Origin of the sequence: Rhodococcus sp. JS3073, from assembly GCF_026810085.1 — a bacterium.
Classification (GTDB): Bacteria; Actinomycetota; Actinomycetes; order Mycobacteriales; family Mycobacteriaceae; genus Rhodococcus_F; species Rhodococcus_F wratislaviensis.
In genome coordinates this window covers 4,325,455-4,383,125 of sequence record NZ_CP113951.1, presented here as the reverse complement: position 1 = coordinate 4,383,125, position 57,671 = coordinate 4,325,455, and the positions used below count along the sequence as shown (strand labels likewise).

General features: G+C 68.6%; 34 protein-coding genes and 2 pseudogenes (2 of these 36 only partly in view). 17 read left to right on the top strand and 19 right to left on the bottom strand.

The annotated features are described in order from the left end of the window. Both OYT95_RS19870 and OYT95_RS19865 read left to right on the top strand, forming a co-directional pair. Window positions 1-19,439, top strand: partial view of a non-ribosomal peptide synthetase gene (locus OYT95_RS19870; protein ID WP_268788754.1) — the 3' portion only. Its footprint begins 6,226 nt before the window's first position; only the last 19,439 of its 25,665 coding nucleotides appear in the window; the start codon falls outside the window, past its left edge; it ends in the stop codon at window positions 19,437-19,439. Continuing rightward, window positions 19,436-20,449 (top strand): alpha/beta hydrolase, encoded by a 1,014-nt coding sequence (locus tag OYT95_RS19865; protein ID WP_268788753.1) that lies wholly within the window; start codon window positions 19,436-19,438, stop codon window positions 20,447-20,449. The genes OYT95_RS19870 and OYT95_RS19865 overlap by 4 nt, the downstream gene beginning before the upstream one ends. A gap of 19 nt (window positions 20,450-20,468) precedes the next feature. Here the strand turns inward: OYT95_RS19865 and speB are convergent, their stop codons facing one another. Next, window positions 20,469-21,506, bottom strand: coding sequence for an agmatinase (gene speB / locus OYT95_RS19860; protein ID WP_037230299.1), 1,038 nt, complete (start codon window positions 21,504-21,506; stop codon window positions 20,469-20,471). A gap of 108 nt (window positions 21,507-21,614) precedes the next feature. Between speB and OYT95_RS19855 the strand changes: the two genes are divergently transcribed. From OYT95_RS19855 to OYT95_RS19840, 4 genes are all read left to right on the top strand, one after another. Further along, window positions 21,615-22,235 carry a helix-turn-helix domain-containing protein gene (locus OYT95_RS19855; RefSeq protein WP_037230300.1) on the top strand — a complete coding sequence of 207 codons (621 nt, stop codon included), beginning with the start codon at window positions 21,615-21,617 and terminating at the stop codon, window positions 22,233-22,235. A gap of 93 nt (window positions 22,236-22,328) precedes the next feature. Then, on the top strand, window positions 22,329-23,786 hold the full coding sequence (locus OYT95_RS19850; protein WP_037230301.1) for an amino acid permease: 1,458 nt from the start codon (window positions 22,329-22,331) through the stop codon (window positions 23,784-23,786). After that, entirely contained in the window at window positions 23,783-24,583 is an 801-nt protein-coding gene (locus tag OYT95_RS19845; RefSeq protein WP_037230303.1) for a carbon-nitrogen hydrolase family protein, read from the top strand. The genes OYT95_RS19850 and OYT95_RS19845 overlap by 4 nt, the downstream gene beginning before the upstream one ends. Next, entirely contained in the window at window positions 24,580-26,268 is a 1,689-nt protein-coding gene (locus tag OYT95_RS19840; protein WP_268788752.1) for a flavin monoamine oxidase family protein, read from the top strand. Before OYT95_RS19845 ends, OYT95_RS19840 begins: the two co-directional genes overlap by 4 nt. Window positions 26,269-26,327: 59 nt before the next feature. Here the strand turns inward: OYT95_RS19840 and ggh are convergent, their stop codons facing one another. From ggh to OYT95_RS19825, 3 genes and pseudogenes are all read right to left on the bottom strand, one after another. Beyond that, the gene (ggh, locus tag OYT95_RS19835) at window positions 26,328-27,665 is read right to left on the bottom strand and encodes a glucosylglycerate hydrolase (protein ID WP_037230412.1); all 1,338 of its coding nucleotides are present in this window, start codon (window positions 27,663-27,665) and stop codon (window positions 26,328-26,330) included. A 47-nt stretch (window positions 27,666-27,712) separates the two neighbouring features. Beyond that, window positions 27,713-28,481 (bottom strand): annotated as a pseudogene (locus tag OYT95_RS19830) (class I SAM-dependent methyltransferase). A 52-nt stretch (window positions 28,482-28,533) separates the two neighbouring features. Continuing rightward, the gene (locus OYT95_RS19825) at window positions 28,534-29,961 is read right to left on the bottom strand and encodes an amino acid permease (protein WP_037230307.1); all 1,428 of its coding nucleotides are present in this window, start codon (window positions 29,959-29,961) and stop codon (window positions 28,534-28,536) included. A 175-nt stretch (window positions 29,962-30,136) separates the two neighbouring features. On the opposite strand from OYT95_RS19825, the gene OYT95_RS19820 reads away from it, so the two are divergent. The 5 genes from OYT95_RS19820 to OYT95_RS19800 all read left to right on the top strand — a co-directional run bounded on the left by OYT95_RS19820 (window position 30,137) and on the right by OYT95_RS19800 (window position 36,001). Then, a complete protein-coding gene (locus tag OYT95_RS19820) occupies window positions 30,137-30,343 on the top strand; it encodes a heavy-metal-associated domain-containing protein (RefSeq protein ID WP_005254342.1) in 207 nt (68 codons plus the stop codon). An 83-nt stretch (window positions 30,344-30,426) separates the two neighbouring features. Next, window positions 30,427-31,317 carry a hypothetical protein gene (locus OYT95_RS19815; RefSeq protein WP_268788750.1) on the top strand — a complete coding sequence of 297 codons (891 nt, stop codon included), beginning with the start codon at window positions 30,427-30,429 and terminating at the stop codon, window positions 31,315-31,317. Continuing rightward, entirely contained in the window at window positions 31,317-33,587 is a 2,271-nt protein-coding gene (locus OYT95_RS19810) for a heavy metal translocating P-type ATPase (protein WP_268788749.1), read from the top strand. Before OYT95_RS19815 ends, OYT95_RS19810 begins: the two co-directional genes overlap by 1 nt. Further along, window positions 33,584-33,904, top strand: coding sequence for a metal-sensitive transcriptional regulator (locus OYT95_RS19805; protein WP_009476541.1), 321 nt, complete (start codon window positions 33,584-33,586; stop codon window positions 33,902-33,904). Before OYT95_RS19810 ends, OYT95_RS19805 begins: the two co-directional genes overlap by 4 nt. A gap of 36 nt (window positions 33,905-33,940) precedes the next feature. Next, the gene (locus tag OYT95_RS19800; RefSeq protein ID WP_268788748.1) at window positions 33,941-36,001 is read left to right on the top strand and encodes a heavy metal translocating P-type ATPase; all 2,061 of its coding nucleotides are present in this window, start codon (window positions 33,941-33,943) and stop codon (window positions 35,999-36,001) included. A 32-nt stretch (window positions 36,002-36,033) separates the two neighbouring features. Here the strand turns inward: OYT95_RS19800 and OYT95_RS19795 are convergent, their stop codons facing one another. Further along, window positions 36,034-37,518 carry a peptide MFS transporter gene (locus tag OYT95_RS19795; RefSeq protein WP_128640582.1) on the bottom strand — a complete coding sequence of 495 codons (1,485 nt, stop codon included), beginning with the start codon at window positions 37,516-37,518 and terminating at the stop codon, window positions 36,034-36,036. A gap of 76 nt (window positions 37,519-37,594) precedes the next feature. Further along, window positions 37,595-38,944, bottom strand: coding sequence for an NAD(P)/FAD-dependent oxidoreductase (locus tag OYT95_RS19790; RefSeq protein ID WP_268788747.1), 1,350 nt, complete (start codon window positions 38,942-38,944; stop codon window positions 37,595-37,597). Between the two features lie 109 nt (window positions 38,945-39,053). Here OYT95_RS19790 and OYT95_RS19785 point away from each other — a divergent pair, with 109 nt between their 5' ends. Beyond that, complete coding sequence (locus tag OYT95_RS19785) at window positions 39,054-39,635, top strand: helix-turn-helix domain-containing protein (RefSeq protein WP_268788746.1); 582 nt, start codon at window positions 39,054-39,056, stop codon at window positions 39,633-39,635. Here OYT95_RS19785 and OYT95_RS19780 read toward each other — a convergent pair. The 6 genes and pseudogenes from OYT95_RS19780 to OYT95_RS19755 form a co-directional block, all read right to left on the bottom strand. Next, on the bottom strand, window positions 39,629-41,224 hold the full coding sequence (locus OYT95_RS19780) for an FAD-dependent monooxygenase (RefSeq protein ID WP_268788745.1): 1,596 nt from the start codon (window positions 41,222-41,224) through the stop codon (window positions 39,629-39,631). The genes OYT95_RS19785 and OYT95_RS19780 overlap by 7 nt on opposite strands. Before the next feature lie 36 nt (window positions 41,225-41,260). Then, entirely contained in the window at window positions 41,261-42,223 is a 963-nt protein-coding gene (locus OYT95_RS19775) for an MBL fold metallo-hydrolase (RefSeq protein WP_268788744.1), read from the bottom strand. Between the two features lie 210 nt (window positions 42,224-42,433). Next, window positions 42,434-42,919 (bottom strand): SRPBCC family protein, encoded by a 486-nt coding sequence (locus OYT95_RS19770; RefSeq protein ID WP_037230323.1) that lies wholly within the window; start codon window positions 42,917-42,919, stop codon window positions 42,434-42,436. 3 nt (window positions 42,920-42,922) lie between these two features. After that, window positions 42,923-43,264: an ArsR/SmtB family transcription factor gene (locus OYT95_RS19765; RefSeq protein ID WP_112300014.1), complete on the bottom strand. Its 342-nt coding sequence runs from the start codon at window positions 43,262-43,264 to the stop codon at window positions 42,923-42,925. A 49-nt stretch (window positions 43,265-43,313) separates the two neighbouring features. Next, a pseudogene (locus OYT95_RS19760) lies at window positions 43,314-43,603 on the bottom strand (hypothetical protein). 59 nt (window positions 43,604-43,662) lie between these two features. Next, on the bottom strand, window positions 43,663-43,929 hold the full coding sequence (locus tag OYT95_RS19755) for a helix-turn-helix domain-containing protein (RefSeq protein ID WP_005254325.1): 267 nt from the start codon (window positions 43,927-43,929) through the stop codon (window positions 43,663-43,665). Between the two features lie 96 nt (window positions 43,930-44,025). Between OYT95_RS19755 and map the strand changes: the two genes are divergently transcribed. Continuing rightward, window positions 44,026-44,814: a type I methionyl aminopeptidase gene (gene map / locus OYT95_RS19750; RefSeq protein ID WP_037230328.1), complete on the top strand. Its 789-nt coding sequence runs from the start codon at window positions 44,026-44,028 to the stop codon at window positions 44,812-44,814. A 130-nt stretch (window positions 44,815-44,944) separates the two neighbouring features. Here the strand turns inward: map and OYT95_RS19745 are convergent, their stop codons facing one another. Beyond that, a complete protein-coding gene (locus tag OYT95_RS19745) occupies window positions 44,945-46,000 on the bottom strand; it encodes a YeiH family protein (protein ID WP_268788743.1) in 1,056 nt (351 codons plus the stop codon). 101 nt (window positions 46,001-46,101) lie between these two features. Here OYT95_RS19745 and OYT95_RS19740 point away from each other — a divergent pair, with 101 nt between their 5' ends. Continuing rightward, window positions 46,102-47,007 carry a LysR family transcriptional regulator gene (locus OYT95_RS19740; RefSeq protein ID WP_037230330.1) on the top strand — a complete coding sequence of 302 codons (906 nt, stop codon included), beginning with the start codon at window positions 46,102-46,104 and terminating at the stop codon, window positions 47,005-47,007. 7 nt (window positions 47,008-47,014) lie between these two features. Here the strand turns inward: OYT95_RS19740 and OYT95_RS19735 are convergent, their stop codons facing one another. The 3 genes from OYT95_RS19735 to OYT95_RS19725 form a co-directional block, all read right to left on the bottom strand. Further along, window positions 47,015-47,746, bottom strand: coding sequence for a sulfite exporter TauE/SafE family protein (locus tag OYT95_RS19735; RefSeq protein ID WP_037230332.1), 732 nt, complete (start codon window positions 47,744-47,746; stop codon window positions 47,015-47,017). Between the two features lie 49 nt (window positions 47,747-47,795). Further along, window positions 47,796-48,824: a phosphotransacetylase gene (locus tag OYT95_RS19730; RefSeq protein ID WP_037230334.1), complete on the bottom strand. Its 1,029-nt coding sequence runs from the start codon at window positions 48,822-48,824 to the stop codon at window positions 47,796-47,798. Window positions 48,825-48,913: 89 nt separating this feature from the next. Then, window positions 48,914-50,284, bottom strand: a complete 1,371-nt coding sequence (locus tag OYT95_RS19725; protein ID WP_174233809.1) for an aspartate aminotransferase family protein — start codon at window positions 50,282-50,284, stop codon at window positions 48,914-48,916. Window positions 50,285-50,504: 220 nt separating this feature from the next. Here OYT95_RS19725 and ald point away from each other — a divergent pair, with 220 nt between their 5' ends. Then, entirely contained in the window at window positions 50,505-51,626 is a 1,122-nt protein-coding gene (ald, locus tag OYT95_RS19720) for an alanine dehydrogenase (RefSeq protein WP_268788742.1), read from the top strand. A gap of 103 nt (window positions 51,627-51,729) precedes the next feature. Beyond that, window positions 51,730-53,193, top strand: coding sequence for a MocR-like pyridoxine biosynthesis transcription factor PdxR (gene pdxR, locus OYT95_RS19715; protein ID WP_268788741.1), 1,464 nt, complete (start codon window positions 51,730-51,732; stop codon window positions 53,191-53,193). 72 nt (window positions 53,194-53,265) lie between these two features. Here pdxR and OYT95_RS19710 read toward each other — a convergent pair whose 3' ends face one another. The 3 genes from OYT95_RS19710 to OYT95_RS19700 are packed head-to-tail and all read right to left on the bottom strand — an operon-like array spanning window position 53,266 to window position 56,617. Beyond that, window positions 53,266-54,870: an amidohydrolase gene (locus OYT95_RS19710; protein WP_268788740.1), complete on the bottom strand. Its 1,605-nt coding sequence runs from the start codon at window positions 54,868-54,870 to the stop codon at window positions 53,266-53,268. Beyond that, window positions 54,870-56,366, bottom strand: coding sequence for a sodium:solute symporter family protein (locus OYT95_RS19705; RefSeq protein WP_037230342.1), 1,497 nt, complete (start codon window positions 56,364-56,366; stop codon window positions 54,870-54,872). Before OYT95_RS19705 ends, OYT95_RS19710 begins: the two co-directional genes overlap by 1 nt. Next, window positions 56,363-56,617: a DUF3311 domain-containing protein gene (locus tag OYT95_RS19700; protein WP_268788739.1), complete on the bottom strand. Its 255-nt coding sequence runs from the start codon at window positions 56,615-56,617 to the stop codon at window positions 56,363-56,365. The genes OYT95_RS19705 and OYT95_RS19700 overlap by 4 nt, the downstream gene beginning before the upstream one ends. Before the next feature lie 179 nt (window positions 56,618-56,796). On the opposite strand from OYT95_RS19700, the gene OYT95_RS19695 reads away from it, so the two are divergent. After that, window positions 56,797-57,671: the 5' portion of a PucR family transcriptional regulator gene (locus tag OYT95_RS19695; RefSeq protein WP_128640567.1), read on the top strand. The gene runs 352 nt beyond the window's last position; the window shows 875 of its 1,227 coding nt (coding positions 1-875); its start codon is at window positions 56,797-56,799; its stop codon lies off the right edge, out of view.

Genomic DNA, 57,671 nt, shown 5'->3' with positions numbered 1-57,671 from the left:
TCCGCGCGGGCGGGGCCTACCTCCCCGTCGACCCTGACCATCCGCAGGCCCGCATCGCCCACGTACTCGGCAACGCCCGCCCCGCACTGGTGCTCGTGACCGCCGCCGACACACGGGTCGTCCCCGACGGCCTGCGCACGGTGCGCGTGGACCGGCTCGACCTGTCCACCGTCGCGACGTCACCGCTGTCCGACGCGGAGCGTCTCACCCCGCTGCGCGCCGACCACCCCGCCTACGTGATCTACACGTCGGGTTCGACGGGACGCCCCAAGGGCGTGGCGGTGTCGCACGCCGCCATCGTCAACCGTCTGCTGTGGATGCAGGACAGCTACCCCCTCGACGCGCGGGACGTGGTGCTCCACAAGACCCCGGCCACGTTCGACGTGTCCGTGTGGGAACTGTTCTGGCCGTTGACGACCGGCGCGCGGACGGTGATCGCCGAACACGGCGGGCACCGGGACCCGCACTACCTGTCCCGGCTGATCCACGACGAGGGTGTCACGACGCTGCACTTCGTCCCCTCCATGCTCGACGTGTTCCTCGAGCACGCCGACACCGCGCGCTGCACCAGCGTGCGGCAGGTCTTCGCCAGCGGTGAGGCACTCCCGCGGACCACCGTCACGCGCTTCCACCGGCAACTCGGTGCCGCCCTGCACAACCTGTACGGTCCCACCGAGGCCGCGGTGGACGTGACGTTCCACCGCACCGAGGCGTCGGCGACCGGTCCGGTGCCGATCGGCGCGCCCGTGTGGAACACCCGCGTGTACGTCCTCGACTCCCGGCTCCGCCCGGTGCCCGTCGGTGTTCCCGGCGAGCTGTATCTGGCCGGCACCCAGCTCGCCCGAGGATACGTGGGACGCCCCGACCTGACGTCCGACCGGTTCGTCGCCGACCCGTTCTCGGCCGACGGCGCCCGCCTGTACCGGACCGGCGACCTGGTGCGCTGGACGGACGGCGGGGAGCTGGAATATCTGGGCCGCACCGACTTCCAGGTGAAGCTGCGCGGGCAGCGACTCGAACTCGGCGAGATCGAGGCCGTGCTCCTGAACCATCCCGACGTGGCCCAGGTGGCCGTGCTGGTGCGCGGGGACGGGCCGGCCGAACGCCTCGTCGGCTACGTCGCTCTCCGGTCCGGAAGCACCGCGGACCCCGACCGGCTCTCCGCTCACGCGGCCGCGGAGTTGCCCTCCTACATGGTGCCGTCGGCGTTCGTCCTCCTCGACGCGCTGCTGCTGGGGCCCAACGGCAAGCTCGATCGCCGGGCACTGCCCGAGCCCGCGTTCGCGACCGCCGCGTTCGAGGCGCCGGCGACCGCCGCGGAGATCGCCGTCGCCCGGATCTTCGCCGACGTCCTCGGCGTCGCGGAGGTCGGCGCGACCGACAACTACTTCGACCTCGGCGGCAACTCGCTGACCGCGACGCGGGCCGTCGCCCGGATCAACGCCGAACTGGGCTCCGCGCTCGGGGTTCGGGAGTTGTTCGACGCCCCCACCGTCCGCGCTCTCGCGGCGGCGTCGACCACGGACCCCGCCGGGCACAGCCACCCCGCCCTCGTCGCCGCCCGCCGCCCGTCGCGGCTGCCGTTGTCGCCGGCGCAGTTCCGGATGTGGTTCCTCAACCGGTTCGACACCACGTCCGGCGCCTATAACATCGCCGCCGCGCTGCGGCTGACCGGACAACTCGAGGTCGGCGCGCTCGCCGCGGCCGTCGGCGACGTGATCGCGCGTCACGAGGTTCTGCGGACCGTCTACCCCGACTCCGCCGACGGACCGCACCAGGTGGTGCTCGACGCGACCACCGTCGACCTCGCACCCGTCCCCACCACGGAGCAGCACCTTCCGGCCGCCGTCGAAGACCTCGTGACCCGTGGCTTCGACGTGACGACGAACGTCCCGCTGCGCATAGCCCTGCTCGGGGTCGCACCGGACGAGCACGTGCTGGTTCTGGTCACCCACCACATCAGCGCCGACGGCTGGTCGATGGGGCCATTGGCGCGGGACGTCATGTCCGCGTATGTCGCCCGCGCGGCGGGAGCCGCACCCGAGCAGCCACCACTGCCCGTCCAGTACGCCGACTACGCCCTGTGGAAACTCGACGTCCTCGGCGACGAGGCCGACGCCGGATCGCTCGCCGCCCGGCAGATCGACTACTGGACGCACACTCTCGCCGGGCTGCCGGAGCGGATCGAACTCCCCACCGACCGTCCCCGACCGCAGGTCGCATCGCATCGCGGCGCAACCGTCGACTTCGCCCTCGACCCCGAGACCTACGGCGCGGTCACCGCACTCGCCCGCTCCGTTCGCGCGACCCCGTTCATGGTGCTGCACACCGCCCTGTCCGTGCTGCTGTCCCGGCTGTCCGGCAGCGCCGACGTCGCCGTCGGCACCCCGGTGAGCGGTCGCGGGGAGGCGGCGCTCGACGACGTGGTCGGCATGTTCGTCAACACCCTGGTCCTGCGCACACAGGTCGACCCGGCGCGAACGTTCCGCTCGCTCGTCGAACAGACCCGCGACACCGACCTCGCCGCCTACGCGCACGCCGACATCCCGTTCGAGCGTCTGGTGGAGATCGCGAACCCGGACCGCTCGACCGCCCATCACCCGCTGTTCCAGGTGGTGCTGTCGATCGACGACGTCGCGCCGCCGCGCATCGACCTCCCCGGACTGGCCGTCGCGGCACTCCCGCTCGACGAGGCCGTCGCCAAGTTCGACCTGCACCTGTCGGTGACGGAGAAGCCGGGCGGGTCGGGCGCCCAGGGCAGGTGGACGTTCGCCACCGATCTGTTCGACCGCACGACCGTCGAGGCGTTCGGGCGCAGGTTCGTCCGGATCCTCGCCGCCGCGGTGTCGGACCCCGCACTCGCCGTCGGTGACGTCGCACTGCTCGACGACACCGAACGCGCCGCCCTCACCACGCGCACCGGCCTGCGGCACTCCGGACGGCGCACGCTCCCGGAGATCCTCGACCACGCGGCTGCGGCAGGCGGCACGGCGCTGGTCACGGACGACGGCGAACTGTCCTACGCGGACCTGGACGCCCGCTCGAACCGGCTCGCCCGGGTTCTTCTCGCGCGGGGAGCCGGACCCGAAACGGTGGTCGCGGTGGCGCTGTCCCGCTCCGCACTGTCCGTGACCGCGGTCTGGGCAGTGGCCAAAACCGGCGCCGCGTTCGTGCCCGTCGATCCGGACTACCCCGCGGACCGCATCGAACACCTGCTGACCGATTCGCGCGCGGTCCTCGGCCTGACCGACTCCCGGTTCGCGGCGACCCTGCCCGGAACCACCGACTGGCTGTTCCTCGACGACCCGGAACTGGGTGCAGGCGCGTCCGCCGATCCGGTCACCGACGCCGACCGGACCTTGCCGCTCCGCGCCGAACACCCCGCCTACCTGATCTACACGTCGGGTTCGACGGGAATCCCCAAGGGCGTCACCGTCACCCACGCCGGTCTCGACGCATTCGCCGCCGAGCAGGTGGAACGGTACGCGCTCGACAATCGGAGCCGGACACTGCATTTCGCGTCACCCAGTTTCGACGCATCCATTCTCGAATTGCTGATGGCGTTCGCGGCAGGCGCGACGCTCGTGACCGTGCCCACCGGCGTGTACGGCGGGGAGGACCTCGGCTCACGGATCCGCGACCGGCGGGTGACCCACGCCTTCGTCACCCCGGCCGCGCTCGCGACCCTCGACCCGAAGTCGCTGCCGGAACTCGGCACCGTGGTGGTGGGCGGCGACGCCTGCGATTCGGCACTGGTCGCGAGGTGGGCGCCCGGGCGACGGATGTTCAACGCGTACGGGCCCACCGAGTCGACGATCATGGCGACGCTGTCGGGACCGATGACGGCGGGCGAGCCGGTGCGGATCGGTGCTCCGATCCGGGGAACCACTGCCCTGGTCCTGGATTCGCGGCTGCATCCGGTGCCCGACGGCGTCGTGGGTGAACTGTATCTGGCGGGGCCCGCGCTGGCGCGCGGCTACCACGACCGTCCCGCGCTCACCGCCGAACGTTTCGTCGCGAACCCGTACGCCCCCGGGCGCCTCTACCGCACCGGCGATCTGGTGCGGTACACCCCGAAAGGTGAACTGGAGTACCTCGGCCGCGCCGACTTCCAGGTAAAGATTCGCGGATTCCGCATCGAACTCGGCGAAATCGACGCCGTCCTCTCGTCGCACCCGAGCGTCGAGTTCGCCGTCACGGCCGCGCTGCCCGTCCGGGGCGACGCGACCACTCTGGTGGCCTACGTGCTTCCCGCCGGTGAATGCGCCGTCGACCCGGCCGAGGTGACCGCCCACACCGCCCGCCTCCTGCCCGGACACATGGTGCCGTCCACCGTGATGGTGCTCGACCGGGTTCCGCTGACTCCGGCAGGCAAGGTGGATCGCAAGGCCCTGCCCGAACCGGTCTTCGCGGTCCGCGAGTACGTGGCCCCGCGCACCGACACCGAACGGCTGGTCGCGGCCGCCTACACCGACGTGCTCGGCGCCCAGACCGTGGGAGCCGAGGACGATTTCTTCGACCTCGGCGGCAACTCGCTGAGTGCCACTCGAGTGATCGGCCGGGTCAACGAGTCGGCAGGCACGTCGCTGGCCGTGCGGGTGATCTTCGAGGCACCCGGCGTCGCGGACCTCGCCGCGGTGGTCGACGCCGCCGAGCGCGGGGACCGTCCGGTGCTGGCAGGCATCGTACGACCGGAACGTATTCCGCTGTCCGCGGCGCAGTCCCGGATGTGGATCCTCAACCGCTACGACCCCGAGTCGGTGGCGTACAACATCCCGCTCGTGCTGCGGCTGTCCGGCGACCTCGACACGGCCGCCCTCGGCGCGGCACTGCGCGACGTCCTGGAGCGCCACGAGGCGCTGCGGACGGTGTATCCCGAGTCGGCAGACGGCCCGTACCAGCGGATCGTTCCCCTCTACGACCTCGCGGTGGACCTCGAACCGCGCCGGGTGGACGACGAAGACCAGCTGTTCGCACTGCTGACCGCCGAGCTGTCCACCGGCTTCGACGTCACAGCGGCGGTTCCGTTGCGCAGCCACGTCTTCCGACTGTCGCCGGACGAACACGTCCTCGTCGTGGTGGTGCACCACATCAGCGCGGACGGCGCGTCGATGGGGCCGCTCGCCCGCGACCTGATGCTGGCGTACACCGCCCGCGCCGGTCACCGGGAGCCGGATTGGACACCGCTCGCCGTCCAGTACGCCGACTACAGTGTCTGGCAGCGGCAGCTTCTCGGCGTCGAGTCCGAAACCCACAGTGTCGCAGCGCGTCAGGCCGCATACTGGCGTCAACAGTTGCGCGGGGCCCCGGAGTTGCTCGAACTTCCCACCGACCGGCGGCGGCCGGCCGTGGCGTCGCTGCGCGGGGAGGTCGCGACGTTCCGCCTGGACAGCGCACTCGTCGAGCAGGCCACCGCATTCGGACGCAGCCACGGCGCCACCCTGTTCATGGTGGTGCACGCGGCCCTCGCCACCCTCCTCGCACGCCTTGCCGCGACCACGGACGTGGTGGTGGGCACTCCCGTCGCCGGCCGCGGCGAGCAGGCGCTCGACGACCTGGTGGGCATGTTCGTGGGGACCCTCGCGCTGCGGACCCACATCGATCCGGCGTCGTCGTTCGCGGAGGTGCTGGGGCATGTCCGGGAGACCGATCTCGCGGCGTACGGCAACGCGGATCTGCCGTTCGAGCGGTTGATCGATCTTCTGCAACCGGCTCGCTCCCAGGCGTATTCGCCGATCTTCCAGGTGGCGTTGTCGCTCGAGGACCAGACCGTGGACCAGCTCGCACTGCCCGGGTTGTCGGTGTCGGCGATGGATCTCGGTGTGGTGCCCGCGAAGTTCGATCTGCAGTTGACCCTCCGCGCCGACAGCGACGGAATGGCGGCGACGTGGATTTTCGCCACCGATCTCTTCGACCGCGACACGATCGACTCGGTCTCCCTCCGTTTCGAACGGATCCTGCGGAACGCGATCACCGAACCGGGTCGCGCGGTCGGCGATCTCGATCTGCTGGACGCCACCGAACGCGCCGGACTGATCGCGCGGCCCGAGCCGTCTGCCGTGGTCGCGCGCACGTTGCCCGACATCTTCACGAGCGGAGCCGGACAGGGCGGGATCGCACTCGTCTCGGAGGAGGGTGAACTCTCCTACGCGGACCTCGACGCGCAGTCGAACCAGTTGGCGCGCGTACTCATCGCGCACGGCGTCGGACCGGAAAAAATGGTCGCGCTGGCACTTCCGCGGACGGCGCGGGCCGTCCTCGCCGTATGGGCCGTGACCAAAACGGGCGCCGCGTTCGTGCCCGTCGATCCGAGCTACCCGCGCGAACGCATCGAGCACATGCTCTTCGACTCCGGTGCGACGCTGGGGTTGACCGACACCGCCACCGCTGCGGTGCTGCCGGCCGCCACCGAATGGCTGGTGCTGGACGACGCCGCACTCGTCACGTCGGCCGCACCGGTCACCGACCGCGACCGCGTCACGCCGCTGCGCCTGGCACACCCGGCGTACCTGATCTACACGTCCGGCTCCACCGGAACACCCAAGGGTGTCACGGTCACCCACACGGGGCTGAGCGCTTTCACCGCGGAGGCACGCCCGGAACTGGCCACCACCCCGCGGTCCCGCGTGCTCCGGTTGTCGTCCGCGAGTTTCGACGCCTCCGTCTTCGAGATGATCCAGGCGTTCAGCGCCGGTGCCACCCTCGTGATCGCACCGCCGTCCGTGCTGGGCGGCGAAGACCTCACCGCCCTGCTCCGCGACCAGCGCGTCACCCACGTGATCACCGCCCCGGCCGCACTGAGCACCGTCGATGCCAATGCACTCGACGACCTGCGCACCGTCGTCGTCGGAGGTGAGGTGTGCCCGCCGCAACTGGTCGAACAGTTCTCCCCGGGGCGCCGCTTCTTCAACAGCTACGGACCCACCGAAACCACCATCGTCGTCACCATCGGGGAACCGCTCACCCCGGGCGCCGACATCACCATCGGCAGCTCGCTCGACGGCGCGCAGGAACTCGTCCTCGACTCCCGGCTGCGGCCCGTGCCGCGCGGTGTCACGGGTGAGCTGTATCTGTCCGGCACCGGGCTCGCCCGCGGTTACCGCGCCCGGCTCGGCCTGACGTCGGAACGGTTCGTCGCCAATCCTCATGGACCCCAGGGGTCCCGGATGTACCGGACCGGGGACCTGGTGCGGCTGCGGTCCGACGGGCAGCTCACCTATGTGGGCCGCGCCGACTCCCAGGTGAAGCTGCGGGGTCTGCGCCTCGAACTCGGCGAGGTCGAGGCCGCCCTGTCCCGGCACGGCGACGTGGTGGCCGCGGCAGCCTCCGTCCACCACCACCCTCGGCTCGGCGATCAACTCGTCGGCTACGTCGTGCCCGCGCCGGGGACCAGCCCCGACGTCTCCGACATCCTGGCGGCGGCGGCCGAACTTCTGCCCCGCGCGCTCGTGCCGGCAACCGTCACACTGCTCGACGCCATTCCGGTCACCCCCGCCGGGAAGATCGACCGCACGGCGCTACCCGCCCCGACGTTCACGGCGCGGACGGTGTTCCGAGCGCCTGCGACCGCGTCCGAACTGGTTGTCGCGCAGGTCTTCACGGATATCCTCGACGTCGAACGGGTGGGGGCCGACGACAGCTTCTTCGAGATCGGCGGCAATTCCCTGTCCGCCACGCAGGTGATCGCCCGCCTGCGCGCGGCCACGGGCACGTCCCTGTCCGTGCGGTCTCTGTTCGACGCACCCACCGTCGCCGCGCTGGCCGCCGCCGTGGACACCGCCGGGCAGTCCGACCGTCCGGTGCTCGCGGCACGCCCGAGACCGGATCGGATTCCGCTGTCCCCGGCGCAGGCGCGGGTGTGGTTCCTCAACCGTTTCGACCCGGCGTCCGCCGTCGACAACCTGCCGCTCGGTCTGCGTCTGGCCGGGTCGCTCGATGTCTCCGCTCTGCGGTCAGCGCTCGGCGACGTCCTCGAACGGCACGAGGCGCTGCGCACGATCTATCCCGACTCACCCACCGGCCCGCATCAGGTCCTGCTCTGCACCGAAACGGCGCTCCCGGACCTGACCGTGCTCGAGGTGAGCGAGAGCGAGGCGCTGCAGCGAGCCGTGGAATTCGCGAGCACGGGATTCGACCTCACCGTGGAAACCCCCCTGCGCGCCGGACTGTTCGCCGTGTCCGAGAACGAACATTTTCTCGTCGTCGTGGTCCATCACATCGCCGCCGACGGATTCTCGCTCGCGCCGCTGGCCCGCGACGTGATGGTCGCGTACACCGCACGCGCGCAACAGGACGAGCCCGCGTGGTCGCCGCTCCCGGTCCAGTACGCCGACTACAGCCTGTGGCACCGCGAACTGCTCAGCAACGAGGACGACCCCACGTCGCTCGTGTCCCGCCAAACCGACTACTGGGTGCGCACTCTCGCCGATCTGCCGGACGAACTCACGCTGCCCACCGACCGGCCGCGCCCGCGGCGACAGTCGCACCGCGGCACGGAACTGGTGTTCGCCGTCGACGCCCACACCCACGGGTTGCTGCGTGAACTCGCGGCCGCCCGCGACGCCAGCCTGTTCATGACCGTGCACGCCGCCTACGCACTGTTCCTGAGCCGGTTGTCGAACACTGCGGACATCGCAGTCGGGACTCCGGTCGCCGGTCGCGGCGAGCCGGCCCTCGACGAGCTCGTGGGCATGTTCGTCAACACCCTGGTCCTGCGGACCCACGTCGACGCGAACGCCACGTTCGGGGAGCTGGTGGAGCGCACCCGCGAAGCCGACCTGGGTGCGTTCTCGCACGCCGACGTGCCGTTCGAGCGGCTGGTGGAAGTACTCGATCCGGTCCGCTCCCAGGGGCGTCACCCGCTGTTCCAGGTGGCGCTGTCCTTCCACAATCTCGCCCCCGCCACGTTCGACCTGCCGGGACTCGAGGTCTCGACCGTCCCGGCCGAGCTGCAGACAGCCGAATTCGATCTGCATCTGACCCTCACCGAACAGGCTGAGGGCGGTATCCACGCGTCGTTCACCTACTCCACCGACCTGTTCGACGCCTCCACCGTTGCCACGTTCGCCGAACAGTTCACACGCATCCTGCGGGCCGTGGCCGCCGACCCGTCCACGGCGGTCGGGGATGTGGCGTTGCTCGATTCGGGCCAGTACGACGAGCTGGTCGATATTCGCAACCGGACCGCACATCCGCTGCCCGAGGCCCGGCTGCTCGACGCCTTCGCGGATCAGGTTCGGCGGACCCCGGACGCGACGGCGGTCGTCTTCGAGGGCGAATCGCTGACCTACCGGGAGTTCGCGAACCGGGTGAACCGGCTGGCCCGGGTCCTGACCGCCGAGGGCGTGGGACCGGAGTCGTTGGTGGCGTTGGCCATGCGCCGCTCCCTCGACCTCGTCGTCGGCATGTATGCCGTCCTGACCGCCGGCGGCGGCTACGTCCCCGTGGACCCGGACCATCCCGCCGACCGCATCGGCTACATCCTCGACGCCGCCGACCCGATCTGCGTCCTGACCACATCCCGGGACGCCTTCACGAGCGACAGGTCCGTCATCCTTCTCGACACCCTCGACGTCGATGACGTTTCCTCGGCACCGCTGACGAATCCGACGGTGTACCCGGATGGGGTCGCCTACGTGATCTTCACGTCCGGTTCCACCGGCAAACCCAAGGGCGTCGCCGTCACCCACCGCGCCATCGTGAACCAGATCGCCTGGATGCGTGCCGAATACGCACTCGACGCATCGGATGTGTACCTGCAGAAGACCGCGACGACATTCGACGTGTCGCTGTGGGGCTACTTCCTGCCCCTGGCCGCCGGCGCCACCCTCGTGGTCGCGGCACCCGACGGGCACCGCGACCCGCAGTACCTCGCCGGGTTGATCGATGAATACGGCGTCACCGCAACCGACTTCGTCCCGTCCATGCTGTCCGTGTTCGCGGGGTCCGTGGATCCACAGCAGATCGCGTCCCTGCAGCACGTGTTCGTGATCGGGGAGGCCCTGCCCGCCGCCACCGTCCACGACTTCGCCCGGATCTCCCCGGCCCGGATCCACAACCTCTACGGACCCACCGAAGCCGCCGTCTCCATCACCTGCGCCGACGTCACCGACACCCCCCAGGGCGGCGCCGTCACCATCGGCACACCCGAATGGAACAGCCGCGTCTACGTCCTCGACTCCCGCCTGCACCCCGTCCCCACCGGAGTCCCCGGCGAGCTCTACCTCGCCGGCGTCCAACTGGCCCGCGGCTACCACGGCCGCGTCGACCTCACCGCCGACCGCTTCGTCGCCGACCCGTATTCGAATACGGGCGAGCGCATGTACCGCACCGGCGACCTCGTCCGCTGGACCACCACCGGCCAACTCGACTACATCGGCCGCACCGACTTCCAGGTCAAATTCCGCGGCCAACGCATCGAACTCGGCGAAATCGAAACCGCCCTCCTCACCCACACCCAGGTGTCGCAGGCCGCGGTACTCGTCGTCCCCACCACCACCGGCGACCACCTCGTCGGCTACCTCGTCCCCGCATCGGGCGCGAACCTCGACACCGCGGACATCAGGGCACACCTCGCACAGGCACTGCCCACCTACATGCTCCCCGAAACCCTCCTCGTCCTCGACAGCTTCCCCCTCGGCACCTCCGGCAAACTCGACCGCAAAGCCCTCCCCGCACCCACATTCGAAACCCGCACCTTCCGGGCACCATCGACCGACACCGAAACCACCGTCGCCCAGATCTTCGCCGACGTCCTCCGCCTCGACCGCATCGGCCTCGACGACGACTTCTTCGCACTCGGCGGCAACTCCCTCATCGCCACCCAGGTCGCCGCCCGACTCGGCCGCGCCCTCGACACCCGAATCCCCGTCCGCGAACTCTTCGAAGCCACCACCGTCGAAGCACTCGCAGCACGTGTCGCCGTCCTCGCCGGTACGGGTGGCGGGACGGCACTCGTGGCCGCACCGCGACCCGAGCGAATCCCGCTGTCGCCGGCGCAGAACCGGATGTGGTTCCTGAACCGCTTCGATCCCGAGTCGGCCGCATACAACCTTCCGCTCGCGATCCGGCTGACCGGATCCCTGAACGTCGCGGCCCTCCACACCGCCGTCCACGACGTGCTGGAGCGTCACGAGTCGCTGCGTACCGTGTTCCCGGACATCGAGGACGGCCCCGTGCAGGTGATCCTGCCCGCAGACCGAGTCGACCTCGATCTCACCCCGGTCGACGTGACCACCGACGAACTTCCCGACGAGGTTCGCCGCACCCTGCACGGTGGCTTCGACGTGACCGCGGGAATCCCCATCCGGGGAAGGCTTCTGCGCACCGCCGTCGACGAGTACGTCCTCGTCATCGTGGTGCACCACATCAGCGGCGACGCCGTGTCCATGGGCCCGCTCGCCCGCGACGTCATGGTCGCCTACACCGCCCGGAGTGCGGGCCGTACCCCGGATTGGTCTCCGCTGCCGATGCAGTACGCCGATTTCGCGATCTGGCAGCATGCGGCACTCGGCTCCGAGACCGACTCCGAATCCCTGTCCGCACAGCAGATCCGGTACTGGACCGAGACGCTGTCCGGGCTTCCGGACCTGTTGGAGCTGCCCACCGATCGGCCGCGCCCGGCCGTGCCGTCGCAGCGCGGCGACACCGTGCGCTTCGATATTCCTGCGGCGACCGCCGTGGCACTCGAGCAGGCTGCCCGCGATCACGGCGCATCCGTGTTCATGGTGCTGCACTCGGCGCTCGCCGTCGTGCTGTCGCGGTTGTCGTCGACGTCCGACATCGCCGTCGGCACACCGGTCGGTGGACGCGGTGAGCAGCACCTGGACGACCTGGTCGGGATGTTCGTCAACACCCTGGTTCTGCGTACCCACGTCGCGGCGCACGAGAGCTTCACCGAACTGTTGACGCGGGTCCGGGACACCGACCTCGGCGCGTACGGTCACGCGGACATTCCGTTCGAGCGGCTCGTCGACGTCCTCGCCCCCGCCCGCACGCAGGCCCACACACCCCTGTTCCAGGTGGCGCTGTCATTCGAGCATCGGGGCGTCACGCGCTTCGAATTGCCGGGCGTGACCGTGGAACCCGTTCCGTTCGAGACGGACACCGCTCAGTTCGACCTCGCGTTGGTCCTCTCCGAAGGCGATTCGCCTGCCGGGTTGTCGGGTGCGCTGCGCTTCGCCACCGACCTCTTCGACCGCGAGACCGCGGAGGATTTCGCCCGGCGATTCGTCCGCGTCCTGGACGCCGCGGTGGCCGACTCGGGTGCGATCGTCGGCGACATCGACCTCCTGGACCCGGCCGAGTGGGCGGCGGCCCGCGTGCGGGGTGTGCCGTCGGCGCCGCCGGCCACCCTCGCGGGCCTGATCGACGCCGCCGTCCGGACCGATCCGAATGCGTCCGCGCTGTACTGGAGCGGCCGGGAGTACACGTACCGCGAGGCTGACGAGTGGTCCACGCGGCTGGCGCGGGTGCTGCTCGAGCACGGTGTGGGGCCGGAAACGTTCGTGGCCCTGGCTCTGCCGCGTTCGCTCGACTCCGTGCTGGCGGTGTGGGCGGTCGCCAAGACCGGTGCCGCGTACGTGCCGGTGGATCCGACGTACCCGGCGGATCGCATCGCGCACATCCTCACCGACTCGGGCGCCGCTCTCGGTGTCACGCTGTCCGGTGAGCGGGCGGCGTTGCCGGACACCGTCGCCTGGCTGACCCTCGACACCGCCGACGTCACCGCCCGGCATGCGTCCGCGAGCGCCGACCCGATCACCGACGCGGACCGGATCCGTCCCGTCCGCGTCGAGAATCCGGCGTACATGATCTACACGTCCGGCTCGACGGGTCTGCCCAAGGGTGTCGTGGTCACCCACGGCGGCATCGCGAACCTCGCGGCCGAGCGTCGCGAGCACTACCGCATCGACGCGTCGTCCCGGTTCCTGCACAAGGCGTCGCCGAGCTTCGACATGGCCGTCGGCGAGATGGTGTCGGCGCTGAGCGCCGCCGCCACCTTGGTGATCACACCGACCGAGGTCGTGGGCGGCGACGAACTGTCCGGCCTCCTGGACCGTCAGCAGGTCACCCATGCGCTGATCACCCCGGCGGTGCTGGCCACGATGGATCCCGGCGGACACCCGCAGTTGCGGGTGCTCGGGGTCGGCGGCGAGGCCTGCACCCCCGAACTGGTGGCCCGCTGGCAACCCGGACGGACCATGCTCAACGGCTACGGCCCCACCGAGGCCACCGACATCTCCACCGTCGGCGACCTCCTCGCCGGTGCACCCGTCACCATCGGACACCCGGTCCGCGGCTTCGACATCATGGTCCTCGACACCCGCCTGCGCCCCGTCCCCGCCGGAGTCCCCGGCGAACTGTACGTCGCGGGACCGGCACTCGCCCGCGGCTACCACTCCCGGCACGGCCTCACCGCCGAACGATTCGTCGCCAACCCCTACGGCGCACCCGGCGACCGCATGTACCGCACCGGCGACGTCGTCCGCTGGACCGGAACGCACGGACTCGAGTACTTCGGTCGCGGCGACAGCCAGGTGAAGATCCGGGGCAACCGGATCGAGCTGGGGGAGATCGAGTCGGCGGCGACCCGGCACGACACGGTGGGTCAGGCCGCCGTCGTCGTCCACGACACCCCGTCGGGTCAGCGCCTCGCGGCCTACCTCGTGCCTGCTCCCGGTCACGCACTCGACACGGACACGATCTGCCGCCACCTCGAGGACACTCTGCCGGCGCCGATGATCCCGGATGCCTACGTGGTGATCGAGTCGCTGCCGGTGACGGTGAACGGGAAGCTCGACCGAGGAGCACTGCCCGAACCTGTATTCGTCGCAGCATCCGCACGGTTCCGGGCACCGGTCACCGACACCGAGAAGGTCCTGGCGGCCGTGTTCGCGGAACTTCTCGGCGCCCCGACGGTCGGTGTGGACGATTCGTTCTTCGGCCTGGGTGGCGACAGCATCGCGTCGATCCAGCTGGCGTCGAGGGCGAAGGCGCACGGCCTGATCATCTCGCCGCGGGACGTGTTCGAGCACAAGACCGTTGCCGGTCTCGCACAGGTCGCGGCCAGGGCCACCGACACCGAACCCGTCGTGCTGGAGGAACTCCCGGGCGGCGGAGTCGGCACGCTGCCGCTCACCCCCGTGATGCGTCTGGTCACCGAACGCGGCGGCACTCTCGACCGCTACTCGCAGTCGGTCGCACTGGAGTTGCCGGCGGGCATCGACCGGTCAGGTCTGCTCGCGACCCTGTCTGCCGTGATCGATCACCACGACATCCTGCGTGCCCGCCTCGTCGGCGACGACACCCTCGAGGTGGCACCGGCAGGCGCCGTCGACGTCGCCTCCCTCGTGCACCGGATCGACTGGGATCCGCGGACCGATCCGACCGAACCGGCACGGCGGGAACTCGATTCGGCACTCGACCGCCTCGACCCGCGGGCCGGTGTCATGCTGCAATGCGTCTGGCTCGATCCGGTGGGCGCACCCGGGCGCACCGGCCGTCTGATCGTCGCCGCCCATCATCTCGTGGTCGACGGCGTGTCCTGGCGCATCCTGATTCCGGATCTGATCGCCGCGTGGGCGCAGATCTCGTCTGGTGGGGCCGCGACTCTCCCGCCGGTCGGCACGTCGATGCGCCGGTGGGCGCACGCCCTCACCGAGGACGCGCACACCCCGGAACGGGTTGCGGAACTGCCGCTGTGGCAGAGGGTTCTCGACGGTCCGGACCCGACGCTCGGGTCCCGGCCGTTCGACCCCGCCGTCGACGTCCTGGCCACGGTCGACCACGTGCGCGTCGAACTCGACGCGTCGGTGACGCGATCGCTCGTGACGTCCGTTCCGGCTGCCTTCCGGGGCGGCGTTGGCGACGGGCTGATCGCCGCGTTCACCCTGGCCGTGAGCGCCTGGCGGCGTCGCCGGGGGATCGGCGAGCCGTCGCTGCTCCTCCAACTGGAGGGCCACGGACGCGAGGAGCAGGCGGCGCCCGGCGCCGACCTCTCCCGCACGGTCGGATGGTTCACCAGCGTGTATCCGGTTCGTCTCGACCTCGGCGGAATCGACGTCGACGCCGCCCTCGCGGGGACGGCCGACACCTCCCGCGCCGTCAAGGCCGTCAAGGAAGAACTGCTCGCGGTGCCCGCCCGCGGGCTGGGCTACGGACTGCTGCGCCATCTCAATTCCGGGACCGCCGCGGCGCTGCAGGAACTCCCGACCCCCCAGGTCAGCTTCAACTACCTGGGCCGGGTATCCGAGGCGGACATTCCGGAGGAGTTCGCGCACCTGGGCTGGACGCCCGCCACCGACATCGACGACCTCCGGGGCGTCGGCAACGACGACATGCCCGCTGCCGCCGTTCTCGACGTCAATGCGATCGTCACCGGCGTCGACGGCGAATCCCGGCTGGCGGCCACGTTCTCGTATCCCCGGGAACTGCTGTCGGCTGCGGACGTCCGGGAACTGGCGGACCTGTGGACGAGCGCGCTCACCGCAGTCGCGGCGCACGTGGACAGCGGGACAGCGGGCGGGCTCACCCCGTCGGACGTGCCCCTCGTCCTGGTGGGGCAGCGGGACCTCGAACTGTGGGAAGAGCAGTACACGGCACTGTCCGACGTCTGGTCGCTGTCGCCGTTGCAGCACGGACTCGCGTTCCACGCGCAGCTCGCTCAGGACACGGTGGACGTCTACACGACGCAGACGGTGCTCGAACTCGGCGGCGTCGTGGACGCCGATCGGATGCGTGCGGCGATCTCCGCGTTGCTCGACCGGCACGCGAACCTGCGCACCGCGTTCGTCGGCGCGACCACGGGTGAGCTCGTGCAGGTGGTGCTCGACAGCGTGGAGATTCCCTGGAGCACCGTCGATCTCGGGGCCATGGACGAGTCCGCCCGAGTGGCGGCGCGGGACGAGGCGCTCGCCGCCGACCGCGAACGCCGATTCGACCTCGCGTCGCCCCCGCTCCTGCGGTTCACGCTGATCGACGACGGCGGCGGCCACCACGCCCTCGCCGTGACCCTGCACCACATCCTCGTCGACGGCTGGTCCATGCCGCTGCTGCTGAAGGAACTCCTCGTCCTGTACGCCACTCGGGGTGACGTGTCCGTCCTGCCGCGGGTGCCGTCGTACCGCGCGTTCCTGTCGTGGCTGGCGTCGCGCGACCGGGCAGCCTCCCGGGAAGTGTGGGCCGAGGCGCTCGCCGGCGTCGAGCAGCCGACCCTCGTCGCCTCCGACGGTCCCGGACTACCTGGGCCCGCAACGGTGGCGGCGGTGGATGCGGATGCCGGACCCGGCCTGTCCGCGCAGCTCACCGCGCTCGGCGCGGAACTGGGTGTCACGCTCAACACGCTCGTCCAGACGGCGTGGGGAATCCTGCTGTCCCGCATGCTCGGCCGCGACGACATCGTGTTCGGGGCGACGGTATCGGGCCGCCCGTCGGAACTCGAGGGCGTCGAGTCGATGGTCGGCCTGTTCATCAACACCCTGCCCGTGCGGGTACGCGTCGACCCGGACGAGTCCGCGGCCGGCCTCCTGATCCGCGTGCAGCGCGAACAGGCGACTCTGCTCGATCATCATTACCTCGGCCTGAGCGACGTGCAGCAGACCGCCGGCAGCGGCGCCCTGTTCGACACGTTGACGGTGTTCGAGTCGTATCCCGTGGATGCCGCCGCGCTGGCCGAGGTGACGTCGATCGACGGCATGACCGTCCTCGGTGTGTCCGGCGAGGAAGCCACCCATTACCCGCTCACCCTCACGGTGTTCGCCGACGACGGATTGCGGTTCACGCTGAGGTATCGAACCGACGCGTTCGACGCGACCTACGTGACCGCGCTCCGCGCACGGCTGCTGAAGGTTCTCGCCGCGCTGGTGGCCGACCCCGCCGCACCGATCGGTGGCATCGAGATCCTCGATCCCGACGAGCGCGCGGCACTCGCTCCCGTCCGTGGTCTGCCGACCGCGGCGCCGGCCACGCTCGCCGGGATCATCGACGCCGCCGCGAGTACCGCCCCGGACCGGGTCGCGCTGTCCTGGAAGGGTCGCGACTGGACGTACCACGAGGCCGACGCCTGGTCGAACCGTCTGGCCCGGCTGCTGCTCGCGCAGGGTGTGGGACCCGAGGCGTTCGTCGCCGTGGCGTTGTCGCGGTCGGTGGAATCGGTGCTGTCGGTGTGGGCAGTGGCCAAGACGGGAGCCGCGTATCTCCCCGTCGACCCGACCTACCCGACGGACCGCATCGACCACATGTTGTTCGACTCGGGCGCCCACATCGGCATCACCGCCGCCGGCGATCGGGATGCCCTGCCGGACAGCGTGTCCTGGCTCGTTCTCGACGAACTCGCGGACGCACTCGATGCCGCCCGGGCCACCCCGGTGACCGATGCGGAACGCGCGCGTCCCGTGCGCGTCGAGAACCCGGCGTACATGATCTACACGTCCGGCTCCACCGGGCGACCCAAGGGTGTTGTCGTCACCCACGGCGGGCTGGCGAACCTCGCAGCCGAACGTCGCGAGCACTACCGCGTCGACGCGTCGTCCCGGTTCCTGCACAACACGTCGCCCAGCTTCGACATGGCGGTGGGCGAGATGATGTCCGCCCTTTCCGCCGCAGCGACTCTGGTGATCACCCCACCGAGCGTGATCGGCGGGGAGGAACTGGCGGCCTTCGTCCGCGGCGAGCACGTGACGCATGCGTTGATCACCCCGGCGATGCTGTCGTCGATCGACCCTGCGGGGCTGGAGGAGCTGCGCGTCCTCGGTGTCGGCGGCGAGGCCTGCACCCCCGAACTGGTGGCCCGCTGGCAACCCGGACGCACCATGCTCAACGGCTACGGCCCCACCGAGGCCACCGACATCTCCACCGTCGGCGACCTCACCGCCGGTGCACCCGTCACCATCGGGCACCCGGTCCGCGGCTTCGACATCATGGTCCTCGACACCCGCCTGCGCCCCGTCCCCGCCGGAGTCCCCGGCGAACTGTATGTCGCGGGACCGGCACTCGCCCGCGGCTACCACTCCCGGCACGGCCTCACCGCCGAACGATTCGTCGCCAACCCCTACGGCGCACCCGGCGACCGCATGTACCGCACCGGCGACGTCGTCCGCTGGACCGGAACGGGAGAGCTCGAATACAGCGGCCGCTCGGATCATCAGGTCAAGATCCGCGGCTACCGCATCGAACTCGGTGAGATCGACGCCGCTGTGCTGGAACACCCCGACGTCGACTACGTGATCACGCTCGGCCGCCGCGGCCCGTCCGGCGACACCGTGCTCGTGTCGTACGTGGTGCCCGCCGCGGGATCTGCCCCGGACCCCGCGCGGGTGCGCGCGTTCGTGTCGGAGTTCCTGCCGACGCACATGGTGCCGTCGGCGGTGGTGTGCATCGATTCCGTCCCGCTCACCCCCACCGGGAAGCTCGACGCCGATGCGCTGCCGCGCCCCGATTTCGTTGCCGCCGAATACCGTCGGCCGGCCGAGGGGAACGAGAACACGGTCGCGTCGGTCTTCGCCGAAGTCCTCGGCGTCGACCGGGTCGGCGCCGACGACAACTTCTTCGACCTCGGTGGCACGTCGCTGTCGGCGATGCGGGCGGTGAGCCGTCTGCGGGCGAGCAGCGACGTGACCGTGTCGCTGCAGTGGCTGATGACCGAGCCGACACCCGCCGCGATCGCCGCGCGCATGGACGCGGCCGACGGCGACACCGGGGACACCGCCCTCGACGTGGTCTTCCCGATCCGCACGGGCGGTGCCGGTATGCCGATGTTCTGGATCCACCCGATCAGCGGACTGTCCTGGTGTTACACGGGATTCGCCGAACACATCGACGAAAACCGGCCCGTCTTCGGCATCCAGACTCCGGCCGTCACCGGGGAAGAGCTGCCCGGCTCGATCGAGGAACTCGCCGCCCGGTACATCGCCGAGGTGCGGAGGATCCAGCCGGACGGTCCCTACGATCTGGCCGGCTGGTCGATCGGCGGCGTCGTCGCCCACGCGATGGCGGTGCAACTGCAGCAGGCGGGGGATTCGGTCGGTTCACTGGTGATGCTCGACAGCTTCGCGGAAAGGCAGCAACCGCAGGACACCGGTGAGGCGACGGTGCCCGCGGAGGGTGCGGACACGGTGGCCGCGTTGTCGGCCCTGAGCCCCGAGCACGTGCACCGCCTGACCGCGGCCGCGCACCACAACGCCGGCCTCATGCGCGACTACCGGCCCGGATTGTTCGACGGCGACGTGCTGTTCTTCACGGCGGCGCACGACGATCCGACGCTGCGGCGCGCGGTCGGCACCTGGCGTCCCTGGGTGAACGGACGGATCACGAATCACCCTGTGGAATCGAACCATTGGCAGATCACCGAACCCGCCGCGGTCCGGGTGATCGGCCCACTGCTCGCCGAATACCTCACCCACGGCGTGCATCACGCTTCGAGAATGGAGATCGACCGATGAGACTGTTCACCGCGGGGGTGGCCACCGTCGCCGCGTTGCTCGGCCTGCCCGGGCCCGTGGCGACGGCCGAGCCCGCCGACGGCGGTGCGGTGGTGGCGCCGAGCACGTCCGGCAGCCTCGACCGGATCGAGAAGGTCGACGACCGCCGCTGGAACGTCTTCGTGTACTCGCCGTCGATGAACGAGGTCGTGGAACTGCAGGTGCTGCGCCCCGCCGACACCAGCGTCCCGCGTCCCACGCTGTATCTGCTGAACGGAGCGGGTGCCGGTGAGGACGGCGCCAACTGGATTCGGCAGACCGACATCGTCGACTTCTTCGCCGACAAGAACGCCAACGTCGTGATCCCCGTCGGCGGCTACATCAGCTATTACACCGACTGGCGCAGCGACGATCCCGTCCTCGGACGGAACAAATGGCAGACGTTCCTCACCGAGGAACTGCCGCCGGTGCTGGACACCGCGCTCGGCGCCAACGGGGTGAACGCGATCGGCGGGCTGTCGATGTCGGCCGGTTCGGTGATCGACCTCGCGGTCCAGGCGCCGGGCCTGTACCGGGGTGTCGCGTCGTACAGCGGTTGCGCGATGACCAGTGATCCGATCGGGCAGAACCTCGTCCGGCTGGTGGTCGAGGTGGTGGGCGGCGGCGACACCGAGAACATGTGGGGTCCCACCGACGACCCGGCCTGGGCGGCACACGACCCCTACGTCAACGCGGACAAGCTCCGCGGGCTCGAGCTGTACATCTCCAACGCGAGTGGACTGCCCGGACCGTACGAATCCCTCGGCGCCGTCCGTCCCGCCGGGGCGCCGCCGCTCCCGGACCAGATCGTGATCGGCGGCGTCATCGAGGCGGCGACGAACTACTGCACGCACCGGCTGGTGGACCGGCTCGACACCCTCGGCATCCCCGCGACCGTCGACTTCCGGGACACCGGCACACATTCGTGGGGGTACTGGCAGGACGCCCTGCATGAATCGTGGCCCGTCCTCGCCCGAGCCCTCGATATGTGAGCTCGGGCGCAGGCGGACGTCACTTCGTGACGAACGCCGCCTGCCGACGGGCCTCGCCGCGCGCAGCCCGTCCCGGGGCCGTCGACGCGTTGATCGCGAGCACCGACAGCAACTCGTACGCGACGTGCGCTGCCGCGATGCCGGTGATCTCGGCGTGGTCGTATGCGGGCGCGACCTCCACGATGTCGGCGCCGACCACGTTCAGGCCGACGAGTCCGCGCAGCGTGTTCAACAACTCGCGGGACGTCATGCCGCCGGCCTCGGGTGTTCCGGTGCCCGGCGCGTGCGCGGGATCGAGGACGTCGATGTCCACGGACACGTAGACCGGACCGCCGTCGAGCCGTCGACGCATCCGTTCGACGATGCTGGCAACGCCGTCCACCTCGTAGTCGTCGGAGCGGATGACCTGGAAGCCGAGAACGGCGTCGTCCTCGAGGTCCTTCTTGCTGTACAGCGGGCCGCGGATGCCGATGTGCTGCGAACGCTCCAGGTCGATCAGCCCCTCCTCGCTGGCCCGCCGGAACGGGGTGCCATGCGTGTAGGGGGCGCCGAAGTAGGTGTCCCACGTGTCCAGGTGCGCGTCGAAGTGCAGCACGGCGATGGGACCGTGGTCGCGGGCGAGGGAACGCAGGATCGGCAGGGCGATGGTGTGGTCGCCGCCGAGCGTCAGCACGGTCGAGCCGTCCTTGCGCAGGTCGGTGACGGCGCCGTCGACCGTGGCCAGGGCTTCCTGGATGTCGAACGGGTTGACGCCGATGTCACCGAAGTCGGCGACCTGCTGCGCCGCGAAGGGGTGCACGTCGAGTGCGGGGTTGTACGGACGCAGGAGCTTCGACGAGGCGCGGATGTGGCCGGGGCCGAAGCGTGCGCCGGGACGGTAGCTCACGCCGGAGTCGAACGGGACGCCCATCACCGTGACGTCGGCGCGGGACACCTCGTCGAGCCGGGGGAGGCGGGCGAACGTGCTGGGTTCGGCGTAGCGCGGGGTGCGGGTCGCGTCGACGGGGCCCTGGATGCGGGTCGCGTCGATTGGGCCCTGGATGTCGTCTGTACTCATCGGAATCCTTCGGTGTGTGCCGGAGACGTGGCGTCGTCGTATCGTTTCCTTGGAACGCATTCTTGTCAACACTTGTTTCCTATACGAGACACAACGAAGGATCAATGCATGGCGAACGAGCTCGCAACCGAAGGTGCGTCGGGCGTCGACGCGCCCCGGATCGGACCCCGGCTCAAGGCCGCCCGGCAGGCCCAGCGCCTGACCCTCGACGAACTGGCCGCGAGCTGCGGCATCACCAAGGGCTACCTGTCGAAGATCGAACGGGACCACGCGAGCGCGTCCGTCGCCACGTTGGTGCGCATCTGCGCCGCCCTGAACATTCCCGTCGGGTCCCTGTTCGAGAGCTCCGCCGCAGGTGAGGTGGTACGCGCCGACAACTACCCGCCGATCAGCTTCGGCGGCGAGCGCATGGCCGAGTTCCTGCTGACACCGTTCGGCGAGCGCCGCATCCAGTCGCTCCTGAGCCGGATCGAGCCCGGCGGCGGGAGTGGCTCGGAAACGTACGAACTACCGGTCGACGTCGCCTTCGTCTACGTCGTCTCGGGCCGGATCTGCATTTCCTTCAACGGTCCGGGGGCCGGGGAGGACGTGACGCTCGCGACCGGGGACGCGTTCACCTTCTCTCCCCAGTTGCCGCACAGCTTCCGCGCACTCGGCGACGACACCACGACCGTTCTGTGGATTCTGGCCCCCGCACTACCGGACGACGTCCGGCCCACCTCCCGCTAGGAAACCGTCAAGCGGTTTAGGAAACATGTGTTGACAGTCACGGCTCGCCCGTTCATTGTTGTCCACATCACTCCACCGCTCAGGAGCTCAACGTTGGATATCACCAAGATTTCTCCGCGCCCGCCGGGACTGGCAGGCGCACTCCGCGCCCGCAAATCGGTCGACGCGATCGTGGCGCGCAACGACCAGGAACCCGGTCACGGCCTCAAGCGGTCGATGGGCCTGGTGCACCTCACCGCACTGAGCATCGGTGCGTCGCTGGGAACGGGCATCTTCGTCATCCTCGGCGAGGCGACGCCCAAGGCCGGCCCCGCCGTCGTCCTCGCCTTCGTGCTCGCGGCGTTCACCGCACTCTTCTCCGCCCTCTCCTACGCGGAACTCGCAGGCAGCATCCCCGTCTCCGGTAGCTCGTACTCGTACACCTACGCGACGATGGGCGAACTCTTCGCGTGGATCTGCGGCTGGTGCCTGATGCTCGAGTACGGCGTCTCGGTCGCGGCCGTCGCCGTCGGCTGGGGCGAGTACATCAACGAACTGCTCCACGGCATGTTCGGCATCGCGCTACCCGCCGCGATCAGCGAATCACCGGGAGCGGGCGGCATCGTCAACGTGCCCGCCATCGTCATCGTGCTCGTCGCGGTGGCACTGCTGACCCGGGGAGCGTCCGAGAGCGCCCTGGTGAACACGGTCATGGTCGCACTGAAGATCCTCGTGCTCGTGTTCTTCTGCGCTGTCGCGTTCACCGCGTTCCGCGCCGGAAACTTCACGCCGTTCATCCCCCTCGGTGCGGCAGGCGTGACGGCCGCGGCCTCCCAGGTGTTCTTCGCCTACATCGGGTTCGACGCCGCCTCGACCGCAGGCGACGAAGCGAAGAACGCGAAGCGCGACCTTCCCCGCGCCATCATCCTCTCGCTCCTGATCGTCACGATCCTCTACTGCCTGGTCGCGATCGCGGCTGTCGGCGCGATGCCCTGGCAGGACATCGCGGGCGAGGGCGCCGCACTCGCGACCATCCTGAATGCCGCCACCACCAGCACCTGGCCCGCCATCCTCCTGTCGGCCGGCGCGGTGATCGCCATCGCCAGCGTCGTCCTCGCCGTCATGTACGGGCAGACCCGGATCCTGTATGCGATGTCGCTCGACGGTCTCGTGCCGCGGGTCTTCTCCCGCGTCAACCCGCGCACCCGGGTGCCCGTCGTCAACATCGTGGTCGTCGGCGGTGTCGTCTCCGCGCTCGCGGGGTTCGTGCCGCTGGGCGAACTGGCCGACGCGACGAGCATCGGCTCGCTGTTCGCGTTCATGCTCGTCAACATCGCCGTGATCATCCTGCGCCGCCGCCACCCCGACCTGCACCGCAGCTTCCGGACCCCGCTGTTCCCGCTGATGCCGGTCCTCGGCGTCGTGTTCTGCGCGCTGCTGCTGTTCGGCCTCGGCGTCTCGACCTGGGTGGCGTTCGCTCTGTGGATGGCAGTCGGGCTCGCGATCTACTTCGCGTACGGCGTCCGCAAGTCCGAACTCCGCAACAGCCCGGAAAGGGTGACGGCACCATGAGGGCAGCACTGTTCCAAGGCCCCGAACTCTCCTTCGACGTCGCGGCGAACCTTTCCGCCATCGCGTCCGCCGCGCAGACGGCGGCGGCTTCCGGGGCGTCCATCCTCGTCTGCCCGGAGATGGCGGCCACCGGCTACAACATCGGATCCCTCATCGCGGCGCGGGCCGAACCCGCCGACGGACCGATTGCGGCACGGATCGCGGAGATCGCGCGCGAATCCGGAATCGCCGTCGTCTACGGATACCCCGAGGCGGACGCCGGGGTCGTCTACAACAGCGTGCAGGTGTTCGACCCGTCCGGGACGTCACTCGCCAACTACCGCAAGACCCACCTGTTCGGTGAGCTCGACCGCTCGCACTTCGCCGCCGGCGACGAACTGGTGGTCCAGTTCGACCACGCCGGAATCCGGTGCGGACTCCTGATCTGCTACGACGTCGAGTTCCCCGAAACCGTTCGCGCGCACGCCGACCGGGGAACCCAGTGGCTCGTCGTCCCCACCGGTCTGATGAGTCCGTACGAATTCATCGCGGAGAGCGTCGTCCCGACCCGGGCGTACGAGAGTCAGCTGTTCGTCACGTACGTCAACAGGTGCGGCACCGAAGCCGACCTCGACTACTGCGGATCCAGTTGCGCGATCGCGCCCGACGGCACCGAACTCGCCCGCGCCGGCCGCCACGAGGAGGTCGCGATCGTCGACCTCGAACTCGACGTCCTCCACCGATCCCGCCGTGAAAACACCCATCTCGACGACCGACGCGTCGACCTCTACCCCTTCATGCAGGAGAAGACTTCATGACGATCCCCGTCACTCCGGACAGCACCGCCGCGGACACCGATCCCAAGCCGCTCACCATGTTCGGCCCCGACTTCCCGTTCGCCTACGACGATTACATCGCGCACCACTCGGGCCTCGGCGCGGTGCCCGCCGACCGCCACGGCACCGAGGTGGCAGTCATCGGCGGCGGACTGTCGGGAATGGTCACGGCGTACGAGCTGATGAAGCTCGGCCTCAAACCGATTGTCTACGAAGCCGATCAGATCGGTGGCCGGATGCGGTCGCAGCCGTTCGACGGGCACCCGGACGTGGTCGCCGAGATGGGCGCGATGCGGTTCCCACCGTCGTCGACCACCCTGTTCCACTACCTCGACGCCATGGGACTGCGGACCGAGGCGTTCCCGAACCCGCTCGCCGACAGCACCCCCAGCACGGTCATCGACCTCAAGGGCGAAAGCTACTACGCGCAGCACCTCGACGACCTGCCGCCCGTGTTCCGGGAGGTGTCGGATGCGTGGCAGCGCACACTCGAGGATCACGCCGAGCTGATTCCGCTGCAGCAGGCGATCCGCGACCGCGACACCGCCGAACTCAAGCGCATCTGGAACGACCTGGTGGTCCGGCTGGACGATCAGACGTTCTACGGCTTCCTCGCCTCGTCGAAGCACTTCGCGTCGTTCCGGCATCGGGAAGTCTTCGGGCAGGTCGGTTTCGGCACCGGCGGCTGGGACACCGACTTCCCCAACTCGATCCTCGAGATCCTGCGCGTCGTCATCACCGCCGCCGACGACCACCACCGCGGCATCGTCGGCGGGTCGCAGCAACTGCCCCTGCGCCTGTGGACCGACACTCCGTCGGGGATGACGCACTGGCCGGACGGCACGTCGGTGCGCGCACTGAACGCCGGAAGCACCCGTCCCCGCGTCACGGAGGTCCGGAGGACCGCACCGCACCAGGTGACGGTCACCGACTCGTCCGGTGAGATCCGCACCTACCCCGCCGCCGTCTTCACGGCGCAGAGCTGGATGCTGCTCAACAACATTCACTGCGACGACGACCTGTTCCCGATCGACCACTGGACCGCGATCGAACGCACCCACTACATGGGGTCGACGAAGGTGTTCGCCCTCGTGGATCGTCCGTTCTGGAAGGACAAGGATCCGGTCACCGGCCGCGACCTCGTCAGCATGACCCTGACGGACCGGATGAGCCGCGGCACCTACCTCCTCGACCACGGCGACGACAAGCCCGGCCTGATCTGCCTGTCCTACACGTGGTCCGACGATTCGCTCAAGCTTCTGCCGCTCGACGCGACGGAGCGGATGAACCTCATGATCAAATCGCTCGAGGAGATCTACCCGGGGGTGGACTTCCGCAGTCACATCATCTCGACTCCGGTCACGCTGTCGTGGGAAACCGAACGCGACTTCATGGGTGCGTTCAAGGCCAACCTCCCCGGCCACTACCGGTACCAGGAACGGCTGTTCAGCCATTTCGTCCAGGACGAACTCGACCCACGGCATCGCGGCATCTTCCTGGCCGGCGACGACATCTCATGGACCGCGGGCTGGGCGGAGGGTGCCGTGCAGACCGCACTCAACGCCGTCTGGGGAGTGATGCACCACCTGGGCGGCGCCACCCCCGCCGACAACCCCGGCCCGGGCGACCGGTACGCCGAGCTCGGCCCGATCCGCTTGTGCGACTAGTGCCTTCGGCCTGTGAGTACTTATTAACGTCCCGCGGTTAATAAGTACTCACGGGCGCGTCAGCCCAACCAGTCCAGGACCGCGGCGGCCGTCCACGACTGCTGCATGCTGCCGAGGGGCTGACCGGTGAACGGTTCGTAGTACTCGGCGAAGCTGCCGTCGCTCGCCTGCCGCAGCCCCTCGGACCGCAGCAGGTGGGCGCGCTCGGCCCACCCGCGCCGGGCGAACGCCCAGGAGAACAGCCACGTCATCACCGGCCACACCGGACCGCGCCAGTACTCGCGCGGGCGGAAGTCGCCCGACACCGGCGACGTCGACGGCGGCACGGCGTACCGGAGGTCGGGGTGACCGCAGAATTTCGGTCCCTCGAACGTGCGGAGCAGGGCCCGTTCGGCGTCCCGGCTCAGGCCGCCACACAGCAGGGGCGAGAACATGGCGAGGGTTTCGGTGGAAATCCACCGGCCGCTGCGCAGATCGAAATCGCGTGCCGCCCCGGACCGTTCGTCGGTGGTCGTGAGGACGCCCTGCCGGAACCGGGCCGCCCACCCGTGCAGCTCCCGGACGTCGGAGTTCGGCATCGAGTGTTCCTCACCGATGGTCGCGAGCACCTCGCACGCCATCGAGAACACGGCGCTGACGAACACGTCCTCCACCGCGAAGCTCATGGCGGTGGCCAGTTCCTCGTCGTCGTAGCGGACGGTCTTCATCTCCTCGAGCAGCCACAGGTAGCGGTCGTATTCGCCGTTGGACGGCCGCTGTCCGGTGTCGGCCACGTGGGACAGGTCCTCGCGCAGATACGTGGGCATCACCCCGGCCACGACGTTGGCGTACGAGTGGTCCCAGCGCGGCGAGTTGTCCATGCCGGACTCCCAGCCGTGGTACAGCGCGATCCGGCCGTTGCCGTCGAGGTCGCGGGCGTTGGCCAGCCAGCGGTGCCAGCGCACGAGGTCGGGCCAGCGCCGGTCGAGGAACTCCTCGGCGACGGCGCGGGTGCTGCGACCGTGCCTGCGCGAGTGGTCGAGGATGCGCTGCACGGCGATGGCGTGCACGGGCGGCTGGGTGATCCCCGACGTCTGCGTGCCGCTCGGCGCGTGCGCCGCGAGGGTCCCGCACTCCCACCGCCCGGGGCCGGGGAAGTATCCGTCGACGCCGTTCGCGAACACGATGTGCGGGATCATGCCGTTCTTCCACTGCGCCGACAGCAGGGTGTCGAGTTCGACGACGGCCCGCTCCACACTCAGGGGCGCCAGGCCGACCGCGACGAACGCCGCGTCCCAACTCCACATGTGCGGGTACAGGCGCGGCGCGGCACTCGTCATCGTGCCGAGGTCGTTGCCGCGAAGCAGGTACGCGGCACGTGCCGCGAGCTGTGTCGGGGTGAATCCGCGGTCCGCCATTGCACCATTCTGCTGCGGGTCGGCCCACATCGCTCGTCGGACGGGGTTCAGCCTGCGAATCCGCACAGGGTCAGCGTCGGACGCGAGTTGCGCAGCGGCCGCGATTCCGACAGCCTGCGGAGCAGGGTCGACCCCCACAGACCGCGGCCGAGAGGCAACATCACCTCACGGGTGAACGCGAGGTCCGGCACCTGTCCGGGCAGGTCCGCCGCCTCGCCGGCGGAGAGATGGAACGGCATCGGCGGGACGGTGTAGCCGCCGTGAATCCGCAGTCCCTTCTGCGTCTTGCGGCTGAACCATTTCGGCACCGAATCGAACATCATCCGGCCGCCGGGGAAACGCCGGGCGCAGTCGCCGATCAGGGACAGCGACTCGTCGGCGGGCAGATACATCAGCAGGCCCTCCGCCGAGACGAACACGCCCCGGCCGGTGTCGACGTGGTCCATCCACGAGCGGTCCAGCGCGGACACCGCAAGTGTGGTGACGTTCGGCTCGTCCGGCAACAGTTGCCTGCGCAGGGCGACCACCTCGGGCAGGTCGATCGACACCCACCGGACGTCCGGGTCGCCGATCCGCCAGTAGCTGGTCTGCAATCCTTCACCGAGCGCGACGACCGTTCCGCCGGGGTGACCGTCGAGGAACTCCCGTATCTCGTCGTCGAAGGCCCGAGCGCGCAGAGCGTGGGATTGGCTCGGCTTCCCGAAGTTCTCGTACGGATAGTCGAGGGTCTCGTAGAGCGTCACCGGCGAGCGGGTCGACCAACGTGCCGTCGGGACGCGACGCCTCGACGGCACGGTTGCGGAGGGTCCACATCATCGTCGCGGGAACACCGGTCAGGGTGGTCGCGTCCACCCGTTCCCCGTCGTCGTCAGGCACGCGGCACCGGCTCTGCTTCTTCGAGCTTGGAGTGCTTGCGCGAGTAGAAGAAGTACACGATCAGACCGAGGATCAGCCAGATCCCGAACCGCAGCCAGGTCTCCCACGGCAGCGAGAGGATGAGCCAGCCGGAGAACACGACGCCGATGATCGGGATGACCGGCATGAACGGAAGCTTGAACGTGCGGGGGACCTCGGGGCGGGTGCGCCGGAGCACCGCGACCGCGATGCAGACGACGATGAACGCCGACAGGATCCCGATGTTGGTGAGTTCCGCGACCGTGTTGATCGGGAAGAACCCGGCCAGCAGCGCCGAACCGATCCCCACGATCCACGTGACCCGCGTCGGAACCTTGCGCACCGGGTGCGTCTTCGCGAACCATTCCGGGAGCAGGCCGTCCCGGCTCATCGCGTACCAGACGCGGGTCACACCGAGCATGAAGGTGAGCACGACGGTGATGATGCCGACGATGGCACCGACCGCGATGATGTTCGCGACCCCGGGCATGCCGACCGAATCGAACGCGGTGGAGAAGCCGCTCTCGGGGCTGATCTCGGTGTACTTCTGCATCCCGGTCAGCACGAGGGTGACCAGGACGTACAGCGTCATCGCGATGCCGAGGGAGTACAGGATCGCCTTCGGCAGGTGCTTGGTGGCGTCCTTCGATTCCTCGGCGGCCGTGCTCATCGCGTCGTACCCGAAGACGGCGAAGAACACGGTGGCCGCGCCGGTGAACACGGCTGCGGTGCCGAACGGGAAGTAAGGGGTGTAGTTGGCGCTGTCGATGTGGAAGACGCCCAGCACGATGATGAGGACGACCAACGCGACCTTGATCGCCACCGCGACCGTCTCGAATCGGCCGACACTGCGGATTCCGCGCGAGAGCACCCACGCGGTCCCGAGGCAGAACAGGGCTGCGAAGACGTCGAACACGTGCCCGTCGCCGGTGCCCAGCGCGCCCATCATCCAGTCGGGCAGGCTGATGCCGATCTGTTCGAGGAGAAACCGGAAGTACCCGGACACGCCGATGGCGACGACGGCCGCCACCGCGATGTATTCCAGCAGCAGGTCCCAGCCGATGAACCAGCCGACGATCTCGCCGAGCGCCACGTAACCGTAGGTGTAGGCCGATCCGGCCTTGGGGATCATTCCGGCGAACTCGGCGTAACACAGTGCGGCCGCAGCACTGGCGACACCGGCGATCAGGAAGGAGATCAGCACGGCCGGGCCGGTGACGGAATGCGCGACCGAGCCGGCGAGGGAGAAGACGCCTGCGCCGATGATGCCGCCGACGCCGATCGCGGTGAGTTGCCACAGGCCGAGCGATTTGGTCAGACGCTCGTCGGGCGGGGTGTCCTCGTCGACCTCGGTGAGCGGTTTGCGGCGCAGCATTTGGGTGCGCAACTTGTCCATCGACATTGCCGGGCTCCGTTTCCCAGTGGGGTGAGATGCGGTATCTCACTCAATCACCTTTTCGGGCCGGCGTGGGCCAGGAACACCGGACTCGGTGGCCGTCGTCACCCTTGCAGGAATACGGTAGGGGGGTATGGTAGTTCTCGGATAGGACATCGATACCCCCGAGAGAGGCAGATCCGTGAGCACCTCGAGCGTCACCGTCACCGGCATGACCTGCAACCACTGCGTGTCCTCGGTCACCGAGGAGATCAGCGCACTCCCCGGCGTCACCAACGTGAACGTCGATCTGGCCACCGGCAAGGTCGTCATCGACAGCACCACCGACCTCGATCCGAGTGCCGTCGCGGGCGCTGTCGAAGAAGCCGGGTATTCCGTCGCCGGCTGAGCCGGCACCTCCAACGCGGCCGCCTGAGCCGGCACCTCCAACGCGGCCGGCTGAGCCGGCACCTCCACCACAGGAGACCCACCATGAACGCAACCGGCAAGTTCGCCGGATTCACCGTCGGCCTCGTCGTGATCTTCGGCGCCGCGCTCGCACTCGGGTCGGTTGCCGGCCCGGATGTGGCCGAGCCCGCCGCGCACACGGCCGAGGACGACGGACACGGAGCGGCAGGTCACGGCGCCGCCGCCGACCCGACCCCGGGCGGACTGACGCCCACTGCCGACGGCTACACCCTCGCACTCGCATCCGACCAGGTCACCGCGGGTGCCGCGGTCCCGGTGCAGTTCCGGATCACGAACCCCTCGGGGGTACCCGTGACGGACTACACCGTGGAGCACGAGAAACTGCTGCACCTGATCGTCGTCCGCCGGGACCTCGCCGGGTTCCAGCACGTGCACCCGACGCTCGACGCGACCGGAACGTGGAGCGTCCCCCTCGACCTCACTCGCGGCGGCGACTACCGCGTGTTCGCGGACTTCACCCCGGCAGGCGGCGAAGGCGTCACCCTGGGCACGGATCTGCGCGTCGCGGGCACCTACGACCCGCAGGAACTGCCGGCACCCGCACCGACCGCCACCGTGGACGGCTACACCGTCACACTCGACGGCACGTTGCGGCCGGGAGAGACGTCGAACGTGACGCTCTCGGTGAGCCGCGACGGGCAGCCCGTCACGGATCTGCAGCCCTACCTCGGCGCATACGGTCACCTGGTGGCGCTGCGCACCACCGACCTCGGATACCTGCACGTACACCCGGACGGACGTCCCGGTGACGGCGTCACCGCGGCGGGCCCCGGAATCGACTTCGCCGTCACCGCACCCGGCGCGGGCGACTACCGGCTGTTCCTGGACTTCCAGCACGCCGGCGCCGTCCACACCGCCGAATTCACCGCCACCGCCGGACCGGAGGAGAAGTGATGACCCGCTCGACCGACCTCGCGGCACCGCCCGATTCCCAGATCGAACTGGCCATCGGCGGAATGACCTGCGCGTCGTGCGCCAACCGCATCGAGCGCAAGCTGAACAAACTCGACGGCGTCACCGCGACCGTCAACTACGCGACGGAGAAGGCCCGCGTCCATTACGACGCCGCCGACGTCTCGCCCGAAGACCTCGTCGCCACGGTCGAGCAGGCCGGGTACACGGCGCGACTGCCCGAGGTGAAGCCCCCGGCCCCGGAGGAGGAGGACCCGGCGGCGGAACTGCGGCAGCGGCTGCTCGTGTCCGCGGTGCTGACGGTCCCGGTCATCGCGATGGCGATGATCCCGGCACTGCAGTTCACCAACTGGCAGTGGCTCTCGCTCACCCTCGCGGCCCCGGTCGTGGTCTGGGGTGCGTGGCCGTTCCACAAGGCCGCCTGGACCAACCTGCGGCACGGCACCGCGACCATGGACACCCTGGTGTCGATGGGCACGCTGGCCGCGTTCGGCTGGTCGCTGTACGCACTGTTCTGGGGCACGGCAGGCATGCCGGGGATGACGCACCCGTTCGAGCTCACGATCGCGCGGGTCGACGGCACCGGCAACATCTATCTGGAGGCCGCGGCCGGCGTCACCACGTTCATCCTGGCCGGCCGCTACTTCGAGGCCCGCGCCAAACGCCGGGCGGGAGCGGCACTGCGGGCGCTGCTCGAACTGGGCGCCAAGGAAGTGTCGGTACTGCGTGACGGCACCGAACAGCTGATCGGCATCGACCAGCTCGAGGTCGGCGACCTCTTCGTGGTCCGTCCCGGCGAGAAGATCGCGACCGACGGCGTCGTCGCCGAAGGTTCGTCGGCGGTGGACGCGTCGATGCTGACCGGTGAATCCGTGCCGGTCGAGGTGTCGCCGGACTCCGAGGTGGCGGGTGCGACGGTCAACGTCGGCGGTCGAATCGTGGTTCGCGCCAGCCGGATCGGAGCCGACACCCAGCTCGCGCAGATGGCGTGGATGGTCGAGGACGCGCAGACCGGCAAGGCCGAGGTGCAACGCCTGGCCGACCGGATCTCCGGCATCTTCGTCCCGATCGTGATCGCATTGTCGGTCGCGACCCTCGGTTTCTGGATCGGCACCGGCGGTTCGGTCGCCGCCGCGTTCACCGCCGCGGTGGCCGTCCTGATCATCGCGTGCCCGTGTGCGCTCGGACTCGCCACCCCGACCGCCCTCATGGTGGGCACGGGACGCGGAGCCCAGCTGGGCATCCTGATCAAGGGACCCGAAGTTCTGGAATCGACCCGGCGAGTCGACACGGTGGTGGTCGACAAGACCGGCACCGTCACCACCGGCACGATGTCGCTGCACGACGTGATCGCCGCGGACGGCCAGGACGGGGAGCAGGTTCTGCGGTTCGCCGGCGCACTCGAGGACGCGTCCGAGCATCCCATCGCACGGGCGATCACCCGCGCGGCACGGGACCGGTTCACGACGCTGCCCGAAGTGGAACAGTTCACCAACATCGCGGGACTCGGCGTCCAGGGCATGATCGACGGACATGCGGTGGTCATCGGCCGCGCGAAACTGCTCCGCGACTGGTCGCTGCACCTCACCACGGAACTCCAGCGCGCCGTCGACGCGGCGGAGTCGGAAGGCAAGACGGCCGTCGGGATCGGCTGGGACGGCCAGGCGCGCGGCGTGCTCGCGGTCGCCGACACCGTGAAGCCGACGTCACGCGAGGCGGTGGCGCAGTTCCGCGAACTGGGCCTCACCCCGATCATGCTCACCGGCGACAACAATTCCGCGGCCCGGGCGATCGCCGCCCAGGTCGGCATCGGCGAAGTGATCGCGGAGGTACTGCCCCAGGACAAGGTCGACGTGATCAAGCGTCTGCAGGCCGAGGGCAAGGTGGTCGCGATGGTCGGCGACGGGGTCAACGACGCCGCCGCTCTCGCGCAGGCCGACCTCGGTCTCGCCATGGGAACCGGCACGGACGTGGCCATCGAGGCCAGCGACCTCACGCTGGTGCGCGGCGACCTGCGGGCCGCGGCCGACGCGATCCGGTTGTCGCGCAGGACGTTGAGCACGATCAAGGGCAACCTGTTCTGGGCCTTCGCCTACAACGTCGCGGCGTTGCCACTGGCGGCGGCGGGCCTGCTCAACCCCATGCTGGCCGGCGCCGCCATGGCATTCTCATCGGTGTTCGTCGTGAGCAACAGCCTGCGACTGCGCCGCTTCCAGCCCCTGACCACTCCCACCCGAGGGGAACACTCATGACCGAGCAACCGAACACCGACCACGACCACACGGCCGGCCACGGGTACATCAGCGCCAAGGACGACTACCTCAAGCGCCTGCGCCGCATCGAGGGCCAGGCGCGGGGACTCCAGCGGATGGTCGAGGACGAGAAGTACTGCATCGACATCCTCACGCAGGTCTCCGCGATGACCAAGGCGCTGCAGGCCGTGGCGCTGGGTCTGCTCGAAGACCACATCAGCCACTGCGTCGTCGACGCCGCCGTCGCGGGCGGCTCCGAGGCCGACGCGAAGATCAAGGAAGCCACCGACGCCATCGCACGACTGGTGCGTTCCTGAAACCAGACCACGAGAGCAGCTTCCGAGGGAGCAGGCATGTCTCACGATCATCAGCAGCAGGAAATGGAACGGGTCCGGCACACCGACCACGCTGATCGGCACGCCGGTCACGGCGCGCACGGCGAGGTGTTCCGGCAGAAATTCTGGATCAGCCTCGCACTGTCGGTGCCGGTGGTGGTGTTCAGCCACATGTTCGCCGACCTCCTCGGCTACACCGTCCCCGACTTCCCCGGTGCGTCGTGGATTCCGCCGGTGGTCGGCACCGCGATCTTCTTCTACGGGGGCGCGCCGTTCCTCACCGGCGCGTGGGGTGAGCTGAAGTCGCGGCGGCCCGGCATGATGCTGCTGATCGGCATGGCGATCACGGTCGCGTTCGTCGCGTCGTGGATCACGACCCTGCAGATCGGCGGGTTCAACCTCGACTTCTGGTGGGAGCTGGCGCTTCTCATCGTCATCATGCTGCTCGGCCACTGGCTGGAGATGCGGGCGCTGGGGTCGGCGTCCGGCGCCCTCGACGCACTCGCCGCGCTGCTGCCGGACACCGCCGACAGGGTCACCGACGACGGTGTCACCGAGGTGCCCGTCTCCGAACTCGCCACCGGCGACCTGGTGCTGGTGCGGGCCGGTGGTCGCATCCCCGCCGACGGCACCGTCGAGGACGGCCGCGCGGAGGTCGACGAATCGATGATCACCGGCGAATCCAACCCTGTCCCACGGTCGGTCGGCGACACCGTGGTGGCCGGCACCGTCGCCACCGACAGCGCGCTGCGAATCCAGGTGGGCGCGGTGGGGGAGGACACCGCCCTCGCCGGCATCCAGCGGCTGGTCGCCGACGCGCAGTCCTCCTCGTCCCGGGCGCAGGCCCTCGCCGACCGCGCCGCGGCGTTCCTGTTCTACTTCGCCTCGATCGCAGGGCTTCTCACGTTCCTGGTGTGGTCGCTGCTCGGCAACGTGGACGAGGCCGTGGTGCGGACCGTCACCGTTCTGGTGATCGCCTGCCCGCACGCACTCGGTCTGGCGATACCCCTCGTGATCGCCATCTCCACCGAGCGTGCCGCGAAGGCCGGTGTCCTGGTGAAGGACCGGCTGGCGCTCGAACGCATGCGCAACGTCGACGTCGTCCTGTTCGACAAGACCGGCACCCTGACCCAGGGCAAGCACGTCGTCACCGGGGTGGTCACCACCGCGGGTGTCACCGAGACCGAACTGCTCGCGCTCGCCGGCGCCGTGGAGGCCGACAGCGAGCACCCGGTCGCGCGGGCCATCGTCGCCGAGGCGGCCGCGAACGTGCCCGCGGACGAGCGGCGCACCGCGTCCGACTTCCGGTCGCTGCCCGGACGCGGGGTGCGCGCAGACGTCGACGGTATACCCGTAGAGGTGGGCGGGCCGGCGATGCTCGCCGAACTGAACGTGACCGTCCCCGAAGACGTTGCCGCGCAGACGACACGGTGGGTCGAGCGCGGTGCCTCCGTCCTCCACCTCGTCCGCGACGGCGCGGTGCTCGGCGCGGTGGCGCTCGAGGACGCCGTCCGCGAGGAGTCCCGGCAGGCGATCGACGCCCTGCACGAGCGCGGTGTGAAGGTCGCGATGATCACCGGAGACGCCCGTCAGGTGGCCGACGCCGTCGCCGCCGATCTCGGTATCGACGAAGCGTTCGCCGACGTGCTACCGGAGAACAAGGACGCCGAGGTGGCCGCCCTCCAGGCCCGCGGTCACCGGGTGGCGATGGTCGGCGACGGCGTCAACGACGCGCCTGCACTCGCCCGCGCGGATGTCGGCGTCGCGATCGGCGCCGGCACGGACGTCGCCATCGAGTCGGCGGGTGTCGTCCTCGCCGCCGACGATCCCCGCGCCGTCCTCTCGATCATCGACCTGTCCCAGGCGAGCTACCGCAAGATGTGGCAGAACCTGGTGTGGGCCACCGGCTACAACGTCATTGCCGTCCCTCTGGCCGCCGGTGTCCTCGCGTTCGCCGGGGTCGCGATTTCACCCGCGGTCGCGGCGATCCTGATGTCCGTGTCCACCATCGTCGTCGCACTCAACGCGCAGCTGCTGCGACGCCTCGATCTGGATCCGGAACGGCTGAGCCGACACTGACCCGCTCTGCGTCGACCGGGCCGGCCCCCTCGCTATCTGCTGTCGGTCAGTACTTCGATCTTGCGGGAGAGGCCGAACAACACCGCTCCCAGAAGGACGGCTCCCGAGCCGACGAGGAGGAAGAAGGTTCCGGTGGAAATTGTCGTGAACAATCCGCCGAGTAGGCCGGAGAGCGTCGATCCACCGGCGAGGGTCAGGAAGAGCAGTGCCACGGTTTGCGCCGTGAATCGCTCGGGTGCAATGCGCGTGGCCAGTGCGAGTCCGACCGGTCCGACGAAGATTTCGGATGAACCGGCAACGGCCATGCTGACGAGAACCAGGAGCGGTGGCACGGTCTTGTCGGGAAAGAACTGCGAGAGCAACAGCAGCAGGTAGGCGCAGCCGACCATGGTCAGCCCGATGGCGAACTTCGCGGACGTAGTCGGTTGGCGAGTACCGAGTTTCGTCCACAACATGGCGACGAGAGGGGTGAGCAGGACCGCGGAGACCGGGCTGATGGTGGTCAGCCAGGGAGCGGGTACCTGCCAGCCACCGACATCGAGATCGACCCGATCCTTGATGAACACCGAGATGGTGGTGAACTTCTGGAACAGGAACCCGAAGTACAGCAGGCTTGCGATCCACAGTGGGATGAAGCCCCTCATACGACGCTTCTCCGCCGGTGTCACGTTCGGCGAACGCAGGATCACGGTGAAGTAGATGATCGCGGCGACGAGGATGACGGCCCCGACGAAGTGCGAGAGGTTGGTGTTGTCGACGAACCCGAGCTGCCAGAGGGCGACCACGAACGCAGTCACGGCGGCGACGGCGGCGAACGCGTAGGGCAGGTGCGTGCGAGCGATCGGATTCTTGACGACGCCGGCCTCGGCGGGAAGGTCGCGCATCTTCCACGAGTATTGGATGAGCGCCCCGACCATTCCGACAGCGGCGAGGCTGAAGGCCGCGTGGAATCCCCACCTGCTCTGGGTGAATCCGGTGAGCAGCGGTCCGAATGCGGAGCCGGTATTGATGGCCATGTAGAAGTACGAGAAACCGGCGTCGCGTGCGGGGCGATTGTCGGCATAGAGCATGCCCACTATCGACGTGATGTTCGTCTTGAGCGCGCCGGTACCCAGGACGATGAGCGTGAGCCCGAAGGCCAGGCCGGAGAGTCCGTCGAGTATCGCGAGAGCGAGGTGGCCGACGGTGATGACGACGGCGCCGTAGAGGACCATTCGGCGTGGCGCGATCAGCCGATCGGCGATCCATGCCCCGAGAATCTGGGACAGGTAGACCGATCCGCCGTAGGCGCCGACGATGCTGACCGCGGTCGCCGGCGCGAGATCGAGTCCGCCGTCGCTGAGTGAGTACAACAGATAGAAGCTGAGAACTCCCTGCAGGCCGTAAAAGCTGAAACGCTCCCAGAGTTCGGTGAACGCCAGGTTCCACAGACCCTTGGGTTGCCCGAGCGAGTCGGACCGCGTCCGTTCGACCGTGCGGTGGTACTCGGTTGCGACGCTCTTGTCGATCTCGGTCATGTCTCTCCCTGTGTTCGGGGAAGGGGTGTAGTTCGTACCGGCGCCTCGGCGCTGAGCGCGTGCTGGTGGTGAGAGATCAGCGCCCGGCGATCTTGTCGGCCAGCAGCGCGAGTCGGGAGGTGCGAGGGCCGGCCGCTCGAGCCTCGAGAACGTCGGCGATCGAGTAGATGCGGTAGAGGCCGTGTGCGCCGATCCACCGGAGCGGTTCGGGTTCCCAGCGTCGGGGCATCTGACGAACCCACGGCAACGTGGAGAGCTTGGTATCACCCTGCAGGATCAGGTCGGAAGCGATGCGGCCGGCGAGATGGGCGGCCGTCAGCCCTTGGCCGGCGTAGCCGCCCACGCGCAGGATCTTGCTGCTCGGGTCGTTGTCGATGAACGGTGACCAGTCGCGGGTCACCCCGAGCACACCGCACCACGCGTGGGCGGCGGCGAGGGGGACTTGCGGGAACAAGTCCGCCAGGAGGTTGGTCAGTGCGGCAATGGTGTGCTGGTCGACTTCACCGTCACGGTCGACTCCGGAGGCGAAGCGGTACGGTTTGCCGCGGCCGCCGATCGCGATGCGCCCGTCGGGCGTTCGCTGGCCGTAGAAGTACGTGTGGGCTGCACCCGACACGCCGTCGCCGTGCGCCCAGCCGATCTGCTCCCACTGATCGTCGGTGAGCCGATCGGTCACGAGCATCGCGCTGTTGAGGGGGAGCATCCGCCGGCGCTGTCCCCGCTGCCGGGAGGAATAGCCTTCGGTGGCGAGCACGACATGCCGACGTGCCCGGACGGTGTGAGCGCCGACAGCGAGTCGGCCGGGCTCGATCGTGTCCACCCGCGACGAGGTGTAGATGCGCACCCCGGCCTTTTGAACGGTCCGGGCAAGGGCGAGCAGCATCTTCACGGGATCCACGCAGTAGTTGTCCGGTGAGTACAGGGCGCCCGTCACACCGGCGATGTTTACCCGCTCGCTCGCCTCGGCGGCGGTGAGGAGGCGGAGGCGGCCTTCGTCGACGCCCCAGCTACGGCTCTTGGCAAGGTAGTTTTCGATCCGGTTCTGTTCGCTGGCCGAGCGGGCCACCTGCATCCAGCCGCCATGGCGGGCGTCGATGTTCTGAGCGCCGAGCACGTCGACGACGTCGTGGATGGATTCTTCCAGTCGCTGTTCGATCTCGAGGACACCGGCACGACCACCGTGTTGACGTGCCAGAACATCACGGATTCCAACGGGTTTCGCGGACAACCAGCCGCCGTTGCGTCCGGAGGCCCCGAATCCGAGACGCTCGGCTTCGAACACGGCGACGGACAGTGTGGGGTCGGCCTGGGTGAGGGCCCACGCGGTCCACAGTCCTGAGAGTCCACCGCCCACGATCGCGACATCGACTTCCTCGTCGCGGTCCAAGGGCACGGTCGCGGGGATGTCGAGATCATCTCGCGACATCCAGTGGGAAAGGTGGCCGTTTCGCATGGAGAGACTCCCCGGTCAATTTTTCTTTACCTAAGATCAAGTTATCTTGATCACAACCAAAGGCTGATGTACTTTCTGAGGTATGTCAAGTGCATCGACGGACGACGGTTCGCCAGCGGTCGATCCCCATTCACTGGGTGCGCGACTGCGCTCACGACGGCGCGCGCTGCGGTTGACGCTGGCCGAGGTCGCCGCAAAAGCCGAGGTCAGTGAGGGGTTTCTCAGCCAGCTCGAACGGGACCGCAACACTGCCAGCATCGCGACGCTGCAGAGGATCTGCGCGTGCCTGGAGATGAACGTCGGCGAGTTGTTCACCGAGGCATCGACGACCGCTGTGCACCGGTACCGCACCGCGCATTTCAATGCCTTCGGCACCAACGCGCGGAAGGTCCGCATCACGCCGACCACCCATCGCCAGCTCGAATCGTTCATCGGGGAGTTCGGCCCGTACGGGACCACCGGTGACGAGCTGTACGCACACGGCGACTCCGAAGAAGTGCTGCTCGTCATCTCCGGCCGCATCGAGGTCACCGTCGGTGAGCACACCGACGTGCTCAACGCACTCGACAGCGTCGCGTACTCGAGCGCCAGCCCGCACCGCGCCCGGGAGATCGACGGCAAGCCCGCTGTGGCGCTCTGGATGATGTCGCCACCGAGCTACTGAAGCGTCACCCGTCGCAATGCGGACATCAGCCCGTCGACCGTGTCGGTGACCGCCGCGACGTACGCGTCGGGGCGGATGACCCACACCTCACCGGGCTTCGCGTCCAACGCGGCGGTGAGGACGCCGGTGCTGTCGATCTCCGACAGCCGGACGAGGCGGATCGGCGTGTGCACCGTGTCGAGTGCCGCGCTGCGGATCTCGTCGACGTCCACACCGTCACCCGCGAGAAGCAGGATTCCGTGCCGGGCGATGGCGCGGAGCCGGGTGCCGGCACCGCCCTGCAACGTCACCGGGGTGTCGGGCAACAGGATTCCCGGCGCCGCGGCCGGGGTGCAGCCACGCTCGGGGCGCCCGGCGAAGGGTCGCTGCGGATCGATTGTGGTCACGGGTGATTCGACGTACCAGAACGGCTCGGCGAGGCGTCCGCTGTCGACCCGGGCCCGCGCCTCCGGGTCGGTGACCGCCGCGGTGAGCACGTCGCGCCGGTGCCGGTGCTGATCCTCGGACTGCGGGACGAGGAAGTCCATCGTCGCCGTGGTGACCGCGATGTTTTCGACGGCCGCCGCGTGCCGCTCGGTGTGGTACGTCTCGAGCAGCGACTCGCCGGCCCAGCCCCGCAGGACGAACGCGAGCTTCCATGCCGCGTTCTCGGCGTCGGCGACACCGGAATTCAGTCCTCGCGCCCCGAATGGCGACACGATGTGCGCGGCATCGCCGGCCAACAGCACCCGGTCGACGCGCATTCGGTTCGCGACCCGGGAGTGGAAGCGGTACACCGATTTCCACACGATCCGGTAGTCGGTGTCGCCGATGATCTTCCGGATCCGCGCGTCCAACGCGCCCGACTTCTCCTCGGCCTCGAGGTCGTACTCGCCGGGCACCTGCCAGTCGATGCGGAACGTCGAGTCCGGGCACGGGTGGATGAGCACCTGCCTGCCCGGGTTCCACTCGGGATCGAAGTAGAAGCGGCGTTCGTCGGCCCAGCCCGGGATGTCGGCGGCGATGTCGCAGATCAGGAACTTGTCGTCGAACGAACGACCGTCGAACGTGACACCCAGCTGCCGCCGGATCGCGCTGCCCCGCGACCCCACAGCCACCACCGCGTAGTCCGACGTGACGGTCTCCTCCCCGGAGCCGGTGCGGCAGGTGATGGTCACGCCGGTCTCGTCCTGATCCACCGACGTGGCCTCGTATCCCCACCGGACGTCGATCGACGGCGTCGCCGCGATCCGCTCGTCGAGCAGTTCCTCGGTCCGTGCCTGGGAGATGTTGACGAACGGCGGGAACGACGAGATGCCGCGGTCGACGAAGGTCTGCGCGAACAGTTCGTGGTCGCGGTGGAAGGTGCGGGCGCACCCCCACGTCACGCCCTCGTCGGCCAGTTGCCTGCCGACGCCGATCGCGTCCCACACCTCGAGGACGTCCCGCTGCTGGCAGATGGCTTTCGATCCGATCGGGTCCCGTTCGGCCCGGGCGTCGAGCAACGTGACCGGAATGCCCCAGCGTGCCAGCAGCAACGCCGTCGTCTGCCCCACCGGGCCGTTGCCCACGACGGTGACCGTGCCGCCGCGGGTGTGTCGTCTTCCCATGATCCTCGCCTTGTCAGTGTGAAACGGTGACGGACGTCAGCCCTGCAACTGGTCCCAGACCTCGCGGTCACGCTCGGCGGTCCAGATGACGGGCCGTTCGATGCCCGACAGCTCGTCCCACACGCGGGAGACGTCGAACGGGAGGCAGTGTTCGAAGATCGGCCAGTGCCCGTACTGCTCGTTCAGTGCGGCATGGGTGGCCTCGAACGCCTCCTTCAGGGTGCCGCCGCGCTGCTGCACCGCCCCGACCTCGGCCAACATGACCTCGATGAAATGGCGGGTCTGCTCGATGGCGGCGTCGACGGCCTCCCGACCGTGGGAGACGGCGCCGCGTCCGCCGATCAGGACCTCCGCGCCGAGCGCCTTGATCCGGTCGAGGGTGCCGGTGGACCAGTCGCGGTGGAACGCGTCGCCGGTGTAGAGCGCGGCCTGCGCCTCCACGAGGTCGCCGGCGAAGAGGATCTTCTGCTTCGGCAGCCACGCGGTGATGTCACCCTCGGTGTGGCCGCGGCCGAAGTGCTGGAGCACCAGGTCGCCGCGTCCGCCGCCGAGGTCGATGGTGAGCCTGTCGGCGAACGTCAGGGTGGGCCACGTCAGTCCGGGCACCGAGTCGGCAGCCTTGGCGAGGCGGGGCATGCGTCCGAATTCGCTAGCCCAGTCTTCCTTTCCACGCTCCTCGATGAGGGCGCGGGTGGTCTCGTGCGCCACGATGGTCTCGGCGTCGAACGCGGACGCACCGAGCACGCGGACGGCGTGGTAGTGCGAGAGCACCAGGTACCGGACCGGCTTGTCGGTGTGCTCGCGCAGCTTGCGCAACCAGTCCTGCGCGGCCACCGGGGTGGCGAGTGCCTCGAAGCAGACGACGAAGTCCTCGCCCTCGATGGCGCCGATGTTGGGATCCCCCTCGGCGGTGAGGGCGTACACGCCGTCGGCCAGGACCTCGAGCGTCTGCTCCTTCTCACCGAGGTCGGCCGACGAAGCGAAGCTTGTGGGGCTCATGCGATCCACCTAACTAATCAAAGGTTTGATTGATGGTGGCCACAGTAACCCGGATCACAAAATAATGAAAGCCTTGATCAAAAATCGGCCTGGGATCCCTGCGCCCGCGGCCGACCGACCGGACGAACGGGACGCTCGTTCGATCTGACGTAACGAGCGTCCCGTTCGTCGCGACGGGGGTGGGTAGACGGGGGTGGGTATCCGGCAGGCTCAACCCTTGATGAGGTCGTCGATCTGGCCGATCGCCTGCGAGGCGCCCTCGACCACGCCCATGTCGAGCACCTGCTGGAGACCTTCGGCGGTTGCGTAGGTGCTGACGTAGGTGGCGATGGTGCTGCCGTCCTTGTCCTGGAAGGAGAACTCGTTGGTGGACACTGGCATCGATTCGATCGGGGTGAAATCCGCATCGGCGAATCCGTCGGTGAAGGTGAATCCGGTCGGCTCGTCGACGGAGATGATGTTCCAGTAACCGGCATGCTTGTCACCCTCGGGCCCGGTCATGTAGTAGGTGACCCGCCCGCCGGGGGCGAACTCATGGTCGACCACCGTCGCCGGGTATGTCGGTGGACCCCAGATCTTTTCGAGCTGGCGCGGATCGGCATAGATCTGCCAGATCCGTGCTCGGGGCGCGGCGAACTCGGCGGTGATGGTCAGGGTCAGTGCATCGATGTCGTGGCTGACATTGGTGACAGGCATCGTTCATTCCTTCCGTTGGGGTTGTGTTGCGATCAGTTCGTCAATGCGTGCGATACGTCCACGCCAGACCTGTTCCAGCTCGGCGAGCATGGACGACACTGCGCGAACTGCGTCCACATCGCCCGTGGCGAGTTGTTCACGGCCGCTGCGTCGTTTGACGAGTAGGCCAGACTTCTGGAGGACGGCGACGTGCTTCTGCACGGCAGCGAAACTCATGTCGTATTTCGCGGCCAGTGCCGAGACGGAATGCTCGCCGGCCAGCACGCGACGCATGATGTCGCGCCTCGTTCGGTCGGACAGCGCGTGGAACAGGGCATCGGCCCGGTCCTCATCTGTTTCTGACACCCTCAGAACATACAACCGATTGGTTGTATGCGCAAGGCTGCTTCGACTTTCAGGATGCGAGTGGGCGCGGATGGCACCTTCGACGTACGAGCTCGCGAATCACCTCAGGGAGCTGGTCACGCTGCCACCGGCATTCACGTCGTCCTGCTGCACGCGCGGCTTTGATCGCATAGGCGGCAGCACCGAGTTCATGCGCTGCAGGGCCAGAAGCTGATGATCCGAGTCGGTGAGGGTCCCACCGCGGCGGATCGTGACGAAGCGAGGGTCTCGGACCTTCGGGAGGATCTGGCTGGAACTTCTCTCACTTGCATCCGGCCACAGCACCCGACGGCCGCGCATACCACCCGCCTCGGATCTGAATACTGTTTGCGGGCAGCGCAGGTCGAGATGGAGAATTGTTACCCGGTTTGCCGGAGACCGGTGTGGGCGAGGCAGATGTCGGCAAGCTCGTCGAGCGACAGGGGAAGCACCCGGGCGAGGGCCGCGACAGTGGTGAACGCGGGTGTCGCCATCCGCCCGGTCTCAATTTTTCGAAGAGTCTCCGGTGAGATCCCGGCCTCCTGCGCGACCTCGGCGAGGGTGCGATCACCCCGTGCCTGCCGCAGCTGATGACCGAGGCGCTTGCCTGCGGCCAGCTGTTCCGGGGTCAGAGGGAGACGCACCATGCGAGCAGTCTAACCCTGCAGCGGTATGAAAATCCCAGCCCGCGGTCTAGAGTGGTATTTTAATACCGAATTTGTGCGTACGAAGAGGAGTAGTTGGTGCTGGAACTGAAAACACCCCGCGAGGTCGCTGCGATGGACGTCACCGGCACATTCATCGCCGAGTTGCTCGACGATCTCGAACACCGCGCCGAACCGGGCGTGAATCTGCTCGAACTCGAAGACCGAGCCCGCCAGTTGATCGCCCAGCGCGGCGCCACGTCGTGCTACTGGGACTATGCGCCGTCATTCGGGCGCGGACCGTTCCGCAACGTCATCTGCCTGTCGGTCAACGACGCGGTACTACACGGCCTGCCGCACGACTACGTGCTGCAGGACGGGGACCTGCTGAGCATGGACATCGCAGTCTCCATCGACGGGTGGGTCGCCGACTGTGCCCGCAGCATCATCGTCGGCGATCCACGACCCGAGGACGCGCGCCTCATCGCAGCCACCGAAAAGGCCCTGACAGCCGGAATCGCCGCCGCGTTACCCGGCAACCGGCTGGGCGATGTGTCTGCGGCGATCGGCGCGGTCGCCGCCGAGTACGGGTACCCGGTCAACACCGAGTTCGGTGGTCACGGGCTCGGGCGGACCATGCACGAAGATCCGCACGTATCGAACACCGGACGTGCGGGCCGAGGACTCACACTGCGCCCGGGGCTGACCCTCGCCCTCGAACCGTGGTTCGCCGCCGGCACGGACGAGATCGTCTACGACCCCGACGGGTGGACCATCCGCTCGGCCGATGGATCGCGCACCTCGCACAGCGAGCACACCATCGCGATCACCGACGGCGCGCCGCTCGTGCTGACGCGCCGGGAACAGGTCGCTGCATCTGCACCGTGATTGCCAAGCCCCCGGACGACGGTCCCCGCCGAACGAACGGGACGCTCGTTCGATCTGACGCAACGAGCGTCCCGTTCGTCGCGACGGGGGCGAAGGGGGCGAAGGGGGGGTGAGGGGGTGGCTAGCGGTGTCACCCCGCGAGCAGGACCCCGACCAGGGCGATCGATGCCACCCAGACGGTGGAGATGCCTGCGAGGACGAAGGGTCGTGCGCCGACCTTCTTGATCGTGGCGATCTGGACGCCGGCGCCGAGGGCGAACATCGCGGCGGTGAGGAGGGCGGTCTGCACGATCTTGGCCTCGGCGAGCAGGCCCGTCGGCAGCAGGCCGGACGACCGCAGGCCGACACAGGCGAGGAACGCGAGGACGAAGAGCGGGACGAGCGGCGGCCGCTTCACGTCGGCGTCGGTGCCGGCGAGCCTGCGCTGGCGCACGCTGAGGACGGCCATGACCGGGGCGAGCATGAGGACGCGGGCGAGTTTGACCACCGCGGCCACGCCGAGGGCGGCACCGCCGATCGCGCCGCCCGCGGCGACCACCTGTGCAACCTCGTGGATGGAGCCGCCCGCCCACAGGCCGGCGTCGGTGTCGGAGAGTCCCAGCGCCCGCGACAGCAGCGGGATCGCGGGAATCATGAGCGTGCCGAAGATGACGACGAGCGCGACCGCGGTGATCACCTCTTCCTCGTCGGCGTCCACGACACCGTCCACCGCCGCCACGGCGGCCGCACCGCAGATCGAGAATCCACAGGCGATGAGCAGGTGCTGCGTCCAGCTCAGGCCGAGCAGCTTGCCCGCGAACATCGTTCCCACGATGCCGAGACACACAATCGCGACGACCACGACGATGACGCCCCAGCCCAGTCCGAGGATGTCACTCAGCATCAACTGGAGCCCGAGGAGGGCGATGCCCACCCGCAACAGCTTCTTGGCGGAGAACTGCAGTCCCGGGCGCAGGCGTTCGGGCAGATGCACGGCGTTCGACAGAACGGCGCCCAGCACGATGGCGATGAGCAGCGGGCTCACCGTCGGCAGGAACCGGCCGACACCCATGGCGACGGCGGTGGCGACGGCGCACAGCGCCAGGCCCGGCAGGAGAGTGGCCGTGGCGGTCTGGAGTCGCGGCAGCGTTCCCGTGCTCTCGACGCGCTGTTCCTCGGACTTCGATTCGCTCAGTTGACTACTCATGAATCCACGGTCCGTCACGGCGGCCGTCTCCGGTAGCCGTCATCTCGGCATGTACATATATCATCGTGATATGTCTTGCGCCAGGGTCATATACTCAGTGCATGTCCCGCAGATGGCCCGAGTTCCCCGTTCTCGAGTTGCTCGTGGGCGTCGACGACCACGGAAGCCTCAGCGCTGCCGCCAGACTCGCCGGAATGGCGCAGCCGAACGCGAGTCGCGCCATCAAGCAACTCGAGCGCCAGTTCGGCATGACGCTGCTGCAGCGCAGCCCCACGGGCTCGATACTGACACCGCAGGGAACCGTGATCGCGCACTGGGCGCGCCGGGTGCTCTCCGATACGCGCCGGCTTCTCGACGTGGCCGAGGGACTGCGCGCGGAACGCGCCGCCGAGTTGACGGTGGGTGCCAGCATGACGGTCGCGGAACACCTGATGCCGGGGTGGCTGGGGCAGTTTCGCCGTTTGCACTCCGACGTGACCATTCACCTGCAGGTGCACAACTCGACTCAGGTGTTCGAGCGGATCAACAGCAGGATCTGCGACGTCGGGTTCGTCGAATCGCCGACGGTGCCTCGACCGTTGAAGAGTCTCACGGTCGCGCATGACCGGTTGGTCGTCGTCGTTCACCCCACCCATCCGTGGGCACGGCGACGGAAGGCGCTGTCCGTCGCCGAGTTGGCGCTGACACCGCTCCTGGTCCGCGAGCCGGGATCCGGCACGCGGACCACGCTCGACGTGGCACTGCAGGAATACGACCGGGCGGCACCGCTCCTCGAACTCGGGAGCGCCGCCGCGATTCGCACCAGCGTGCTGGCCGGGGTCGGTCCCGCGGTGATGAGCACCCTCGCGGTGGCGGAGCAGGTCGGTGCCGGCGAGCTGAAGGTGATCGACGTCGACGGTCTCGAGCTCGACAGGGTGCTGCGGGCCGTGTGGCGGGGCGCGCGTCAGCTCGACGGTCCCGCAGGCGAACTGGTGCGTCTGGTCCGCCGGGTCGGTGCCGAACCGTGAGCGGCTGTCACCCGAGAATGCAGGTCGCCGCACCGGCGGCGATCACCAGGACGATGACCGCGGAACGAAACACCCCCGGCGGAAGTCGGCGGGCGATCGCCAGCCCGGTGACGTTGCCGATCAGCGCGGCGGCGACGAAGACCGGGAGTCGCGGCCAGAACATCGATTCCGTGATCTCGTCGTGGAACCACAGGACACCGAGCGCCATCACGTTCGCGACGATGAAATAGCCTGCGAGATCGGCGATGAATGCCATCGGTGGCAACCGCGCTCGCATCAGCAACAGGACCGGTGGCGGTCCGTTGAGCGACGTCGTCGTTCCGAGGTAGCCACCCACGGAACCGGTGAGGACGTGCGCGGTCGTGGAGGGCACACGTGTGGCCTCCGCCCGGTTGGGGAGCGCCATCGCAAGCCCGCACAGCATCACCACAACTCCCGCTGCCGGCTTCAGATACTGCTCCGGCAGCAGACCGAGGGTGACCGCGCCCAGCCAGGCGCCGGGCAGACTGCCACCGCCGAGCAGCGCCACCCGTCCCCAAGTGATGTGTTCTCGCAACTGATACGCGGCGCCGATTCGCGTGATCAGGCCCGCCACCAGATTGACGAACACCACTTCGGGAACGGCGAAGCCGACCATCAGCATCACCGGCGTCGCGATCAATGCCGTCCCGAACCCGGTGGCGCCGCCGATGACGGACGCGATGCCGATGCACAGGGCGCCGATGAGGAGCATCGTCATCGCGACTCCCTTCCCGATCCGGTGGTACGTTCCCGTGCAGGTCTGATGTTCAGGTGGCCAAAGATTGGACTGCGCTCACCAGAGCCATCAGTTCGATGTCGCTGCCCGTGCACCCTCGGGACAGGTCGTTCCACGGTGCGGCCAGGCCTTGCAGGATGGGACCCAAGGCTATTGCACCCCCGAGCCGCTGAGCAATTTTGTACCCGATGTTGCCGGCATCGAGATTGGGAAAGACCAACACGTTCGCCCGGCCGGCGACCCGCGAACCGGGCGCCTTGGACGCGCCGATCTCGGCGACCAGCGCGGCATCGAATTGCAGGTCACCGTCCACGTGCAATTGCGGGTCCCGGACGCGCACCAGTTCCGCGGCCTCGCGGACCTTCTCCACGCGGGGGTGGCTGGCGCTGCCCTGGGTGCTGAACGACAGCATCGCCGCGATCGGGGTCTGCTCGGTGAGCTGGAAGTGGGTGGCGCTGGCGGCCAGCGCGATGTCGACCAGTTCCTCGACCGTGGGGTCGGGTACGACGGCGCAATCGGAGAACGTCAACTGCCTGCCGTCCGACAGCAACATCAGGAACGAGCTCGACAGGATGCTCGAACCCGGCGCGAGACCGACGATGCGCAGTCCGGCCCTCAGCACGTCGGACGTCGGCCTGCTCGCACCCGCGACGCAGGCGTCGACCACTCCGGCGCGCAGTGCCGCTGCGGCGAGGCACACCGGGTCGGACAGCGCCGACTCGATCCGGTCGGGGTACCTGGCGAATCCCGATTCGACGGCGTCACGGATCGCGGGGTCGGCAGCCGCCTCGGCGACGTCGACGACGAGTTCCTCGGCCAGCGGGATACCCGCGGCCTCGGCGATGCGCCGGATGACGTCCCGCCGCCCGAACAGCCGCGGGGACACGACACATTTGTGGTGCAGATGGTGGGCCGCACGGATCGCGCGTTCGTCTTCTCCGTCCGCGAGACCGACGACGCGGTTCTCCCCACGCAGGGTGGCGATCCAGTGCTCGATCAGCGACGAATCATTCAGTCGTGCAGCGTCGGTGGGTGGTACAGCGGTGACGCCCGGGGCCATGGCCTCGCACTCCCATCACTACGAAGAAGGGTGGCGGTCGTCGATCTCGACGACCGCCACCCGCTGGAAATCGGGGAACGTGTCGTTCCCTACGGCTGGATTGCCTTTTCGATGTCGGTGAGCATGCTGTCGATGCCGTGGAGCAGTTCCGAGAGCACCTCGTCGTCGGCGACGAGGGGCGGCGAGATCATCAGCATCGTGGCACCACGGTCGTCGCCACGGAGAATCACCTTGGTGCGGGCGAACGCCTCCGGCAGTACCTTGCGCAACACCGTCAGCGATTCCTGCTCGGTGAACTCGCGGCCGCTGTCGCTGTCGGCCATCAATTCGATCGCGTAGAAGAATCCGGTGCCGCGCACGTCCTTGACGCAGCGGTGCGCGCTCATCAGCGAGTCGAGTGCCGACTTCAACTTCGGGCCGCGCGCGGTGACGTTGCCCAGCACGTTCTCGTCGCGCATCGCGGTGATGTTCGCGACCGCCACCGCCGTCGACACCGGGTGTCCGCCCCACGTCGCGCCGTGTGTGAACACGCCGCCCTTGGGCGAGTCGTAGAGCTCGCGAACCAGCTGCTCACGCACGATCAGGCCGCCGAGCGGGGCGTATCCGGAGGTGGAACCCTTCGCGAACGTGATCATGTCGGGAACCACACCGGTCAGCCCGTGCCCGAACCAGTGTCCGAGGCGGCCGAACGAGCAGATCACCTCGTCGGAGACCAGCAGGATCCCGTGCTTGTCGCACAGCGCGCGCAGCGCGGGCCAGTATCCGTCCGGCGGGACCAGGGCGCCGCGCCCGTTCTGAACCGGCTCGGCGAACACGGCGGCGATGGTCTCGGCGCCCTCTTCCTCGATGACGGCTTCGATCGCGGCGATGCAGTCGAGCTCGTTCGCCGGGCCGCAGTCGCCGAGGTAACCGAGGGTGTTGGGTACGGAGCGGACCCCGGGCAGCAGCGGACCGAACGGGTCTTTGATCTTGGGCAGCTGCGTCACCGAGAGCGCACCGAGAGTGGTTCCGTGGTAGGCCATCTCGCGGCTGATGATCTTGGTGCGCTGCGGGTTGCCCTGGCTGCGGTGGTACTGCCGGGCGAACTTGACGGCCGTCTCCACGGCTTCGGATCCCGAGTTGACGAAGAAGGTCGTCCCGAGATCGCCGGGAGCCAGGTCGGCGATGAGCGCGGACGCCTCGATCGCGGGAATGTGGGCGCTGCCCCAGTTGGACGCGTACGCCAGCGTTCCGATCTGCTCGCTCGCCGCCTTGGCGATGTCGTCGCGGCCGTGACCGATGTTCACGCAGAACAGGCCTGCCAGACCGTCGAGGAAACGGTCCCCCTCGGTGTCGATCAGATAGCTTCCCTCGCCACGAACGAACACCGGGAAGTCGCTTTCCCAGGTGTCCTTACGGGTGAAATGAGGTCCGAGGTGCCGGCGGGCCCGTGCTCGCAATTCGGTGACGTCCACGACCATCTCCTTCGTTGTCGAATGGCTGTGATCCACAACATACCGACGGGGCAGACCGCAGGTCAGGGCCAGAAGAGCGATATTCGATGGGTCCAGTCTGGTCCCCGCAGACGGCGCTCAACTGGTCCTTCTGGTCCCATGCCAGAGTGATCCAGACTTCGGTATCGCTCGGGCACCACGGCGTGTGGTCGGAGCGGCGAACAGCCCCAGCTAACGGAGGTCTCACATGAGGATCGGTATCCCCAAGGAAGTCAAGAACCACGAGTACCGGGTGGCGGCCACTCCCGCCGGCGTCCACGAAATGGTCGCCCACGGGCACGACGTGTTCGTGGAACGCGGTGCGGGGGAAGGCTCGTCGATCGGCAACGACGCCTACGGTGCCGCCGGCGCGAAGATCCTCGACTCCGCCGATGCGGTGTGGCAGAGCGCGGAACTGCTGCTCAAGGTCAAGGAGCCCATCGCCGAGGAATACCACCGGATGCGTTCGGACCTCACGTTGTTCACCTACCTGCACCTCGCTGCGGGTGAAGAGTGCACCCGGGCACTGCTCGCCGCCGGAACCAATTCCGTTGCGTACGAGACCGTTCAGCTTCCCGACGGTTCGCTGCCGCTGCTGTTCCCGATGAGTGAGGTCGCCGGCCGGCTCGCACCGCTCGTCGGTGCGCAGGCGCTCATGCGACCGGAGGGTGGCCGAGGCGTACTGATCGGCGGCGTGTCCGGTGTGTCCCCGGCTCGCGTCGTCGTGATCGGTGCCGGCGTATCGGGCATGAATGCCGTCGCCGTCGCCGCAGGCACCTGGGCCGACGTCGTCCTGTTCGACAAGAACGTCGACAAGCTGCGCGCCGCCGACCGGATGTACCAGGGCCGGATCCGCACCCTCGCCGCGAACGCCTACTCGATCGAGCAGGAAGTCATGCAGGCCGATCTCGTGATCGGTGCCGTGCTCGTCCCGGGCGCCAAGGCACCGAAGATCATCTCGAACTCGCTGGTCTCGCGGATGAAGCCGGGCAGCGTCCTCGTCGACATCGCGATCGACCAGGGTGGTTGCTTCGAGGATTCGCGTCCCACCACCCACGCGGAGCCCACGTTCAAGGTTCACGACTCGGTGTTCTACTGCGTGGCGAACATGCCGGGAGCGGTGCCCCACACATCGACGTACGCACTCACCAACGTGACCTTGCCGTACACCCTGCAGATCGCCGAGAAGGGCCTCGCCCGCGCGGCCAGGGACAATGCCGCACTCCGCGCCGGAGTCAGCACCGTCGCCGGGCGCCTGACGAACGATGCCGTCGGTGCCGCACTCGGGATCGAGTCGGTCAGCGTCGACGACGCGCTCAACCTGGTTTGATTTCGCCGCCGGCCCGGCATACTGAGAAGTGCTCGTTCGAGAACTTCTCGGCGTGCCGGGTCGGCCTACATCTGGCCACTCTTGGATCCACAGGAGGCGATGCGTGCCGAGAACACTGATCGAGGTCGACCGCAACTCCGCCGAACCGCTCTACCGCCAGGTTCGACGGGCGATCGAACACGGCATCGCCAACGGACTGTTCGATCCGCGCCACCGCCTTCCGAGTTCGCGTGAACTCGCGGTCGATCTCGCGATCTCACGGAACACGATCAACCTGGCGTATCAGGAACTGATCGCCGAGGGACTCGTTCAAAGCCACCAGCGCTCGGGCATGTTCGTGAATCCCGACATGATCGAGACGCTTGCATCGGACGCCCGCGCGACCATTCCGCGCATCGACTGGTCGTCCCGCATCCGGCGTTACCCCGATGCCGACGTCCCGCACATCGAGAAGAACGTCGACTGGCACAGCTATCCGTACCCGTTCCTGGCCGGGCAGATCGACATCCGCAGCTTCCCCGCCCGCGCGTGGGTGCGCTGTCTCCGCGACGCGCTGTATCAACCCCACGCCTACGCGAGTCTCCAGGACAGCGTCGGTGCGGACGACCCGATGCTGATCGACATGATCCGCCAGCATCTGCTGCCCTCGCGCGGCATCGAGGCGAGCGCGGACGAGGTTCTGGTGACGGTCGGTTCCCAGCAGGGGCTGGACCTCGTCGGCCGGGTGCTGCTCGGACCCGAAGATCGGGTTGCCATCGAAAACCCCGGCTATCTCGATGCGCGACACATCTTCCTGCGCACCGGCGCCCAGGTGTACGGCATCGACGTCGACGACCGCGGCCTGCGCCCGCCGGAGACTCTGCGCGGCACGGACCTGATGTATCTGACACCGAGCCATCACCATCCGACCAACGCGACGCTCGGCATCGACCGTCGTCAGCGTCTGCTGCAGCTGGCCGCGGAGTCCGGCACCGTGATCGTTGAGGACGACTACGACAGCGAGTTCCGCTATCACGGCAGCCCCAGCCCTGCGCTGAAGGCGCTCGATTCCAGCGGCGACGCCGTGTATCTCGGCACGTTCTCGAAGTTCCTGGCCCCGGGTCTGCGTCTGGGCTACCTCGTCGGACCTGCGGACCTGGTGCGCGAACTGCGGAAGGCCCGGCGGTACGTGCTCCGTCATCCACCGGGCCACCAGCAACGGGCCCTGGCCATGCTCATCGACAGCGGGGAGTATCACCGCGCACTGCGCCATCACCGCACCCAGATGAAACACAAATGGGAACGGCTGTGTGCGGCCGTCGACAAGTACCTCCCGTGGCCGCAGGAGCCGTATCCGCCCGGTGGCGTCAGCTTGTGGATGACCGGTCCGGAGAACCTCGACTGCCGGGTGCTCGTGCGCGAGGCGGAGGCCCGCGGTGTGCTCATCGAGCGGGGCGACATCTTCTTCACGCAGCCGGTCCCGCCCCGCAACCACTTCCGCATCGGCTACGGGGCGATCCCGCTGCGTTCCATCGAAGAAGGCATCGCGCTCCTCGGCCAGGCGTGCCAGGCGAGTTTCCGCCGGTAGCGGGAACCCGCCCTCGCCTGATCGGCGGGGACGGGTTCCAGTTCCGTTTCAGCTGAAGCACTTACGTTCGGGCTACCGCATGTCCGCCGACTCTCCGTCGATCATGACCATGGTGGGACGGGGTATTTCGGTGGTGCCGTCGGCGAGATCTCCGAGGTTGCCGTCGAGCGCCACCAGGTCCGCACGACGGCCCGCCGTCAAGGTGCCGACACGGGTCTCGTCGTGGACCAGGTACGCGCTGTCGACGGTCATGGCACGGATCGCGCGATCCACTCCGATCCGCTGGTTCCCGCCGAGCACGGTGCCGCCCCTCGTCATCCTGGTGACCGCGGTTCTGATGGTCGCGAGCGGATCCATCGGGGTGATCGGGCAGTCCGAATGCAGTCCGAATCGCAGCCCCAACTCGTCGGCGCAGGCGAGGGGATCCATCTCGGCGGCGCGCTCGGCACCGAGGAACCGGTCGCGGTGGCGGTCGCCCCAGTAGAAGATGTGATTGACGAAGAAACTCACCCCGAGTTCGGCTTCCCGGATGGCGGCGAGGTCGCTCGGTGCGCTCACCTGGCAGTGTTCGATGCGGTGCCGTCCCACCCGGCCGTCGGTGGCTTGCGCCCTCCTCAGCGAGGTGATCGCGGCGCCGACCGCCGCGTCGCCGTTGGCGTGCACGGCGACCTGGCCGCCCGCACGATGCACCCGCAGGATCATCTCGTCGAGCTGCGCCTGAGGGTAGAGCAGGTCGCCGTGATGACTGGGGTCGCACGCGTACGGCGTGCGGAGTGCGGCGGACAGCCCCTGGATCGACCCGTCGGCCCAGAACTTCGCGCCGGCCAGCCGGAAGCGTGCGCCGGCCGCGGGTGCGTGCTCGAACGTGACTCCCCGGTCGTCGAGGGCCTCGAGCGCCATGTCACCGCGCAGGAACCCGACGACGTGCACCGGTAGCTCACCCGAGGCGTCCAGCGAGCGGTAGGCGGTCAGCTCCTGCTCGCCCGCCGAGAGACCCACCCCGAGATCGTGGATGGTGGTGATGCCCCGCGACCGCGCCGACAGCAGGCTGCGAAGCAGGGCGCCGTTGACCTCCTGCTCGGTCAGCGCGGGAACCGCCGCGGTGAGCCTGGCCACCGCATCGATTTCCCACGCCATCCCGGTCAGACGACCGTCGGCGCCGCGAGGGAACAGCGGGTCGTCCACCGGCACCGTGGATTCGTCGATGCCTGCCGCCGCGAGTGCGGCGGTGTTGGCGACGGCGAAGTGCCCGCAGATGTGCAGCACGATGACCGGCCGCTCGGTGCTGACGGCGTCGAGATCCGTCCGGGTCGGATGCCGTCCCTCGGCGATCTGGGTGTCGTCGTAACCCCACCCCCTGATCCATCCGCTGCCGGTGGCCGCGGCACGCAACGCCCGCTGGATGTCGGCGATCGACCGGCACGGTGGTGTCCGGCAGTCCGCCCAGCCGTCGGTGAGGCCGGCATAGGTGGGGTGGATGTGCGATTCGATCAGTCCCGGGATAACCGTGGCACCGGGCAGGTCGAGGCGGCGGGCCCCGATGCCGGCGTAGTCGGCCATGTCCTTCCTGGTGCCGGTGGCGACCACGTCGGCTCCGTCGATGACCAGCGCTTCGACGGTCGGCGACGACGGGTCCTGGGTGTGGATCGAATCGGCGGTGAGCAGTGTCCTGGACATCAGGCACCCACTTCGCTGCGTGCGGCCACGGATCCCGCGGCGGTGCCGGACGTTCGGCCGTCGGAGCGAAGGCCACGGACGGGATCGGTGGGTGGCCAGAACACCCGCGTCGACACCACGAACAGGATGTTGAGGACGAGGGCGGCCGCGCCGAGGTTGACACCGTGCTCGGCGAGCCACACGGACACGGGGCCGTGCTTGTCGAGATACAGCCACAGCACCACGACGTCGCCGAGCACCACACCCATGGCGAGGGCAGCGGGACGCAGTTTCCATCCGAAGACCATCGTCGCGAAGACCACCGCGGCCTGGGTGACGCCGTAGTACGCCGTGTTGACCAGGGTGAGCAGGAGCTGAGGTGTCGCGAGGGTGAGTAGGAGCGAGATCCCGAGGTACGCCACGACGACTCCGCGCACCCAGACCCGTTGGCGGGATTCCGGGATCCCGGGAATGATGTTGCGCGACACGATCGCGCCGATTCCGAGGGCCGCGCCGCACAGCACCACGATCGCGCAGAGGGCCGCGCCGCCTGCGACGACGCCGGTCAGCCAGTCGGGCAACAGTTGCCGCGACAACTGCAGGAGCACCTGGTCGGATTCCGTGCCCTCGAGCTTGGTGGGCAGCAGCGTGATCGCCCCGAAGGCGGCGGCGACGAGGAACGGGTACATGAGCATGTACAGAGGATTGAACTTGGCGACCCGCTTGATCGTCGCCTCGGACTTCGCCGCGAGCACGGCCTGCACGATGATCGGGAAGATGAAGAATCCGACCGATTGGAACACGATCGTCGTCAGGACGAACGTCAGTGACGAGCCGGTGACCGTGGAGTGTGAGGCCGCGCCGCCACCACTGGCTGCCGCCGCGGCGAACAGCTTCTCGGTACCACCGGTCTCGATCACTGCCGCCAGTCCGATCAGGACGGCGCCGAGCAACAGGGCGGTGTCCTTGACGTACGACACGAATGCGGGGGCGCGCACCCCGGACAACATGAGGAACAGCAGCGCGAGGGCTGCGCCTGCGAATACCGCGACGGTGGGGTCGATGGAGATGCCCAGACCGGTCAGCGCGATCTGCAGTCCCGCGAGCTGAAGCTGGCCCCACGGGATGAGGAATACGACCGAAGCGATGGCGATCGTCAATTCCAGCCCACGCGACCGGAAGTGGCGCCCGGCCACATCGGGCAACGTCATGGCGCCGTATCTCTTGCCCGCGCGCCAGAGGTAGGGCGCGAAGAAGTATCCGATCGGGTAGGCAAGCAGGATGTACCCTATGAACCAGACGCCGTAGCTCGCCCCGTGCGCGTACACGCCGCCGGGGAACCCGATCAGGGTGCCGATGCTGTACGCCTCGCCCGCTCCCAGGATGAACACCAGCAGCGGACCGAACGACCGGCCACCCACGAGGTAATCGGAGATCTCCTTCTTGCTGCCGCGCCGCGACAGCACGCCTGCCCCGAGGGCGAGGACGAGCACCAGGGTGAAGAAGGCCGCGGTCATGATTCTCCGATCCGAGCGCTCGCAGCGGCTGACTCGGCGCGCTCGGCAGCTTCGAAGTCCTTACGGTCGAATAGCTTCCAGGCAAGATGGAGGCACAGCGAGGTGAGCGGCATCCACAGGAACAACCACGCGAACAGGATGGGGACTCCGAAGACCGTGGCCGTGGATCCGGACAGCGCGACGATGCCGCCCAGAACGCCGGCGAACGGGACACCTATCGCGAGTAAGGCGCTTTTTGCCTCGTTGGACATGATTGTTTTGTCTCCTATTCCGACTGCGTCCACCGGCGTCGCGGGTTGGGTCCGGTGCCGGTCGACGTGCACTCTGGCACTAGTGTGGTCTGAATCACTCCCCTCGGGCCATGGGCGAATCCCGGAAAACGCCGAGGCGGTTCGTGAATTTCACGGGAGTGTGGAATGCGAGGGAGAGGGTGCCCGAGGCCGTGGGTGAAGACACGATCCAGCGGTTGTGCCGGCAGGTCTCGGAGGAGATCGAGTCGGTAACCGACCGGGCGGTGGGTCAGATCCGCGCCGAGCTGCAGTCGTACGCCGCCGTTCCGATCGACGAGCAGCGCGGATACATCAGTCGCCAGCTCGCGGCGACGTTGCGCGCCCTCGCGGAGAGCGAACCTCTCGCCGACGACGTCCTCGAGCGTTCGCGTCAGCTCGGCAGGCGCCGGGCCATGCAGGGGTTGCCGCTGTCCGACGTCATCGAGACGTACCACATCGCGTCCCGCGAATTGTGGAACACGATGGTGGCCACAGCCGCCGAGCCGACGACCGACCTGCTGCGCGCAGGCGGCATGATGTGGGACCTCGTCCACACCGCGACCAGCGCGGTCGCCGTCGGACACACCGACGCGACCCGAAGCGAACAGGCCATCCGCGCGGGGGTGCGTTACCGGTTCTTCGAGTCCCTCGCGAGGTCGGTCGACGGCGACCACCGTGATGTGCGCGAGCTGGCAGAGGCACTGGGTTTCACCGCGCAGCACGAGTTCCAAGCGGTGTGCGTCGCCGCGGAGGAGTGGTCGGAAGCGCAGCTCGAGCGCCTGCAACGCACCCTGGACACGATCCCGGGCACCACTCAATGCAGCGGGCACGGCGCCGTCATCATCGCCCTGAGCCAGCGCGCACCGGTCGACGACATCATCCGCGAGGTACGTCTCGGCCACCCGGGGACCACGGTCGGAGTCGGATTGGGCCGCCCCGGCCTGGCCGGCGCGGCGATGAGCATCACGGACGCGCGACGGGTCCTGCAGTTGGCCTCGCCTACCGGTGAGGTGGTCCGTTTCGCCGACGAATGGGT

Excerpts from the sequence above, each read along its gene's own strand:
- OYT95_RS19865 (WP_268788753.1), top strand. The coding sequence starts at position 19,436 with ATGAGACTGTTCACCGCGGGGGTGGCCACCGTCGCCGCGTTGCTCGGC.
- speB (WP_037230299.1), bottom strand. The coding sequence starts at position 21,506 with ATGAGTACAGACGACATCCAGGGCCCAATCGACGCGACCCGCATCCAG.
- OYT95_RS19855 (WP_037230300.1), top strand. The coding sequence starts at position 21,615 with ATGGCGAACGAGCTCGCAACCGAAGGTGCGTCGGGCGTCGACGCGCCC.
- OYT95_RS19845 (WP_037230303.1), top strand. The coding sequence starts at position 23,783 with ATGAGGGCAGCACTGTTCCAAGGCCCCGAACTCTCCTTCGACGTCGCG.
- OYT95_RS19840 (WP_268788752.1), top strand. The coding sequence starts at position 24,580 with ATGACGATCCCCGTCACTCCGGACAGCACCGCCGCGGACACCGATCCC.
- ggh (WP_037230412.1), bottom strand. The coding sequence starts at position 27,665 with ATGGCGGACCGCGGATTCACCCCGACACAGCTCGCGGCACGTGCCGCG.
- OYT95_RS19825 (WP_037230307.1), bottom strand. The coding sequence starts at position 29,961 with ATGTCGATGGACAAGTTGCGCACCCAAATGCTGCGCCGCAAACCGCTC.
- OYT95_RS19815 (WP_268788750.1), top strand. The coding sequence starts at position 30,427 with ATGAACGCAACCGGCAAGTTCGCCGGATTCACCGTCGGCCTCGTCGTG.
- OYT95_RS19810 (WP_268788749.1), top strand. The coding sequence starts at position 31,317 with ATGACCCGCTCGACCGACCTCGCGGCACCGCCCGATTCCCAGATCGAA.
- OYT95_RS19805 (WP_009476541.1), top strand. The coding sequence starts at position 33,584 with ATGACCGAGCAACCGAACACCGACCACGACCACACGGCCGGCCACGGG.
- OYT95_RS19800 (WP_268788748.1), top strand. The coding sequence starts at position 33,941 with ATGTCTCACGATCATCAGCAGCAGGAAATGGAACGGGTCCGGCACACC.
- OYT95_RS19795 (WP_128640582.1), bottom strand. The coding sequence starts at position 37,518 with ATGACCGAGATCGACAAGAGCGTCGCAACCGAGTACCACCGCACGGTC.
- OYT95_RS19790 (WP_268788747.1), bottom strand. The coding sequence starts at position 38,944 with ATGTCGCGAGATGATCTCGACATCCCCGCGACCGTGCCCTTGGACCGC.
- OYT95_RS19785 (WP_268788746.1), top strand. The coding sequence starts at position 39,054 with ATGTCAAGTGCATCGACGGACGACGGTTCGCCAGCGGTCGATCCCCAT.
- OYT95_RS19780 (WP_268788745.1), bottom strand. The coding sequence starts at position 41,224 with ATGGGAAGACGACACACCCGCGGCGGCACGGTCACCGTCGTGGGCAAC.
- OYT95_RS19775 (WP_268788744.1), bottom strand. The coding sequence starts at position 42,223 with ATGAGCCCCACAAGCTTCGCTTCGTCGGCCGACCTCGGTGAGAAGGAG.
- OYT95_RS19770 (WP_037230323.1), bottom strand. The coding sequence starts at position 42,919 with ATGCCTGTCACCAATGTCAGCCACGACATCGATGCACTGACCCTGACC.
- OYT95_RS19755 (WP_005254325.1), bottom strand. The coding sequence starts at position 43,929 with ATGGTGCGTCTCCCTCTGACCCCGGAACAGCTGGCCGCAGGCAAGCGC.
- OYT95_RS19745 (WP_268788743.1), bottom strand. The coding sequence starts at position 46,000 with ATGAGTAGTCAACTGAGCGAATCGAAGTCCGAGGAACAGCGCGTCGAG.
- OYT95_RS19740 (WP_037230330.1), top strand. The coding sequence starts at position 46,102 with ATGTCCCGCAGATGGCCCGAGTTCCCCGTTCTCGAGTTGCTCGTGGGC.
- OYT95_RS19735 (WP_037230332.1), bottom strand. The coding sequence starts at position 47,746 with ATGACGATGCTCCTCATCGGCGCCCTGTGCATCGGCATCGCGTCCGTC.
- OYT95_RS19730 (WP_037230334.1), bottom strand. The coding sequence starts at position 48,824 with ATGGCCCCGGGCGTCACCGCTGTACCACCCACCGACGCTGCACGACTG.
- OYT95_RS19725 (WP_174233809.1), bottom strand. The coding sequence starts at position 50,284 with ATGGTCGTGGACGTCACCGAATTGCGAGCACGGGCCCGCCGGCACCTC.
- ald (WP_268788742.1), top strand. The coding sequence starts at position 50,505 with ATGAGGATCGGTATCCCCAAGGAAGTCAAGAACCACGAGTACCGGGTG.
- OYT95_RS19710 (WP_268788740.1), bottom strand. The coding sequence starts at position 54,870 with ATGTCCAGGACACTGCTCACCGCCGATTCGATCCACACCCAGGACCCG.
- OYT95_RS19705 (WP_037230342.1), bottom strand. The coding sequence starts at position 56,366 with ATGACCGCGGCCTTCTTCACCCTGGTGCTCGTCCTCGCCCTCGGGGCA.
- OYT95_RS19700 (WP_268788739.1), bottom strand. The coding sequence starts at position 56,617 with ATGTCCAACGAGGCAAAAAGCGCCTTACTCGCGATAGGTGTCCCGTTC.